Source organism: Kitasatospora sp. NPDC086801 (genome assembly GCF_044745805.1).
Lineage (GTDB): Bacteria > Actinomycetota > Actinomycetes > Streptomycetales > Streptomycetaceae > Kitasatospora.
This window is the reverse complement of sequence record NZ_JBIVAX010000024.1, coordinates 1-55018: the sequence shown is the minus strand read 5'-3', so window position 1 is coordinate 55018 and position 55018 is coordinate 1. Positions and strand designations below refer to the sequence as shown.

Below are 55018 nucleotides of genomic sequence, written 5' to 3'. Positions count from 1 at the left end.
GCCCGCCCGCAGCGGGTCCGGCCCGCGCTCCAGCAGCTCCTGGACGCCATGGAGGGCGTGCCCGCGTACGTCCTCGGCCGGCGCCTGGACATCATCGGGTGGAACCGGCTCGGCACCGCCCTGCTCGGCGACCTCGCCGCGATGCCGCCCGAGCAGCGCAACATGGCCTGGCAGCTCTTCCTCGACCCGGCCACCCGTGAACTCTACGAGGACTGGGACGGCAAGGCCACCGACGTCGTCGGCATGCTGCGGCTGGACGCCGGGCGGGATCCGGACGACCCCCGCCTCGCCTCGCTGATCGGCGAACTCTCCCTCAAGAGCGCCGACTTCCGCCGCCTCTGGGCCACCCACAGCATCCAGGACAAGGGCCACGGCACCAAGCGGCTGCACCACCCGGTGGTCGGCCGGCTCAACCTCCAGTACGAGACGCTGCGCCCGGCCGGGGACGTCGACCAGGTGCTCGTCACCTACCACGCCGAACCCGGCTCCAGCTCCGCCGAATCCCTGCGCCTGCTGGCCAGTTGGGCGGCCACCGAGTTCCACCCCGAGCCCGCCGGGACGACCCCGGCCGAGCCTGCCCGGTAGCACCCCGGTCCAGGTCTTCCGCCGGGGCGTCCCGCCGGGCCTCGGGTCAGGGCGTCCCGCCGGGCCTCGCGTCAGGGCCTCGGGTCAGGGCGTCCCGTCAAGGGGTCGATGGTCCCGGGTCCGATCGGGGCCATCGACCCTTCTCGCCGGTAACCGGGCGGCGGTTGACTGGGCGGGTCATGGACACCACCACCAGCGGCACCACTGCCGAGTACGACCGGCTGATCGCCCGCCACCACGCGATGCGGCTCCGCCGCCAACTCCTCACCCCTGCCTCGCCGTTCGGTCCGGATCAGGCCGACGCCGACGAGTGCGGCGGCGCCGACGGCTACGACGGCTACGACGGCGCCGCCGACCAGCGGCTGATCCGGCGCGACCTCGGCCTGCTCGACCCGCTCTCCGACCTGATCGACCACCTCTACGCGGTCATGTTCCGCCGCCGCCCCTACCTGCGCCCGCTCTTCCCCGCCTCGATGGAGTTCCAGCAGGCCCACCTGGAGCGGATCCTCCGCCACCTGGTCGACCACCTCCACCACTCGGCCGAACTGGCCTCGACCCTGCGCCAACTCGGGCGCGACCACCGAAAACTGGGCGTCCGGCCGGTCCACTACGAGGCCTTCGAGGAGGCCCTCTGCGCGGCGATCCGGCACCGGGCGGCCGCCCGGTGGAGCGAGGAGATGGAAGCGGCCTGGGTCCGGATGCTGCGCTTCGCCGTCGGGGCGATGACCGCCGGTGCCGACTCCGCGCTCACCGAACCCCCGTACTGGCACGCCGTGGTGACCGGCCACGAGCGCCGCCGCCCCGACCTCGCCGTCCTGCGCGTGCGCACCGGCGAGCCCTACCCGTACCGGGCCGGACAGTACGGCACGGTCGAGCACCCGGCGCTCCCGCACACCTGGCGGCAGTACTCGATGGGCTGCGCGCCGCGCACTGGCAACGAGTTGGAGTTCCACGTCCGGCGCACCGGGCCGGACGGGGTCAGCGCGGCCCTCGTCGACCGCACCGGCGTCGGCGACCGGCTGCGCCTCGGCCCGCCGCGCGGCGGCCTGCTGCCCGAGGACGACACCCGCGACCTGCTGCTGGTCGCGGGCGGCACCGGACTGGCGCCGATGAAGGCCATCGTCGAGCAGCAGGCCGCCCGGCGCCCGCGCGGCCGCCGCGTCCACCTGTTCGTCGGCGCCCGGGACCGCAGCGACCTCTACGACTGGTCCGCCCTCGCCGAACTCGGCCTGCACAAGCCGTGGTTGGCGCTCACCCCGGTCACCGCCGGTCGACTCGCCGACGCCGTCGCGGGCGCCGGGGACTGGCGCGACCACCTCGCCTGCGTCAGCGGCCCGACCGGCATGGTCGCCTCCGTCCGCTCCGAACTGCTCGCCGCCGGGCTGCCGTTGGCCCAGGTCCGCTACGACCAGGCGCTCTCCCGGTAGCCGTACGGGGCCGGTACCCGTACGAGGCCCGTACCCGTACGGGGCCGGTATCCGTACGGCCTATCGGTAGCAGTAGGAGTCCGAGGAGGCGTCGCCGCCCGCGAGGTGGGTCTGGTGCACCCGCAGGCCCCGGAAGTCGGCGCCGTGCGGGAAGAAGCGCTCGTCGACGCTCAGCCCGCCCGCCTCGGTGTCGGCGTCCAGCTTGACGATCCACGGCTCGATGCCGTCCGGGTAGAACTGGTCGTCCCAGGCGCCGTAGAGGGAGTTGGTGAGGTAGAGCCGGCGCCCGTCCCGGCTGATCTCGACCATCTGCGGGGCGCCGCTCAGCGGGCGCCCCGGTGCGGCCGGGTGCGGGGTGCGCGCGACGACCCCGCCCAGGCGCACCGAGTCGGCGAGCCGGGGGTGGAACGGGTCCGAGACGTCGTACTGGAACAGCTCGCCGGTGCCCCACGCGGACACGTACAGCCAGCGGTCGTCCACCGACAGGTTGATGTCCGTGATCAGCGGCGGCACCGCGCCGAACGGCTGCAGCGCGGGCGGCAGGTCCTCCGTCTTGGCGGGCTCGGCGGGGATCTCGATCACCTTGCGCGCGGTGAACGCCGGGCCCTCTCGGTGCCAGAGCCAGACGGAGGCGGACAGGTCCTCGACGTTGGTCACCACTCCGGCGAAGCCCCACTCCGCCTGCGGATCGTGTGCCGGGCGCAGCTCCAGCACCATCTGGTACTGGTCGCCGAGGTCGATCCGTTGCAGGTGCCGCCCCGAGTCCAGCTCCCAGAAGTGCAGCGCGTGCCCGTACTTGCGGCCCAGCAGCAGCTCCGGGACGACCCCGCCCTCCACCATCCAGGGCGTTCCCCACTCGCTGGTCACCCCCACGTTCGTCCCCAGGTGCCACCAGACGTCGTACGCGAAGTGCTGCGGCCCGCGCTCCGTCTCCCAGGCCCGCAGCACCTCGAAGGTGGTGTGGTCCAGCAGCGCCACCCCGCCGGGCCCGTCGTTCCCGTCCGCGCCGCCCAGGCAGGACAGGAACACCCCGTCCGGCCCGCAGTGCAGGGTGTGCGGGCGCGAGTAGCCGGCCTTGGCGGCGAGTTCCCCGGCCTCGACGGTCTTGACGAGGCGCGGCCGGACCGGGTCGGGCCGGGTGTCCATCACGTGCAGCCGCGAGGAGCGCAGGCCCGGGAGGAGGAGGTAGCGCCGCTCGGGGTTCTCGTGGCAGGCGTGCGCCAGCGCGCTGGAGCAGGCGTTCCACCCGAAGTGGTGCAACTCGTCGCCCAGAGTGGGAAGTTCGGCGAAGTTCAGGACCTTCCCGTAGCTCGCCGACGCCGGGTCGGTGTCCACGGTGAGCAGCGCGTCCGGCCGCTCCCCGGCCCGGTCGAACCCGGCGACGTACGCCAGCGTCTCCGGCGGCGCGGCGATCGCCTCGGCGGCCGAACGGTACAGCGACGGATCGGTGTGGCCGGCCTGCGGCATGTGTTCTCCTCAACTCGCCTGCGTGACAACCGGAGTTGGATCTGTCCGGGTAGCGTTCCACACGACCACCGGCGCACAGCAGGCGCACGGGGAGCGGTCAGGAGGTGCGCGCGGCCGCGCTGCTCCGGCGCCCGACGGGCAGCCCCGGGCTACCGGCCGGTATTGTCGGGGTCCTGGATCGGGAGCACCTGCGACGGACGGCAGGTCGGAGTAGAGGACGGGCGCGGCGCAGATGGAGTTTCGGGAAGACATCCTGGGTGCCCCCTACGAGGCGGCCGAGCTGACGCTGCGGCCGGACGCCGAGGGGGAGGTCTGCGCGACGCTGGTGCGGCGGGTGGTGCCGGGGGCGGAGCGGGCCGTGCTGTACGTCCACGGGTACAACGACTACTTCTTCCAGACCAACCTCGCCGATCACTTCGCCGCGCTCGGGTTCTCCTTCTACGCCCTGGACCTGCGCAAGTACGGCCGCTCCCTGCGCCCGCACCAGTCGCCGAACTTCGTGCGCGACCTCGCCGAGTACGACGAGGAGATCGACGAGGCGGTGCGGATCATCCGCGAGGTGGACGGGCACCGGCGGCTGCTGCTGAACGGGCACTCCACCGGCGGGCTGATCGGTGCGCTGTGGGCGGGGCGGCGCTCGGGGCGCGGCCTGGTGGAGGGGCTGTTCCTGAACAGCCCGTTCCTGTCCATGCCGGCCGCGCCCGCCGTCCGCACCGTCGGCGGCCCGGCCGTCACCGCGATCGGGCGGCTGGCGCCGACCCGGGTGCTGCCGTCGACGCTCAACCCGCACTACACGCACAGCCTGCACAAGGACCACGAGGGCGAGTGGGACTTCGACCTCACCCTCAAGCGCCCCGAGGGCTTCCCGCTGTACGCGGGCTGGCTGTCCGCCATCCACCAGGGCCACCGGCGGCTGCGGCACGGCCTGGGGATCGACGTGCCGGTGCTGCTGATGGCGTCGACCAGGTCGATCGCGACCACCAAGTGGCACAACGCCCTGCACCACGCGGACGCCGTGCTGCGCGCCGACGACATCGCCGACCAGGGCCCGCGACTGGGCCGGCACGTCACCATCGTCCGGATCGAGGGCGGCATGCACGACCTGGTGCTCTCGGGCGAGGCCGCCCGCACCCAGGCCTTCGCCGAGCTGGACCGCTGGCTCGCCGCCTACCTCGACGTCCGGCCGGCGGACGTCCGGGCCGTGGGGGAGAGCGCGTGACGGACGAGCCGGTGCCGGTCGGGCGCCACACCGACCTCGGTTTCGCCAAGCTCATGCCGGACCTCGACCGGGACGGTGGCTGGCTGCTCACCCTGGACGGCACCCCGCAGTCCTACGTCGACCTCGCCGACCCGACCCACCTGGAGTTCGAGTACACCCGGCGGCTCGGCCACCTCGCCGACGCCCTCGCCCCCGCCGGGCGGCCGCTGGACGTGCTGCACCTCGGCGGCGGCGCGCTCACCCTGCCCCGCTACCTCGCCGCCACCCGCCCCGGCTCGCGCCAGCGGGTGGTCGAGGTGGACGGGCCGCTGCTCGACCTGGTCGCCGAGCACCTGCCCTGGCAGGGGCCCGGCGCGGACATCACCGCGACCGTCGGCGACGCCCGCGCGGCCCTCGCCGAGACCCCGCCCGGCACCCGGGACCTGGTGATCGCCGACGTCTTCCACGGCTCCCGCACCCCCGCCCACCTCACCTCGGTGGAGTTCCTGCGGCTGGCCGCCGCCGCCCTGCGCCCCGGCGGCTGCTACGCCGCCAACCTGGCCGACGGCCCGCCGCTGGCCTTCGCCCGGGCCCAGGCCGCGACGGTCGGCGCGGTGTTCCCGTACACCTGCCTGGTCGCCGAGGCCCCGGTGCTGCGCGGCCGCCGGTACGGCAACATCCTGCTCGCCGGTTCGACGGCGCCGCTTCCGGCGGCCGAGCTGACCAGGCTGCTGGCCGGGGACATCTTCCCGGCCCGCCTCACCGACGGCGCCGACCTGGCCGCGCTGGTCGGCCGTACCGCGCCGGTCACGGACGCCGACGCCACCGACTCCCCGCCCCCGCCGGACGGCGCGTTCAGCATCGGCTGAGCGGCGTCGGCTGGGCGGTACCGGCTGACCGGCATCGGTTGGGCGGTACCGGCCGAGCGGCATCGGCCGAGCGGCGCGGCGGCCCGGGCCTCCCCGTGTCCGGGGTGTCAGAATCGGCGGGTTCATGCCGGAGTGTGGAGCACGTCCGAAGGAGTGAGCGATGAGCGGCGGGGAGCGGCCGGAGTTGGCGGAGGTGCCGGAGACGGCGTTGTGGACGCTGTGGCACCGCGCGGTGGAGGCGCGGCGGCCGGACACGGTGCTGGAGGACCCGAAGGCGGTCGAGCTGGTCGACCGGATCGACTTCCCGTTCGCGGAGCGCTTCGGGGACGGTGCGCTGGTCAGCCAGTTGCAGGCGCTGCGCGCGGCCTGCTTCGACCGTGAGGTGGCGGACTTCCTCACCCGCTGCCCGCGCGGCACCGTGGTCGGTCTCGGGGACGGCCTGGAGACCCAGGCGTGGCGGGTCGACAACGGCCGGGCGGACTGGCTGTCGGTGGACCTGCCGGAGACGGCCGCGCTGCGGGAGCGGCTGCTGCCGCCGGACGAGCGGCGCCGGATCCTCGCCTGCCCGGTCACCGACCCGGGCTGGATGGACGAGGTGGACCCGGCGCGCGGGGTGATGATCTGCGCCGAGGGCCTGCTGATGTACCTGCGGCCGGAGGAGGTGCGGGCACTGATCGCGGCCTGCGCCGAGCGGTTCCCCGGCGGGTCGATGGTGCTGGACGCGGTGCCGCGCTGGTTCAGCGCCCGGACCGTCCAGGGCAAGCTGCGGACCCGGCACTACCAGGCCCCGCCGATGCCGTTCGGCATGGACGCGGACGAGCGCGGCAAGCTGGCCACCGCGCACCCGGCGGTGACCGACGTGCGCGAGGTGTACCCGGAGGGCGGGCGGGGCCTGCTCCGCGCCCTGCTGCCGCTCGTGCGCCGGGTGAACGCGCGGCCGTCCGTGGTCGCACTTCGCTTTGCCGGATCTTGAAGAACGGCTGGTCACGCGGGAACCATGGGGCACCACCGCACGTCGTAACCACGGGTGATCGGCCGGGGGGACAGGCCGCCCGGCACGTTAGGCTGCCCTTATGGGGAAGCGGCCGCGTTGCCGCCATCGGACAACCGCCGGGACCGGCGTGCGGCACCGCTGAGGGCCGCGCCGGCTCCGACCTGCCACGGAGGTACTGGCCTTGCACATCGACGCCTGGATCGAGAGCGTCCCACCGACCGCGGTGTACGCCCTGGTCGGCCTGATCATCGGGCTGGAGTCGCTGGGCATCCCGCTGCCCGGCGAGATCGCCCTGGTCACGGCCACCCTGATGGCGGTCAAGGGTGTGGTGAGCCCGGAGTGGATCGCGGTGGTCGCGATCCTCGGGGCGATCATCGGCGACTCGATCGGCTACTCGATCGGCCGCAAGGGCGGCAAGCCGCTGTTCGAGAAGCTCGGACGGAAGTTCCCCAAGCACTTCGGGCCGTCCCACCTGGCCACCGCCGAGCGCTCCTTCCAGAAGTGGGGGATGTGGGCGGTCTTCTTCGGCCGGTTCATCGCCCTGCTGCGCATCTTCGCCGGGCCGCTCGCCGGCGCGCTGAAGATGCCGTACTGGAAGTTCCTGATCGCCAACGTGCTGGGCGGCATCGTCTGGGCCGGCGGCACGACGCTGCTGGTGTACAAGGTCGGCAAGAGCATCGAGCCCTGGCTGTCCCGGTTCTCCTGGGCGGGCCTGGCCGCGGCGGTGCTGATCGGCGGCGCCTCGGCCTGGTTCATGAAGCGCCGGGCCGCCAAGACCCACGCCAGGATCGAGGCGGAGGAGGCGGCCGCCGCGGCGACCGCCGCCAAGGCGCCCGTCGCGGAATGAGCGGAGTGAGCGGAGTAAGCGGAGCGACGAGGCGTCTGCACTGAGCACGGCGGGGCTGTCGGGCCCCCGGAGTAGCATCGGCGGGTACCTGCCGATCATGCACAACTGGAGGGCCCGATGACCCAGTCGACGTGGGATGCCGTGGACGCGTACTTCTCCGAGCAGCTGGTGGGGCACGACCCGGCGCTGGAGGCCGCGGCCGCCGCCGCCGACGCGGCCGGGCTGCCGAAGATCGCCGTCGCCCCCAACCAGGGCAAGCTGCTGCACCTGCTGGCGCTGACCCAGGGCGCGCGGCGGATCCTGGAGGTCGGCACGCTCGGCGGCTACAGCGCGATCTGGCTCGCCCGGGCGCTGCCCGCGGACGGCACCCTGATCACCCTGGAGATCGACCCGAAGCACGCCGAGGTCGCCCGGGGCAACCTGGCCCGGGCCGGGCTGGAGAAGGTCGCCGAGGTGCGGCTCGGCCGGGCCGCCGACGCGCTGGCCGCGCTGGTCGAGGAGGGCGTGGAGCCCTTCGACCTGGTGTTCATCGACGCGGACAAGCCCAGCAACCCCGAGTACTTCCGGCGCGCGCTCCAGCTGACCCGGCCGGGCTCGCTGATCATCGTCGACAACGTGGTGCGCGGCGGCGCCGTCGCCGACGCGGACAGCACCGACCCGGCGGTGGTCGGCACGCGGGCCGTGCACGACCTGATCGCCGCCGAGCCGAAGGTCACCGCGACCTCGGTGCAGACGGTCGGCAGCAAGGGCTACGACGGCTTCACGCTGGCCCGCGTGCAGAGCTGAACCCTTCAAGTACCACGGAGGAACGGAGACATCGTGCGGATCGGACTGCTGGGCACCGGCCCCTGGGCGGAGCGGGTGCACGCACCCGTCCTCGCCGAGCACCCCGGGCTGGAGTTCACGGGCGTCTGGGGCCGTCGGCCGGAGGCGGCCGCGGCACTCGGCGAGACGCACGGCGTCCCCGGGTACGCGGACCTCGACCGCCTGCTCGGCGAGGTGGACGCGGTCTCGATCGCGCTGCCGCCGACCGTGCAGGCGGGTCTCGCGGTGCGGGCCGCCGAGGCGGGCTGCCACCTGCTGCTGGACAAGCCGGTCGCGCTGACCGTGCCGGACGCGCAGGCCGTGGCCGAGGCCGTCCGGGCCCACCAGGTGGCCTCCGTGGTCTTCTTCACCGTCCGCTTCGGCCGCGACCAGATCCCGTGGATCGAGCGGCAGGCCGAGCTGGGCGGCTGGTTCACCGGCCGCTCGGACTGGCTCGGCTCGGTGTTCGCCCCCGGCAGCGCCAGCCCGTACGCGGCCTCGCCGTGGCGGCTGGACAAGGGCGCGCTGTGGGACGTCGGCCCGCACGCGCTGTCGGTGCTGCTGCCGGTGCTGGGCGACGCGACGCAGGTCACGGCGGTGGCCGGCCCGTTGGACACCGTCCACCTGGTGCTGCGGCACGCCGACGGCGCGTCCAGCACCCTGGCGCTGAGCCTGACCGCGCCGGTCGGCGCCGGCGGCGTCGGCATGGAACTGCGCGGCGAGCACGGCATCGCCCAGCTGCCCGAGCGCGGCGAGGGCCCGACCGCCGCCCTGCACCGGGCCCTGGACGCCCTTCAGGCCTCGGCCGCCACCGGCCAACCGCACCCCTGCGACGCGGAGTTCGGCCTGCGGGTGGTCGAGATCCTGGCCGGCGCCGAGCACTCGTTGGCGACGGGCGCGCCGGTGGCGGTGTAACGCTCGCCGGCGGCGGTCAGACCGGCGGCAGGGTGGGCTGCGTGGGGCCCGGGCGGCGGTCAGTGGGCCGGGCCGGGGGGATGACGGGGGCGTGGAAGTCGCGCGGCCCGGTCCACAGCGCGGGGACGGCGTCGCCGCGGCGGGCGAGCTCGTAGGCCAGCGCCTCGTAGTTGACGCGCCAGCCGTGGAAGTGCTGCCAGGCCTCCTCGACCGGGCGCTCGCGGGGGAAGCCGGCGGACGTGATCATGGCGACGGCGCCGATGTACTCGGTGTAGGTCAGGCGGATCGGGACGTCCGGGTCCGGGTCCGGGTCGAAGTCGATCCGCACCGAGCGGCCGATGTCGCGCAGCGCGGTGAAGCCCGCGCGCAGCACCAGGCGGGCCTCGGGCGGGGCCGAGCGCGGGCAGAGCGACAGGTGGAGGGCGGCCGCGTCCAGCACCGCGATCAGGCCGACCACCCAGCTGCGGTTCGGCTGCGGGGAGCGGAACGACAGCAGCACCGGGTAGTTGGAGTGGCTCTCGCCGATGTCGGCGGCCAGCCGCTCCCAGTCCCGGTAGAGCTGGGGGAGCGCGGTCTCGGTGTCGACGAGGGACTGCCGGGCCAGCAGCTCGGGGCCCCAGGCGGGCTCGCCGGCCCGGGACTGGAGCAGGGTCACCTCGGTCTCCCGCCGCTGGTAGGCGGCGTAGAGGGTGGGCAGGTAGGCGATCTGGAGGGCGATCACCAGCGGCCCGCTGGCGGCGGCCATGAAGTCGATCGCCGACAGTTGCAGGCGCTCACCGCTGGCGTAGCCGAGGGTGAAGAGGCTGGACCCGGCCTCCCGGATGGACACCGACCAGCTGAGCTCGGACGTGCCGTGCAGCAGCAGGGTGTAGGCGAGCAGCATCCCGCTGAGCCACACCCCGAGCATGCCGAGCAGGATCAGCGGCGCCAGCCAGGTGAGCGCCCGGTCCTGCGCGTAGTAGGTGCGGAACGGTGTCGCGTAGAGCCGGAGCACGGTCCGCAGCACCCGCCAGAGGCGCTGCACCAGCGCCGAGTACAGCCCGCGCGGGACGACCAGCGTGCGCAGGATGCTGCCGACGATGAGCAGGAGCAGCAGTGCGCCGGCCAGGGAGTGGATCAACCTCATGGCGCCATTGTGGCGGTCGGGCGGAGCGGCTGCGGCGCGGGGCGCCGGGTTACGGGACGGCGGAGGCCAGGTGCCGCTGGAATGCCTCGGCGGCCGCGACGGTGTAGAAGCGCCTGATCCGGTCCGAGGAGCCGGGCACGCGGACGTATTCGTGGCGCTCGTGGTCCCAGAGGCCCCAGCACTCCAGGAGGAGGAAGTGCGGACTCGTGGAGTCGATCAGGCGGACCTCGTACCTGTTGCGCTGGACAGCCATCACGCGACCTCCGTGGCGGACGTGTTCCTGAGGACCCAGAGTCGGGCTCGGGCGTAGGAGAAGAAGCGCAACGGTTCGTCGGCCGGGGGCAGGGCCTTCACCCACTGGCGGGTCGCGTGGTCGCGGACGATCCAGACCGGGTACGAGGCGCCGTGGGCGGCGTCGGCGGGGACGATGGTGTAGCGGCCGGTCATCGTCGGATCGCCACCTGGATGAAGCCGGAGGCCTTCTCCACGCGCTCGGCGAACTCGTTGAACTCGCCCTCGATCGGCGAGATCGCGGACTTGCTGGGGACGAGGATCGCGCCGGCCCGGTTGTCCAGGAGGCGTTGGAGGGCGGCCCGGAGCAGGGGGCGGTGGTCGGGCCCCTTCGCGTCGACCTCGTCGTCGACGACGATCAGGGCGATGTCCCAGTTGAAGGCGTGCGCGTAGGCCTCGCACCTGCGCAACTCGCGCTCGGGGAAGCCGGAGTCGGTCTTGGCCAGGTACGTGACGACCTGGAAGTTCCGGGTGGGGGTGGTGGGAGGCATGGGCGTCTCCATGGTTGCTCTTTGCGTCCGGATTCTCACCGGGTGTAGCCATGGTGGCGTGCTGCCCCTACGATCGGGAAGGCGATCTGAAACTTGAAGTCGATTCCCGGCAAGTAGGAGAAACTCCGTGAACATCAAGGAACTTGATCCAACTTCAGGCCCGTGGGCACCCTTCGGGGTTCAACTTCGCAGGTCACGGCGAGCTGCGGGACTCACGCAGGCCCAGTTGGCGAGGCTCCTGGGGGTTGACCCTTCCTACGTCTCCTACGCTGAACTTGCCCCGCCGGGCCGGACGCCGCCAAGCGAGACGTTTGCCCGCGACGCCGATCGGGTGCTTGAGACGGGCGGGACGCTGCTCCTCATGTGGCTTCAGGCCAAGCACTCGGCTCTGCTGGAGGGCTTCCCCGAGTTCGCGAGCCAGGAGCAGAACGCCACTGAGATAAGGATCTACGAAGCGGGTGTCGTGCCTGGGCTGTTCCAGACCGAGGCCTACGCAAGGGCATTGGCGGCCGGTGACGTTCGAAGAGGCATGATCACTCAGAGCCAGGCAGACGAGCGAGTCACTTTTCTGATCACTCGACAGCAACTGCTTCGACGAGGCCGGCCTCCGTTTGTGCATGCCGTGCTGGATGAGAGCTGTCTGCGCCGCCCCATCGGAGGTCGCGATGTGATGCGGGAGCAGCTGGCCTACCTGGAGGCGCTATATGCCGCAAACAGCATCATCCTTCAAGTTGCGCCATTCGCGCTGGGGGAGGAGAGGCCGTTCGCCTTGCCGATAGTGCTCCTCACTCTCCCCGATCAGTCCTTCCTGGGCTACTCGGAGTCCGAGGGGCGAAGCCACCTTGAGCGGGATACTGAAAGGCTGGCCACCTGGAGAAAACGCTACGATCGGCTTCAGGTGGGAGCGCTGGCCGAGACGGCGACTCTCGAATGGATGCGCGCTGCTCGGAAGGGGATCGAATGTCCGACATCAACTTGACCGCCGCCCGGTGGGTGAAGTCGAGCTTCAGTCAGCAAGGGGGCAACTGCGTCGAGGTGGCCCCTGGCTTCCCCGGTGTGGTGCCGGTTCGTGACTCGAAGGATCCTGAGGGGCCTGCGTTCGTCTTCCCGATCGACACATGGCGGTCCTTCGTTGCCGCTACCGCCGCCGGCGAGTTCGGCGACGTCTGATCCAAGACCTCACCGACGAGCCCCCGGACCATGCGGTCCGGGGGCTCGTTGCGTGCGGGTGGGCATTGACAGTAGGTGACGTCCCGCTGAATGCTAAGCAAGCGCTTAGTCAATGACGCCCCACCCCGAGGAGCTGCCCGATGCCCGAGACCCCCGCCGAGCCGCCCGGGCTGGACCTGGCCCGCCTCCGCGCCCACCTGGACCGGGAGCTGCCCGGCCTCGTCCAGGGCCCGCTGCGGGCCGACCTCATCGAGGGCGGCCGCTCCAACCTCACCTACGTCCTCACCGACGGCGCCGCCCGCTGGGTCCTCCGTCGCCCGCCGCTCGGGCACGTCCTCGCCACCGCCCACGACATGGGCCGCGAGTACCGCGTCATGACCGCGCTGCGCGACACCGACGTGCCCGTCCCGCGCACCCTCCTGCTGGACCCCGGCACGGACGTGCTCGGCGCCCCCTGGTACCTGATGGAGTTCGTCCCCGGCCTCGCGCACCGGGCCCGCGCCCCGTTCGCCGCCCTCGGCGAGCAGCGGGTCCATGCCCTCGGCCGACGGCTGGTCGACACCCTCGCCGCCCTGCACCGGATCGACCCGGCCGACGTCGGCCTCGCCGACTTCGGGCGCCCCGACGGCTACCTGGAGCGCCAACTGAGGCGCTGGTCCACCCAGCTCGCCAACTCCCGCAGTCGCGAACTGCCCGACGTGGAGCGGCTGCACGCCCTGCTCGCCGAGCGGCGGCCGATCTCCCCGGCGCCCGCCCTGGTGCACGGCGACTACCGGCTGGACAACGTGCTGGTCGGCGACGGCGACGCGATCACCGCCGTGCTGGACTGGGAGATGTCCACCCTCGGCGACCCGCTCACCGATGTCGGCCTGCTGGTGATGTACACCGAGGTCGCCGGCGTCGGCGGCGGCATCATCCCGTCCGCCGCGACCGCCCCCGGCTTCCCGAAGCCGGACGAACTGGTCGCGTACTACGCCGAGTTGACCGGCCGCCAGGCCGCCGACCTGGACTGGTACGTCGCCTTCGCCTCCTTCAAGCTCGCCGTCGTCGCCGAGGGCATCCACTACCGCTACCAGCAGGGCCGCACCCTCGGCGCGGGCTTCGAGCGGGCCGGCGAGATGGCCCCGATCCTCGCCCGGCACGGCCTGAGCACCCTCAAGGAGCACTGACCGATGGACTTCGCCTACGACGCCCGCACGAACGAACTCTGCGAGCAGCTGCTGGCCTTCATGGACCAGCACGTGCACCCGGCGGAGGCGGCCCTCGCGCAGCAGCTCGCCGACCCGGCCCGCGAGGCCTGGAGCATCCCGCCCGTGGTCGCCGAACTCCAGGCCGAGGCGCGCAAACAGGGCCTGTGGAACCTCTTCCTCCCCGGGGAGGGCGGCGCCGGCCTGACCAACCTCCAGTACGCACCGCTCGCCGAAATCACCGGCCGCAGCCCGCAGTTGGCCCCGCCCGCGCTCAACTGCGCGGCCCCCGACACCGGCAACATGGAACTGCTCGCCCAGTTCGGCACCGCCGAGCAGCGCGAGCGCTGGCTGCGCCCGCTGCTGGACGCCGAGATCCGCTCCGCCTTCGCGATGACCGAGCCCGAGGTCGCCTCCTCGGACGCCACCAACATCGCCACCCGGATCGAGCGCGACGGCGACGAGTACGTCGTCAACGGCCGCAAGTGGTACATCACCGGGGCGATGAACCCGCAGTGCCGGATCCTCATCGTGATGGGCAAGACCGACCCGGCCGCCGAACCGCACCGCCAGCAGAGCATGGTGCTCGTCCCGCGCGACACCCCCGGCGTCACCGTCAAGCGCGGCATGACGGTCTTCGGCTACGACGACGCGGACCACGGCGGCCACGCCGAGGTGCTGTTCGAGGACGCCCGCGTCCCGGTCGGGAACCTGATCGGGGAGGAGGGTGCGGGCTTCGCCATCGCCCAGGCCCGGCTCGGCCCCGGCCGGATCCACCACTGCATGCGCGCCATCGGCATCGCCGAACGTGCCCTGGAGCTGATGTGCCGCCGGGTGAACGGGCGGGTCGCCTTCGGCCGGCCGCTCGCCGAGCAGGGCGTGGTGCAGGACTGGATCGCCGAATCCCGGGTCCGGATCGAGCAGTTGCGGCTGCTCGTACTCAAAACCGCCTGGCTGATGGACACCGTCGGCAACCGGGGCGCGCACACCGAGATCCAGGCGATCAAGATCGCCACCCCGCGCACCGTCGAATGGATCCTCGACAAGGCCGTCCAGGCGCACGGCGCCGCGGGCGTCAGCCAGGACACGCCGCTCGCCCAGCTCTGGGCCGGCAACCGCACCCTGCGGCTGGCCGACGGCCCGGACGAGGTGCACAAGCGCTCGCTGGCCCGGAGGGAGCTGCGGCGGCACCCGTAGGGGTGTCATACCCGGGTACTCAGGGGCGGGTTGGTTCCAGGGTATGACGGCCGCGGCCCGCCCCCGCCCGTACTGTCCTTGTCACCAGGTCAACCGGGGACGAGGAGAGACATCATGGGCGGGCGGGGACGGGCCGTGGCGGCGGTACTGCTGGCGGCGACGGCGGCGACGGCGGTGCTCGGAGTGGTCGGCGCCCCCGGGGCGGTGGCGGCGGTACCGGCACCGGCACCGGCGCCGGGGGCGGACGGCGGCGGTGAGCGGCAGGCCCGGGCCTGGCTGCCGCAGCCCACCGGGCCCTACCCGATCGGCACCACCACGCTGCACCTGACCGACACCGGGCGGGAGGACCCCTGGAAGCCCGGGCAGCGCCGAGAGTTGATGATCAGCCTCTGGTACCCGACCGCCCGCCCGGCCATCGGCGCCGACCGCGCCCGGTACATGGAACCCGCCGCCGGCGAACACTTCGGCGCCGCGGGCAGCGTGGGCCAGCTGAACTACGGCGCCACGCCCGGCCGCACCGACTGGGCGGGCATCCGCACCCACGCCCGGCCGGACGCCCCCGCTCTGCCCGGCGGCCCGCGCCCGGTGGTGCTGTACTCGGCCGGCCTCGGCGACCCGCGCACCTGGGGCACCGCACTGGTCGAGGACCTGGCCTCGCGCGGCTACGTCGTGGTCACGCTGGACCACACCTACGAGGCCTCCGAAGTGGCCTTCCCCGACGGCGACCTGGCCACCTCCGTGTTCCCCACGATGCTCGGACAGCCCGGCCTGGACATCGGCGCGGTGCTGCGCAAGTCGATGCGGACCAGGGTCGACGACACCCGCTTCGTGCTGGACGAACTCGGCGGGCTGCGCCTGGACCCGCGGCTGCCGGCCGGCCTCGCCGCCTCACTGGACCTCGACCGGATCGGCATGGTCGGCCACTCGGCGGGCGGCTTCACCGCCCTCCAGACCATGCACGACGACCCGCGGATCGCGGCCGGCGTCAACCTGGACGGCCAACTGCACTTCCCCGGCCCGGACGGTCACACCGGGGTGTACCTGCCCAGCGTCGCCCAGGACGGCCTGGACCGCCCGTTCCTGCTGATGGGCACCCGCAACGAGGACTCCGGGGACTACCACCACCAGCCCGGCTGGGACGCCCTCTGGCAGCACAGCACCGGCTGGCACGCCGACGTCACGCTGAACGGCTCCCGGCACGGCTCCTACACCGACGCGCAGTCCCTGCTGCCCCAGCTCGCCCGGCAGGGCGCGATCACCCCGGAGCGGCTGAGCGACGACGTCGGGGACATCCGCCCCGACCGGGCGGTGCTCGCCACCCGCTCCTACGTCGCGTCCTTCCTCGACCGCTGGCTGCGCGGGCACGACGACCACCTGCTGGACGGGCCGTCGGCGCGCTTCCCGGAGATGGAGTACGCGCGGTAGGACCCGGGCCCGTTCAGCGGAGCTCGGAGCCCGGGTTGGCCTCGGCCCAGGCCTCCCGCGAGGAGACGATCGCGTCGTGGTGGTCGTAGGACCAGTCCACCATCGCCCGGACCAGGCGGGTCAGGCTGTGGCCCAGGGCCGTCAGCTCGTACTCCACCTGAGGCGGGACGGTCGGGTGGACGGTCCGCGTCACCAGGCCGTCACGCTCCAGCCGGCGCACCGTCAGCGTCAGCATCCGCTGCGAGACCCCCGGCAGCGCCCGTTGCAACTCCCGGAACCTCCGTACGCCCTGGGCGAGTTCGACGAGGGTGAGGACGGACCACTTGTCGCCCAGGCGGTCGAGCAGGTCGCGGATGCCGCAGTCCACGCCGTCCTCGCACCAGACGACTGGACGGGGGGTGGTTACCGCGGTGTGCCCTGCTGACATGAGAGTGCCTCCTTACGCCGGACGCCCAGGCTACCGAGGATGGTCGCGAACCCGATTCCCGGTCACCCCGATTTCCGGTCACTCCGATTTCCGGTCACCCCTGGAGGAACCATGCTGCTCGTCACCGGTGTCAACGGCGGTCTCGGCGCCCTGGTGCTGGCGAGGCTCCGCGGGCGCGCGGACGTCGTCGCCGGCAGCCGCACGCCCGAGCGGCTGCCGGCCGGCACCCCGGCCCGGCTGGTGGACTTCGACCGGCCCGAGACGCTCGACGAGGCGTTCGCCGGGGTGCGGACCCTGCTGCTGATCTCGGCCGGCGCCGCCGAGGACGACGTCGTGACGGCCCGCCACCGGGCGGCGATCGAGGCCGCCGAGAAGGCCGGCGTCGAGCACGTCGTCTACACCAGCCTGTCCGGCGACGGCGACCACCTGCCGTACGCGCTCGCGCACCGGTGGACCGAGCGGCGGCTGCGCGAGTCCGCCACGCTGCGCTGGACGGTCCTGCGCAACGGCCTGTACGCCGAACTGCTGGCCACGATCGCGGCACCGGACGCGGACGGGGTGATCAGCGCGCCGCTCGGCGACGGCCGGCTGGCGGCGGTGGCCCGGACCGACCTGGCCGAGGTGGCGGCCGAGGTCGCCCTGGCGCCCGCCGGGCACGCGGGCCGGACGTACGAACTGGTGGGGGAGCGGGCGGTGGGCGGCGCGGACGTGGCGGCGGCCCTCGGCGCTGAGTACCGGCCCGGCACGCTGGCCGGGGCCCGGGCGGCGGTGGCGGCCGCGGACGCGCTGGACTTCCAGGTGCCGATGGTGGTGGGCACCTGCTCGGCGATCGCCCACGGCTTCCTGGCCGGGCCGGGCGGGCCGGGCGACCTCGCGGCCCTGCTCGGCCGCCCGCCCCGCCCGGCCCTGGAGGTCATCGCCGCCGGGCGGTAGCCCGCCCCGGTCGTGCGGGCCGGTGGCTCGGGAACACGAAGTCCGCCCGCCGCAACTCCTGAACCGCGCGTACCGGCGGCGTTCAGTCCCCCAGGACGGCGATCCGGCCGGTGCTGCGGCCGTCGGCGACGAGCTGGACGGCTTCGGCGGCCCCGGCGAGGGGCACCCGGGCGCTCACCAGGGGGCGGACCACCCCCTGGGTGGCGAGGCGGGTCAGTTCGTCGTGGGCGGCGCGGACGGCCTGCGGGTCGTGGGTGTTGTAGAGGCCCCAGTGCAGGCCGAGGATGGCGTAGTTCTTCACCAGGGCGTGGTTGAGGGCCGGGGCCGGGATCCGGCCGGCGGCGAAGCCGACCACCACGATCCGGCCCTCGAAGGCGACGCACTTGGTGGAGCCGGTGTAGGCGTCCCCGCCGACCGGGTCGAAGACCACGTCCGCGCCGCGCCCGCCGGTGAACTCCTTGACGGCGGCGACGAAGCCCCCGGCCGTCCGGTCCACCACCAGGTCGGCGCCGAGCGCCCGGGCCGCCTGCGCCTTGGCGGGGCCGCCGACCACGGCGACCACCCGGGCCCCGGCGGCCCGGCCCAGCTGGACCGCCGCGCTGCCCACGCCGCCCGCCGCCGCGTGCACCAGCAGGGTCTCGCCGGCCGCCAGCCGGGCCCGGCGGTGCAGGGCGAACCACGCGGTCTGGTAACCGATGTGCAGCGCGGCCGCCTCGGCGTCGTCCAGCGCCCCGGGCGCGGGGAAGGCGGCCGCCGCGTCCAGCAGCGCGTACTCGGCGAAGGCGCCGTGCGGCAGCACCGGGTTGCCGATCAGCCGCTCGCCCCGCCGGGCGCCGTCCGCCACCTCGCCGCACAGCTCCACGCCGGGCGTGAACGGCAGCGGCGGGCGGACCTGGTACTGGCCGCGCACCATCAGCGCGTCCGGGAAGTTGACCGCCGCGGCCCGCACCCGGACCAGCAGCTGCCCCGGCCCGGGCACCGGCCGCGGCACGTCGTCGGCGAGCCGCATCACCTCGCCCGGCTCGCCGAGCTGCTCCACCTGCCAGGCCCTCACAGTGCCTCGCTCCTCTCCAGCCCCTGCTGGAGCCGGTTCATCCCGTTGATCCAGCGGTCCGGTTCGGTGGCCCGGACCCGGTAGTACTCGGCGACCTCGGGGTGCGGCAGGATCAGGAAGCGGCCCTCGCGCAGCCCGGCCAGCGCCGCCTCGGCGACATCCTCCGGGTCCAGCGCGGTGGGCGCGAGCAGGGCCTCGCCGACCGCGCCGGTCGAGGCGAGCATGTCGGTGCGCACGCCCTGCGGGCAGAGCGCGTGGACCCGGACGCCGCGGTGGCGGTACGTCGCGGAGAGCCACTCGGCGAAGGCGAGCGCGCCGTGTTTGCTGACCGCGTACGGGGCCGAGCCGAGCATGGTGAGCAGCCCGGCGGCGGAGACGGTGGCGAGGAAGCGGCCGCCGCCGCGCTCCAGCCAGCGGGGGAGCAGCAGTTCGGCGGCCCGGACGTGGGCGAGGACGTTGACCTCCCACGCGCTCGCCCAGGCCGCGGCGGGCGCGTCGGCCCCGCCGACGGGGGCGACGCCCGCGTTGGCGCACCACACGTCGATCTCGCCGAGCGCGGCCCGGGCCCGCCCGACCAGGGCGGCCAGGCCCTCGGCGGAGGCGGCGTCCCCCGGGGCGGCGGTGCCGCCGCAGTCCGCGGCGACGGCGCGGGCGGCGTCGGCGTCCAGGTCGTTGACCACCACCCGGGCGCCGGCCGCGGCGAAGGCCCGGGCCAGGGCGGCGCCGATGCCGCGCCCGCCGCCGGTCACCACCACGCCCTGGCCGGCGAAGTCAGCCACGGGTGCGTCCGTCACCGCTGTGCCCGTCGCGGGTGCGTCCGACGCCGCTGCGGCTGTCACCGCTGCGTCCGCCGCCGGTGCGCCGCTCACAGGCCGCCGCCGAGGGTGACGCCGCCGTCCACGACCAGGGTCTGGCCGGTGATCCAGGCGGCGTCCGCGGAGAGCAGGAAGGCGACCGCGCCCGCGACGTCCTCGGGCACGCCGAGCCGGCCGAGCGGGTAGGCGGCGGCGACCTGCTCCTCCCGGCCCTCGTACAGGGCCTCGGCGAACTTGGTCTTGACCACGGCGGGGGCGACGGCGTTGACCCGGATGTCCTGGCCGCCCAGTTCGGCGGCGAGTTCGGTGGTGAGCCGGATCAGCGCGGCCTTGCTGACCCCGTACATGCCGATCCCGGGCGAGGAGCGGATGCCCGCGACGGAGGCGACGTTGACCACCGAGCCGCCGTGCTCGCCCATCCAGGCGGCGTGCGCGCGGCGGGTCCAGGCCAGCGGGGCCAGCACGTTGACGGCGAGGATCTTGGCGGCGGCGGCCTCGTCGGTGCCGAGCACCGGACCGTAGACCGGGTTGATGCCGGTGTTGTTGACCAGGTGGTCGAGCCGGCCGAAGGCCTCCAGGGTGCGGGCGACGGCCTCCTCCTGGTGCGCCGGGTCGTCGGTCTTGCCGGCGACGGCGATGGCGTTCTCCGGCCCGCCCAGGTCGCGGACGGCCTCGGCGAGCGGCTCGGGGGTGCGGGCGGTCAGGCAGACCTTGGCGCCGCGGGCGACCAGCTCGCGTGCGATGCCGAGGCCGATGCCCCGGCTCGATCCGGTGACGACGGCCACCCGGCCCTTGAAGGAGTACGCCACGGAGGGTCCTGCCTTTCGCGCGGAACGTTCGACGGGGAGTGCCGGTTCGGCGGGATGCCGGTTCCACCGGCTGACTAAGCGCTTGCTCAGCATGGTGTCGGTGCGGGAGCCTGTCAACAGTCCGCCGACCGGTCGGCGGGGAATGTGTGTGCGAGTTCTCTGGGAGGATGGCGCCATGACCAGCACGCCGATCGCCGACCTCTGGCCCACCCTGCCCGGCGGCGCCGACTCCCGCCCCGAGGCGGCGTACCGGCTGCTCCAGGCGGCCGTCGAATCCTTCGCGGAGCGCGGCTTCCACGCCACCACCACCCGGGACATCGCCACCGCCGCCGGGATGAGCCCGGCGGCGCTGTACATCCACTACCAGTCCAAGGCCGCGCTGCTGGCCGAGATCAGCCAGGCCGGCCACGCGGCCACGCTGGAGCTGGTCCGGGCGGCGGCGGCCGGCGAGGGCGACCCGGCGGACCGGATGCGCCGGCTGGTCGAGGAGTTCACCGCCTGGCACGCCCGGGCCCGCACGGTCGGCCGGGTGGTCAACTACGAGCTGCACGCGCTGCCCGAGGACGCCTACGCGGTGGTCGCGGCGCTGCGGCTGGACATCGAGCGCGAGGTCAGCGCGCTGATCGAGGCGGGTGTGGCGGCCGGCGCCTTCCAGGTGTCCGAGGTCCGGACGGCGGCCCGCGCGGTCACTTCGCTGGGCATCGACGTCTCCCGCTGGTTCACCGACCGCTCCACCGAGACGCCCGATGAACTCGGCCTCCGCTACGGCGAGTTGGTGCTCAGGATGCTCGGCGCCCGGGTCTGATCCGCCGGGCTGCCCGGTCGGCCCCGGACCTGCCGGGCGGCTTCGATCGGCGACCGGTAGGATGACAACTCAGTTGCCATGTACTCCGAGGGGGACCGATGACGCGTCAGACCGACGATGTGACCGAGCTGTTGGCCGAGGCCTGGGCCACCTGGGCGGAGCGCGGCGCGGCCCTGGACGGCGCGTCGTGGGGGCTCGCCACCCGGCTGCCCGACTGGACCGTGCAGGACCTGTACGCGCACGTGGCGCCGGTGCCGGAGATGTTCGCCGGGCTGCGCGACGCCGTGGTCGACGGCCCGGCCGAGCTGACGACCGGGGCGGGCATCCTGCGGTTCTTCAACCGGCCGGGTGGGATCGCGCACACCGCCGCCGGGCAGGTCGCCGAGATGGCGAAGGAGGCGGCCGCGGCGGCCGGACCGGCCGAGCTGATCGCCCGCTTCGGGGCCGAGGGCCCGGCCGCGCTGGCCGGCATCGCCGACCTGGCGCCCGCCACCACGGTGGCCCACCCGCTGCTCGGCACCGTGACGGTCGGCGCGCTCGGCGAGGTGGCGCTGATGGAGGCGACCGTCCACCTGCTCGACCTGATCGCGGCGATCGGCGGCCCGCCCCCGGCGGACGGCGCCCTGCACTTCACCCGCGCCCTGCTCGCCGAGGTCGCCGACCCGGTGGCCTTCATCGAGGCGGCGGCCGGTCGCGGCACCGCGGCGGTCCTGCCCGTCATCCGCTGACGCCCCGTGACGCCCCGTGCCGCCCCGTGCCGCCCCGTGCCGCCCCGTGCCGCCCCGGGCCTGTCCGTACAGGTCGGGCATATGATCTGGCCGACGACAGCACAACGGGGGAACCGGGGGAACGGTCGATGGACGTCGCATGGTGGGCGCTGCCCGCAGTCGTGTACGGCGGAGGGTGGGTCGCCAACAGCGTCCGGCGGGCGTTGAAGGTCCGGCACGAGCGCAGGCTCGAACTGCTCGACGCCGCCGAGCGCCGGCGCCTCGCCGTGGAGGCGGCCCAGCGTCCGCCCGAGCCGGTCTGCGGCTGCACCCACCACCTGGCCAAGCACGACCGGAGCGGCCGCTGCCACGAGGTAGTCGAGGCCCCCACCGCCTGGGACGCCGACCGCCGACCGCTCCAGTTCGAGCCGCGCCCCTGCGCCTGCCAGCAGTACATCGGCCCCGAGCCGCTGGGCACGGTCTTCGCCCCGGAGCTCACCGCTCCGCGCTGACCTGCCCCGGCCGGTCGCGCCACCGAACAGCCCTTCCCCGAAACCGCTTGCGGGGAAGGGCTGTTCGCGTGCTGTGGGCCCCGGGGCGGCCGGGGTGGTGCCGGGCCGGTGCTGGGCGGGTGCCGGGCCGGTGCCGGGGCGGGGCTCGTGGGCCGGGACGGCGGAGTCGGCGAAGCCGCGCTCGGGGTGGATGGCGGCCGGGCCCCGTGCCGCCGCCCGGCGCGTTCGCGGGGGGTGTCACCGCAGGTCCCGGGTCTCGGGGCCGGTCCACGGGCTGTGGCACGATGCCCGCAGGCCGGTCCCCAGGGACGGCCCGCGCCACGCCGCAGGCACGAGCGGCGGGCGGTGCCACCGCACGCAGAATGAGGATCCGCCATGTCCGAGACCATCCCCAACCCCGCCCGGCCCACCGGGCAGCCCGCCTTCCGCCCCGCCACCCTCGCCGACGTACCGGCGCTGGTCGAGCTGGTCGAGTCCGCCTACCGCGGCGACGCCAGCCGGGCCGGCTGGACCACCGAGGCGGACCTGCTGGAGGGCCAGCGCACCGATGCCGAGGGCGTCGCCGCGGTCATCGGCCGCTCCGACGGGGTGCTGCTGGTCGCCGAGCGGGACGGCGAACTGGTCGCCTGCTGCCAGCTGGAGCACCGCGGGGACCGCGCCTACTTCGGCATGTTCTCGGTGCGCCCCGGGCTCCAGGGCGGCGGCCTCGGCCGGGCGGTGCTCGCCGAGGCCGAGCGGCTGGCCGGCCAGGAGTGGGGCGTGGGCGAGCTGGAGATGACCGTGATCGAGCAGCGCGCCGACCTGATCGCCTGGTACGAGCGGCGCGGTTTCCGCCGGACCGGGGTCTTCACCCCGTTCCCGTACGGCGACGAGCGTTTCGGTGTCCCGCTGCGCCCCGACCTGCGGTTCGAGACGCTGACGAAGGTGCTGAAGAAGGCCTGACCGCAGGGGCGCGGGCGGGCGGTTGCTCGGGGTCGAATCCATGATCGCTTGACGGATCGTCGGTACGTGATGACATGTCAAGTCACTGACCAGGGGTGATGCGGAGATGTCATACCTCGTTCATGATTGGTCTAGGCCAATGTGAGAGGCTGAGGGCGAACGGCCACGTTCCGTCCCATGCCCAGGGGGGCCACTTCCGCATGCCCGTACTCCATGGCACCGCCATGCCCGCGCCCGACGCCGGCCCGCGCCGGATCCCCGCGGACCCCGACCTCCGCCTGCCCAGCCCGCCCGACGACGAGGAGCTCTACTGGTACTTCGGCCCGCAGCGCCGCTGGGTGCTGCTCTGCGCCACCCTCTCCTACGCGGGAGCCACCGCCACCCTCGGCCTGTTCGCCCTCAGCCGGCCGCTGCTCTGGCCCTTCCTGGTGCTCACCGTGCTCAACGCGGCCACCTGGCTGCTCTCGCTCACCGACGGCCAGCGCGCCCGCCGCTACACCCGCGACTCGCACGACCTGCTGATGCGCGCCTGGCAGCCCGCCCGCCACCCCAGCGTCGACCTGCTGCTGCCGACCGCCGGCGAGCCGCTGGCCGTCCTGGAGAACGCCTACCGCCACACCGCCGCCGTCCGCTGGGGCGGCGAGCTGACCGTCATCGTCCTCGACGACGCCGCCCGCCCCGAGGTGCGCGAACTCGCCGAGTCCTTCGGCTTCCAGTACCGCGCCCGCCCCGACCGCGGCCGGTTCAAGAAGGCCGGCAACCTCAACCACGGGCTGGCCGAGGGCAACGGCGAGATCATCGCCGTCCTGGACGCCGACTTCTGCCCCCGCCCCGACTTCCTGCACCACCTGGTGCCCTACCTCGACACCCCCGAGGTCGGCATCGTGCAGAGCCCGCAGTGCTTCGACACGGACGCCGACATGTCCTGGCTCGAACGCGCCGCGGGAGCCACCCAGGAGATCTTCTACCGCTGGATCCAGCCCTCCCGGGACGCGCAGGACGGCACCGTCTGCTGCGGCACCAACGCCCTCTACCGCCGCGCCGCACTCATGCGCGTCGGCGGCTTCGCCGAGATCGACCACAGCGAGGACCTCTACACCGGACTCTCGCTCGCCCGCGCCGGGTGGACCACCCGGTACGTGCCCGCCCTGGTCGCCAAGGGCATGTCGCCCACCGGCCTGCCCGCCTTCATCAGCCAGCAGTACCGCTGGTGCCTCGGCTCCCTCGCGCTCGTCCGCGACCCGGACTTCCGCCGCGGGCCGGGGGCGTCCGGAAAGGCCCTCTCCCGCTCCGCCCGGCTCTGCTTCTGGAACGGCATCCTCGGCTACGTCACCAGCGCGGTGAACGTCTTCGCCGTCCCGCTGCCCGCCCTGATCATGCTGTTCTTCGCGCCCGGCGAGATCGAACCGTGGCAGGTGCTGCCGTTCCTGCCGCCGATCTGGGTCTCGCTCGTCCTGCTGCCCGCGATGTCCCGCACCCGGTGGCGCTTCGAGGTCACCCGGGTCCAACTCCTCGGCGGGCTCTGCCACGTGGTCGCCATCGTGCACGCGCTGCGCCGCCGCAGCGCCGACTGGGTGCCCACCGGCGCCGTGTCGGGCGGCAGTTCACTGGCCAAGGCGGTCGCCCGGATCGGCGTCGGCTGGCTGGGGTTCGTCGTCCTCGCGGGCATCGCCGGACTCGTCCGCGCCGCCGTGCTGTACGGCTGGCAGCCGTACTGGGCGCTCACCGCGCTGCTCGCGCTCACCGCGTACACCATGATCCCGCTGATCCGGTCCCTGTGGCCGCTCCTGCGCGGCGGCAACGGGGCCGCCGTCGGCGAGGTCGCCCCGCCCGTGCGGCGCCGGTCCGACCTGGGCTTCGGCCACGCGGAGGCCGTCGCCGTCACCGCCGTGCTGCTGCTCTGCGGGCTGCTGGCCTCCGGTTGGGCCGATCCGCTGATCTTCTGAGGTTCCCTCAATCCCTGACGTCAAAGTCGATGTCTGACGACTCATCAACTTCGTTCGGATCCACCGCGTTTCCCTGCGCGTCGCCCCACCGGCGCGGATGCCACCGCCCGGCCGCCCCATCGGCCCGGCGGTCCCGACCACCCGCTGCCTGCCCCTGCAAGGAGCACCGCCGTGTCAACGGCCGTACCACCACCGTCGTCGTCCCTTTCCGCCCCTTCCTCCCCTGCCGTCACGGCCTCGGCCGAACTGCTGCCCGGCGTCGTCCGGGTGGACCGGCAGGCCGCGCCCGAGCGGCGCCCCGCCGCAGCGGCCGTCGCACCGCCGCAGGCCCAGCGGCGCACCGGCTTCCGCCCCGACATCGAGGGCCTGCGCGGCGTCGCCGTCCTCTCCGTCCTCGCCTACCACGCCGCCGTTCCCGGCTTCGCCGGCGGCTACGTCGGCGTCGACGTCTTCTTCGTCATCTCCGGCTTCCTCATCACCGGACTGCTGCTCGGCCGCCCGATCGGCCTGTGGGACTTCGCCGCCCGCCGCGCCCGCCGCATCCTGCCCGCCGCCGCCACCGTCCTGGTCGCCACCGCCGTCGCCGGTGGCGCGCTGCTCGACCCGCTGCGCGGCACCGACCTCGCCCGCGACCTGATGGCCTCCGCCGGACAGTTCGTCAACTGGCGCTTCGTCGGCCAGCAGACCGACTACCTGGCCGCCGAACACGCCCCCAGCCCGCTCCAGCACTTCTGGTCGCTCGGCGTGGAGAACCAGTTCTACCTGCTGTGGGGCGTCCTGCTGCTCGGCCTCGCCCGCTACCTGCACGGCCGCCGCCGCACCGTCGCGATCACCCTGGCCACCACGGCCATCGGTGCGGTCTCGCTGCTGCTGTGCGTCCGGTGGACGGCGACCTCGGCGCCGCTCGCCTACTTCTCCACCGCCAGCCGGCTCTGGGAGTTCGCGGCCGGCGCGTGCGCCGCGCTGCTCGGCGGCGCCCTGGCCGGCCGCGCGCAGCGGCGCGGGACGGCCTGGTCGCTGCGACTGCTCGGCTGGGCCGGCGCCGCGGCCGTCCTCGCGTCGATCCTGCTCTACGACCGGAACACCCCCTTCCCCGGCACCGCCGCGCTGCTGCCCGTCCTCGGCACGGCCGCCGTCCTGCTCGCCGGCCCCGCCCATCGCGCGCTCGGCGCCACCGACGCCGGACGCCTCCTCGCCAGCCGCCCGCTGCGCGCCGCCGGGCGCCTCTCGTACGCCTGGTACCTCTGGCACTGGCCGGTGCTGACCATCGCCCAGGCCCGCTACGGCGCCCTGCCCTGGACCACCCTGGCCGCGCTCGCCGCCGCCAGCGCGCTGCCCGCCTGGCTCACCATGCGGCTCGTCGAGCAGCCGCTGCGGTACGGCAGCAGCCCGGCGCCGCGCCGGGGCCTCGCGGTCGGCGCCAGCGCCCTCGTGATCCCGCTGATCGCCGCCCTCGCCCTCGGCGGCGGCACGGTCCGCGCTCTCGGCGGCACCGCCGACACGCCCGCCGCCGCCCCGGCCGGGGCCCCGACCGGCCCGGCCCTGCTCGCCCCCGGCGCGCGGGTGCTCGGCCTGACCCCCTCGCTGGCCCGCGCCCGGGAGGACTTCCCGCCCGGCAAGGGCTGCGAGATCCCGCTGAACGCCGACAGCAGCCCGCGCTGCCTGTTCGGCGCCGAGGACAGCCCCGACCGGATCGTGCTGCTCGGCGACTCGCACGCCGGCCAGTGGATATCCTCCGCACTCGCGATGGCCGAGCAGCGGCACTGGGCCCTGGAGGTCCTGGTCAAGCCCGGCTGCCCGCTCGCCACCCTCACCGTGCGCAACAACGTCCTCGGCCGGACCTTCGACGAGTGCGACCGCTGGCGCGAGAACACCCTCACCCGGCTCACCTCCGGGTCCAGGCCGCGCCTCGTCCTGATGGCCGGCCTCAACCGCTACGGCAGCCAGGAGGAACGCACCCAGGGCTGGACGCGCACCCTGGACCGCCTCGCCGCCGTCGGCGCCCCGCTCGCCTACCTCGGCGACACCCCGATGCCCGGCAAGGACATCCCGACCTGCCTCGCCGCATCCGACGGCCGCTCGGACGCCTGCTTCTTCCCGCGCGACACCGCCTTCGAGCCGGACCCGATGCTCGACGGCGGCCTCGCCGCCCGCTACGGCGTCCGCACCCTCGACCTGGGCCCGTTGCTGTGCCCCGGCAGCGGACCGGACTGCCCGGCGGTGCTGGAGGGCGTGGTGCTGTACCGCGACACCGGCCACATCACCGACACCCTGGCCCGGGTCCTGGCGCCGCGCCTGGACAAGGGACTCCTGGAGGCGGCCGGGTAGGGCGGCGGGCCCGCGACCCGGGGCGCCCCGCCGGACCGACCGGCGGGGCGCCCTCCTCGTGGGGGCGAGCGGGTCGGCTGCCGGCCGACTCGGCAGCCGGGGCCGGATCCTCGGCCGCCGCAGCCTGAGCCGCCGCCGCCGCCGCCGCAGCCTGAGCCGCCGCCGCCTGAGCCGCAGCCGCAGCCGCCGTTTCAGCCGTAGATGTTGTGGCAGAGGCGGGCCTGCTCCGAGCCCGCCGGCCAGCGGCCGACGCGTTCGGCCTGGTCGCAGATGCCGCCCGGGCCGCGGGTGGGCAGCGCCGCGCCGGGAGCCGGAGCCGCCGGGGTGGCGCCGGTCGCGGCCGGGCCGGGGGTGCCGTGGCCCGACGGGGAGGGGCGCGCGGTGCGGCCGGACTTCGGGTGCGGGGTCGCCGCGTGCTGCGCGTCGGCCGGCTCGTCCTCGTTCGGTGCGGTCGCCGCCGTGGCCGGGCCCGGCGCGGTGCCCTCCGGGGTGGGGGGCGGGAGCGGGGACGGTGCGGGTGTGGTGGGGAGCGGGGAGAACGCGGGCGGGTCCGGCGCCGCCGGGTCGGACGGGGAGGGGGAGGTGCGCGGCAGGGCCACCACGTTCAGCTCGTCTCCCGTTCCGGGCCCGCACATCGCCAGGACGGCGGCGAGCAGGGCGACGGTCCCGACGGCCGCGGCGGCCCACGCCTTCCGCGACCGCCGTGACGCCGGTGCGGGCGCCGGAGCAGGGGCGGGCGGGGTAGCGGCGGGTACCGGCGGCGGCTGCCACGCGTCCTGTGGCCACTGCCACTGTCCTCCGGTGGGCTGCCCAGTCATGTTGTCGTCCTTCCAGCGCCGAACCCCCGCCGAATCCCCCGCCCTGCCTTACCCCGTGCTCAACGAGCGCGCCGACGCCGGGACATGACCCGGAAGAGGGTTCTGGACGGGCGCCGATTGCCACCGCGCCACATGCTGGGGGGCATGGAGACCAACAGCACGTCCACGTACCTGGTCGAGGTGGCCGACTTCCGGACCGACAGCCGCTACCGCCTGGTCCACTTCGAGGGCCACGGCTGGGAGCCGCTCGCCCCCGAGGAGTTCGAACCCCGGATCCACCAGCTCTTTCCGGACCTCGACCCGCGCGATCCGGTCCGCGTCCACTGGGCGGACCGCCCCTGGGAGTGGCCCGTCTGGCACCCCGGCGAGGCGTGAGCCGCCCTTTCGTTACGCTGTCCGGGTGAGCGTGGATCATTTCTGGCGCCGCCTGCCCGGCCAGGACGTCGACACCTGTACGCCGACGGAACTCGGCGAGCTCGTACCCGACCGGCAGGACGTCCGCTACGACCAGCTGGCCTCCGCCGGACTCCTCCTCGGCGTGCGGAGCACCGCCCGGCTGATGGAACTCGCGCTCACCGAGAACGGCCTGCACCCCGACCCGGCCGCCCGCCTTCCCGTGTACGGCGGCGAGCGTCGCGAACCCGACGCCGTGCAGACCGACCTGCTGGTGCTGAGCCCCGAGCAGGTCGCGGCCGCCTTCACCTTCCTGCGCGACTCGGCGCTCGGCGAACTCGTGCGCCAGCAGGACACCGTGCTGGCCCGGACGGTCGCGCGCCTGGGGTACCCGACGCCGTGGTCCGAGACCTGGGCGGTCCGGGTGGTCGCGGACCTGCGGGAGCTGCGGGACTTCTTCGCCGGCGCGGCGGCGGCCGGCGATGCGGTGGTCGTCCGGGACCGGAAGGCGTGAACGGGGCGGCGGACGTGGACGTGGACGTGGACGGGGCGACCGGGGCGGCAGCCCTGAACGGGGTGGACGGATTGGACAGGTCGGACGGGGTGGACGGGTTGGAAGAGGCGGAAGAGGCGGAAGGCCTGAACGGGCTTTCGAGCACGGCCGGTTACGGCGAGGCGGCTGAGGAACTCGCCGTCCAGTACGAGAGCGTGACCTTCGCCGAGGTCCACGCGGACCTGCTGCACAGCTACCCGGCCCCGCCCGCCGCCGTCCTCGACGTGGGCGCCGGCACCGGGCGGGACGCGGCCGCCCTCGCCGCCCTCGGACACCCGGTGGTGGCCGTCGAGCCGACCGCCGAACTCCGCGCCGTCGGCGAGCGGTTGCACACCGGCTCCGGCGTGTGCTGGGTCGCCGACGCACTGCCCGAGCTGCCGCGGCTGAGCGTCGGGGCCGAACGCTTCGACCTCGTCCTGCTGACGGCCGTCTGGATGCATCTCGCCCCCGCCGAGCGGCCGTTGGCGATGGGCGCCCTCGGCCGCCTGCTCGCCCCGGGCGGGCGGCTCGCCCTGACGCTGCGGCACGGCCCCGTCCCGCCGGGCCGCCGGATGTTCGACGTCCCGCCCGAGGAGACCATCGCGCTCGCCGCCGCCGGGGGCCTGCGGCTGCTCCACCGCACCGAACGCGGCGACCTGCACGGCCGGTCCGGCGTCCGATGGACGGGCCTGGTCTTCGGGTAGGGCGCCTTCCCGGCGTCCTGGCCCCACGAGTCGCGGTGCGGAGGTCAGTTCACGTCGACGTTGTCGAAGAGTTCGAGCATCTGCGTGAGGACGTGCACGCAGGCGGTCAGGTCGGCCTCGGTCAGATCGCCGCCGACCTGGCGGAGCAGGGCGTGCTCGCGGGCGCTCGCCGCGGTGACGACGGCCCTGCCGTGGTCGGTCAGTTGGATCAGCGAGGACCGCTGGTGGGCGGGGTTCGGGGTGGTCTCGACCAGGTCCAGGGCCACCGCGTCGTTGACCATGCGCTGCACGAACTGCCTGCTCAGTGCCTGCGCGCGGCCCATCTGAGGGACGGTCATGGGCCCGTGTTCCGCAAGCAGGAGCAGCACGGCGCGCACGCCGACGGACAGCCCCTCGATGGGCGCCGCGAGTTCCACCTTGCGGAGCACCCGCCGGTACAGCGGGCCGACCAGGTCGAACACGTCCATCAGCCGGTGGGCGAGGACGTCGGGCGGGAGCGGGGCGTCGGTATCGGTCACCTCACCATTATGACACCTCGGTTGCCAATCTCCGAAAGAGATGGCAACTTGGTTGTCATGAATGACGCATCTGACGTGTTCTCATTCGACGACGGCCGCAGCCACCTCGCCTACCGTGACACCGGGTCGGGCCGACCGCTGGTGCTGGTGCACGGCGGCCTCCTCGACCACCACATGTGGGACGACCAGATCGCCGCCTTCGCGGCCGACTACCGGGTGATCGCGCCGGATGCCCGCGGCCACGGCGAATCCTCCAACGCGACCGGCCCGTTCCGGCACGCCGATGACCTCGCGGCCCTGCTGCGCCATCTCGGCACCGGCCCCGCGATCCTGGTCGGGCTGTCGATGGGCGGCGCCATCGTCGTCGACACCGCGCTCGAACACCCGGATGTGGTACGGGCGTTGGTCGTCAGCGGCGTCGGTACCAGCGAACCCGAGTTCGTGGACCCGTGGCTCGGCGAGATCGAGGCGGAGGAAGCCCGCGCACTGGCCGCGGGCGACCTCGAGGGCTGGATCGCGGCGTTCACCCGGCTCGCGGCCGGCCCGCACCGCACGCTCGACGACGTCGACCAGGACATCGTGCGCGCGTTGAAGGACATGACCCGGCGAACCCTCGCCAAGCACACGCCCACCGAGCCGGACCACCAGGTGCCCGTCACCGACACCTGGGAGCGGGCGGCGAAGATCAGCGTCCCGGTGCTGGCCATCAACGGCGGCATCGACTCCGACGACCACATCGGCATGGCCGAGCGCCTCGTCCGCATCGTCGCCGACGGCCGTACGACGACCGTCGAAGGCACCGGCCACTACCCCAACATGGAACGCCCGGACGCTTTCAACGAGCTCCTCGACGACTTCCTCCGGACCGTGCCCGCCCGCGAGGGCTGACCCGGGCAGGCCGGGGGAGAGAGCTGGGGCGGGGGCTGGGGGAGCCCTCGCCCCGCCCGAGTGGCCCCGCCCGGGCGGCCCGGCACGGGCCGCGGCTGGCGGCGGCCGGCCAGGCGGTCCAGTGCTGAGGGGCGGACGGGTGAGGCTGGCGGCGGTCCCGCCCCGCGAAGCCCTACGCGGTGCGGGCGGCCGGCTTGGCGTCGAGCAGGTGGCGGACGGCGTGCAGCGCGTGGTCCAGCGGTTCGCGGCTGCGCCGGACCGACGCGATCAGGACCGCGCCCTCCATCAGGGCCAGCGCCTGCCCGGCCGCCGTCGCGGCCTCGGCCGGCTGGAAGCCCCCGGCCTCCAGACGGTCGGCCAGCACGCGCTGCCAGCTCCCGTACACCTCCGCGCAGACGGCGCGCAGCGGCTCGTTGGTGCCGGCGACCTCCAGGGCGACGATCGCGATCGGACAGCCCTTGGTGTAGTCGGAGCGCGCCAGCCGCTCGGCGAAGACCTCGGCGAGCCGCTCGGCGAGCGCTCCGCCGTCGGCGCCCTCGGCGGCCAGCGCGGCGAGCAGGTCCTCGACCTCCTGCCCGGCCTGGACGAGGGAGGCGGCGACCAGTTGGTCCTTGCCCTCGGGGAAGTGGAAGTAGAGCGAGCCGCGCGGTGCGCCCGTCGCGGCCACGATCTGGTTGAGGCCGGTCCCGAAGTAGCCCTGTGCCTCGATCAGCGTCCGGGTGCCGGCGATCAGCCGGGCCCGGGTCTCCTCACCCTTGACTCCCATGCGGAAAACAATAGACCGGTCTGCATATTCCTGTCGACGAGGCCTCAGCACCGCGCCTCGGGTGGGAATCCGGTCCAGCACAACTCGTCGGGCAGGTGGCGCATGTCGTTGTGGAGCAGCACGGCGGACGGTCGGCCGGGTGTGTAGCGGATGACGGTCAGCGCCGCATTGCAGGAGTTGAGGCCGAGCCAGCGCCAGGCCGGGGCGTCCAGGGCGTGCCGGACCAGCCAGCCGATCAGGAACGCGTGGGTGACGACCAGTTCGTGCCGGTCCTCGCCGCCCGCCACCGGACCGGTGAACCGCTGAACGGCCCGGCGCGCCAGCTCCTGGCCGTGGGTGCGCTCCTCCGCCGTGGGCTCGGCGAGGAAGTCCAGCAGGTAGTCGGCGCTGTCGGCCAGGAGTTCATGCCGCTCCGGGACGTGCGGGAGGTAGTCGCCCGCCTCCTCGCAGACCGTCGGACCCGGCGCAGCCGACCGCCCGCCGCCCAACTGCTCGGCGATCAGCCGCGCGCTCTGCGCGGCCCGGGGCAGCGGCCCGTGGTGCACCGCGGCGATCGGGCGATCGGCCAGCCGCCGTCCGAGCAGGACGGCCTGCCGGCGTCCGTCGGCCGTGAGCCCGCTGCCGTCCGGCGCGGCCTCGCCGTGGCGGGTCAGGTAGAGGTAGCGGGTGGCGGACTCGGCCATGCTTCGGGACTCCTTCGCTCGTGCTTTCGTGCTCTCGCGCTCGCTGGTGACCGTGCTCTCGCGCTCGCTGGTGACCGTGCTCTCGTGCTCGCTGGTGACCGTGCGCTCGTCCCGGAGTGACGCCGTCGCGGCCCTGCCGGTTCCGGATCAGCCCGTGTGGGCCTCGGCCAGCAGCGCCAGCTCCTCCGGCGAGAGGCGCAGCGCCCCGGCGGCGATGTTGTCCTCCAGGTGCGCCAGGTCTCCGGTGCCGGGGATGGCCAGGACGTGCGGGCCCTGGTGGAGCGTCCAGGCGAGGCGGACCTGGGCCGGGCTGACCCCGCGCGCCTGCGCCACCGCCCGGACCTGGGCCGGTTCGGCGCCGCCCGTGCCGGACTCCCGCCCGGCGCCGGCGATCGCGTAGAACGGGACGAAGGCGATGCCCTGCTCGCCGCAGAGCCGCAGCACGGCGTCCTGTTCGGGCGAGGCGCCGATGCCGTACGGGTTCTGCACGCACACGACGGGCGCGACGGCCTGCGCCTCGGCGAGCTGGTGCGGGTGGATGTTGGAGAGGCCGAGGTGGCGGATCAGCCCGGCCTGCCGCAACTCGGCGAGGGCGCCGAAGCGTTCGGCGATCGAGTCGGTGCCGACGATCCGCAGGTTCACCAGGTCGAGGTGGTCGCGGCCGAGTTGGCGCAGGTTCTCCTCGACGTGGCCGCGCAGCCGCTCCGGGGTGCGGGCGTGCTCCACCCACTCGCCGTCGAGCCCGCGGCCCGGGCCGACCTTGGTGGCGATCACCAGGTCGTCGGCGTACGGCGCGAGCGCCCGGTTGATCAGCTCGTTGGCGGAGCGCAGCGGGGAGAAGTAGAAGGCGGCGGTGTCGAGGTGGTTGACGCCCAGTTCGACGGCGCGCCGCAGCACCCGGACGGCCTGCTCGCGGTCGCGCGGTACGGCGGCGGGGACGAGCGCCCGGCCGGTCTGCGGCAGGCGCATCGTGCCGAAGCCGATCCGGTGGACGGTGCGGTCGCCGAGCGTCCAACTGCCGGCGGCGGCAGCGGTGACGGAGGTGGCAGCGGTGGGGGCGGTGGGGGCGGGGGTGGTGTCGGATGTCATGCCGTCATGATCGCCACTGCACTACCCTGACCGCCAGCGATTCGAAGATGTGCGAATCCACGGGAACCCACCGGGGGCGGAGTTGGCGGCGGAGCTGCTGTTCACGGCGGGTGACCTGGCGCGGATGCGCTTCGCGGTCTCGCCGATGTGGGAGGTGGGCCCGAGCCTGCGCCTGCTGCACTCGGGGCTCGCGCACGCCGTCCACCGGCCGTGGGTGGAGCAGGTGCGCCCCAGGCTGGCCGCCGCCGGGCCGGGCCACGGCTGGCTGGCCGAACTCGTCCCGCCCACCGGCTACGTGCCCGACTTCGTCAACCCCGCCCCGGCCGGGCCCGCCCCGACCCTGGCGGGCGAACTGGCCGCGATCCGGGCCACCCCCGCCGAGCGGGTGCGCCGTGACCTCGACCGGATGCGGGACGGCCGGGGCGGGCTCGGCCCCCGGCTGCGCGCCCTGTACGCGGACCCGGCGGCCGGCCTCGCCCGGCTCACCGAGGCCATCGAGGCGTACTGGGACCTCGCGCTCGCCCCGTACTGGGCGCGGATCCGCGCCGTCCTGGACGCGGACGTGCTGTACCGGGCCCGGCAGGTCGCCGAGCACGGCGCGGCCCGGGCCCTGAACGACCTGCACGCCGAACTGTGCTGGACGGAGGACACCCTGCGGCTGCGCCGCCGGTCGCGCCCGCTGTCGCGCCGGACGGCCGGGGCGGGCCTGTTGCTGATCCCGTCCGCCTTCACCGGCCCGGCGTTGTTCAGCCGGCTCGCCCCGCCGGATCCGCCGCAACTCGCCTACCCGGCCCGGGGGATCGGCACCCTGTGGGCCACCGCCGCCGCCCCCTCGGCCGGTACGGCGGCGCTCGCCGCCGTCCTCGGCCGCTCCCGCACCCTGCTGTTGACCGAACTCGCCGCTCCCGCCTCCACCACCGAACTCGCCCGCCGCACCGGGCTGTCGCCGTCGGCCGTCTCCCAGTACCTGACGGCGCTGCGGGACGCCCGGCTGGTCAGCGCCCACCGCGTCGGGCGTTCGGTGCTCTACGCCCGGACGGCCTCGGCGGAGGCGCTGCTGGCGCCGCTGCTGCGGCCGACGGGCGGCGCGCAGGGCGCTTGAGGCGCCCGGGCGCGGCCTGGCCGCCGTCCGGGACGGATCGGTAGGCATGCCCGGCATGGACTGGGAGGGCATCGTGGCGGAGCCCCAGGGCGCGCTGACCGCGTTCGACGGCGGCCTGGTGCTCGACCTGGACACCCGGATCGTCACCCTGGACGGCCGCGCGGTCCAGCTCACCCGCCAGGACGCCCGGGTGCTGCGCGCCCTGATCGAACTGGGCGGGGGCACGACTCCCTGGTGATCATCGAGCGGATCTGGGGTTTCTGGCCTCACCGGCGCGAGCTGGACGTGCCGATGACCATCCTGCGGTTCAAGCTCGGCGAGCCGCCGTGGATCGACCGGACCGGGGACGGCTACGGCCTGCGGGCCCCGGAGCGGCGCGGAGGCCGGCCGGCGACGAGGTCCTGACCGCCCACCTCCTGACCGTCCACCACGGCGGCCGCAGGAGCGCCGCGGCGGCGGACCTGGCGGGACTGTGACAACCGTCATGCCGAGTCCATGATCACCCTCCCTGGTCCGGGGCCCCGCCCGGCCGGGATGATGGGGCGCGTCGACGGGCGGGAGCGCCCAGGGTCGGGTGAACGGGGGGTCGGCGATGTCGCCGCACGAGATCGGGTTGTACGCGAGCGCCGCCGTGGTGGTCAGCGTGGGACTTCAGGCGCTGGTACTGGCCGGCTCCAACGTCGGTCAGGGAGTCGGCTCCGCAGCCGGCCCGGGAGCCGGCGCCCCGGCGGGCGCCGGGCCGGGCGAGGTGCTCGCCGTGGTCCGGGCCGCCCTGGCGCGGCGGCCCCGGGCCACCGTCACGCTGTTCGCGGTGATGGCGGTGATGGCCGTGCTCCAGTACGCCGTGCCCGCCCTGGTCGAGGATCTGATGCGGCAGCCGGGAGCGCTGTCCGACGGGCAGTGGTGGCGGGCGGGCACGGCCCTGCTGGTGCAGTCCTCCGGGATCACGCAGATCGCGATGAACCTGCCGGCCCTGCTCGTGGTCGGCGCCGTCGCCGAGTCGGTCCTCGGGTGGTGGCGGACCCTGGCCGTCTTCCTCGTCAGCGGCGTCCTCGCCCATGTGGTCAGCCTGGCCGGTTGGGCGCCGCGCGGCGGCGGCGACTCCGTGGCCGTCTGCGGCCTGCTCGGCGCGCTGGCCGTCACCTGCCTGCTGCGCGGGAGCGCCCTGGGGCTGGCGTTCAAGGGCACCTGGTACCTGCTGCTCATCCCCGCGGCCGGTCTGGTCCTGTGCGCGCTGCGGAACAACCACGGCGCCGGCCTGGTGGCGGGCTGCCTGCTCGGACTGGCGCTCGCCGCCGGGACGAGGACCAGGCCGAGCCGGCAGCCCGCCGCGGCGTGACGGGGGGCCTCGGGCCTGTCCGGCGGATCCTGCGGGGCGCCCGACGCCGTGTGCTGATCCGCCGATATCTGCCGGGCACGCCCTAACCTTCCTGGACCGACCTGTCCCCGAACGTGGCCCGCCCGGTCGGCCGGTAGGTGTGGATCGCCACGCCCGCCCCGGTGGTGACGGCGGCCGTGAGCGCGAAGGAGGTCGGCAGGCCGCCCTCCGGGTGCTCCGGTGCTGGTGATCCCCCGGAGCCAATCTCGCAGACCCCCAGGTCGGACCGGGGCCTGGCACGCCGGGCGCCGACGGCGGTCTGGGAGAGTGCGGGTATGACACTTCCGACCCTTCGCTGCGCCGTCCTCGACGACTTCCAGGGCGTCGCCACCAGCATCGTCGACTGGTCCCCGGTCTCCGAGCGGGTGGCGGTGACCGCCTTCTCCGAGCACTTCGGGTCGGAGGACGAACTCGCCGCCGCGCTGGCCGACTTCGACTTCGTCGTGACCCTGCGCGAGCGGGTGCCGTTCCCGGCCTCGCTGTTCGCCCGGCTGCCGAGGCTCAGGCTGCTGGTCGCCTCGGGCATGCGGAACTCGGTGATCGACTACGCGGCCGCCGAGGCGCACGGCGTGACGGTCTGCGGGACGACCAGCTCCTCCACCCCGCCGGTCGAGCTGACCTGGGCGCTGCTGCTCGGCCTGGCCCGCGGCATCGTGCCGGAGAGCGCGGCGCTGCGCGAGGGCGGTCCCTGGCAGAGCACCGTCGGCGCCGACCTGCACGGGCGGGTGCTCGGGCTGCTGGGCCTGGGGAGGATCGGCGGCCCGGTCGCCCGGATCGGGCTGGCCTTCGGCATGGACGTGGTGGCCTGGAGTCAGAACCTCACGGACGAGCGGGCCGCCGAGGTCGGCGTGCGCCGGGCCGCCGACAAGGAGGAAGTGCTGAGCGGCGCCGACTTCGTCTCGATCCACCTCGCCTTGGGCGAGCGCACCCGGGGGCTGCTCGGCGCGGCCGAACTCGCCCTGATGAAGCCCGAGGCGTACCTGGTGAACACCTCCCGGGCGGCGATCGTCGACCAGGACGCGCTGCTGGCCGCGCTCACCGGGGGCCGGATCGCGGGCGCCGCGGTGGACGTCTTCGACGTCGAGCCGCTGCCCGCCGACCACCCGCTGCGCACCGCGCCCCGGCTGCTGGCCACCCCGCATCTGGGGTACGTGTCGCGCGACAACTACCGCCGCTACTACGGCGAGGCGGTCGAGGACATCGCGGCCTACCTGGCCGGCGAGCCGATCCGCCGACTGGGCTGACCCCCGGGCTGGGCCGATTCGCCGAGCCGGGCCGCCGCGTCGAGCCGGGCCGCCGCGTCGACCGGGCCGCCGGCGCGGCAGCCCGGCTCGGCTCGTTCACGGCACCATCCAGCCGAGGACCGGGGTGGACTGGAGCCAGGCGAGGAGGCAGAGGACGGCCAGGACGGCCAGGCTCCAGCCGATGATCTTGCGGAGGACCTCCCCCTCCCGCCCGTACGTCCCGACCGCGCTGGCGGCGATGACCAGGTTCTGCATCGCGACGGCCTTGCCCTGGACGCCGCCGGTGCTGGTGGTCGCGGCGGCCAGGAGGGGGGACAGCCCGATGTGCTGGGCGGCGGAGACCTGCATCGCACCGAAGAGCGCGTTGGAGGAGGTGTCGGATCCGGTGAGGGCCACGCCGAACCAGCCGGTGAAGCCGGAGAACAGGGCGAAGGCACCGCCGAGGCCCGCCAGCCAGGTGCCGATGGAGACGGCCATCCCGGAGAGGTTCATCAGGTAGGAGAGGGCGAGGACGCAGGCGATGGTCAGGGCCGCCCAGCGGATCTGGTGCAGCGCGTCCAGGTAACAGCGCAGTGCCCGCCGTACCGGCACCCGCAGGATGAGCGCGGTCAGGACGCCGGTGGCGAGGAGCAGGGTCCCGGCCGCGCCGAGCCAGCCGAAGTCGAAGGTGGTGACCGCCACGGGTCGGCCGCTCGGGCTGGTCACGTGGAGGCCGGGCCAGGGGAAGGCGACGTCCTGGTCCTTCACGAAGCCGGCGACGGGCCCGCCGTAGGACACCAGGGCGAACAGCGCCGTGATGATCGCGTACGGGAGGAAGGCCAGCAGGGTGTCCCGGCGGGGGGCGCGCTCCACGCGGGGCCCCGTTTCGGCGGCGGGGCCGTGCCGTCGCGCTCGGACCCTGAGCAGCACGATGACCGAGGCGAGCGAGGTGAGCGAGGCCACCAGGTCGGTGAGTTGGTAGGTGAGGTAGTTCGAGCAGAGGAACTGGCCGACGGCGAAGCCGGTTCCGGCGGCCAGGGCCACCGGCCACACCTCCCGGAGCCCCCGGCGTCCGTCGAGGAGGAGCAGCAGGACGAACGGCACCAGGGCCGCGATGACGGCGGACTGGCGGCCGACCATGGCGCCGAGGTCGGCCCCGGGGAGGGAGGTGACCTTGGCCAGGGTCTGGATCGGGTTGCCCACCGAGCCGAAGGCCGCCGGCGCCGTGTTGGCGAAGGCCGCGACGGCGGCGGCCTTCAGGGGGTCCAGCCCCAGGCCGAGCAGGATGAGCGAGGTGACCGCGATGGGGGTGCCGAATCCCGAGAGGGACTCGATCATCGCCCCGAAGCAGAAGGCGATCAGCACGGCCTGGATCCGGACGTCGCCGGAGAGGGACGAGAAGGTCCTTCCGATGACGTCGAAGTGTCCGGAGGCGCGTTGGAGGCGGTTGATCCACACCGCGCCGAGGATGATCCACACGATCGGGAACAGTCCGAAGGCGGCTCCCTCCAGTGCGCCGTCGGCGGCCTGGCCGAGCGGCATGCCGTAGCCGGCGGTGGCGATCAGGAAGGCGGTGGCGAGCCCGGCGAGGGCCGCCCAGTGCGACTTCAGGCGCACCAGGCCGAGCAGGACCAGGAGGACGAGGAGGGGGGTCGCCGCGAGCAGGGCGGCGAGAGCGGGGTGTCCGAGCGGGTCTGGGACTTGGCGATACACGGGTGGGTCTCGCTTTCTCCAGTCGGCGATGACCGCGACGGCGAGAACGCTCGATCCACCCGGGTACGGACGATCGGCGCACGCACGTTTTCGCATCATGGAACCCGAGTTCCATCAGGCGCCAAGCATGGGATGCGCCGATACCGCCGTCAAGGGGTCGGGGCGCGGGCTCCGGATCGGGAGTACCGGCCCTGACGCACCGTCAAGGAGGCTTCGAGTGGGTCGAGTTCGCCGTCACCCGCGCGCTCCGAGCACGACGCCGAGCCGCTTCGCCGCCGCGCTGACCAGGGCTCCGTGCTCCGCCCGCGACTCGTCGGTGGCCCGGCTGGCGGGGACGTTGACGCTGATGCTCGCGACCGGCAGCCAGAGGCCCCCGATGACCGCCGCGGCGACCGCCGAGACGTCGGAGCGCCACTCGCCGCTGTTGGTCGCGTAGCCCCGGCGCCGGACCTCCGCCAACTCGTCCAGCAGCCGCCGTGGTTCGACGATCGTCGTGTCGGTGTACCGGGCCAGCCCCTCGGCGAGATGGCTCTCCAGCGCCTCGGCGGGGCTCGCGGCGAGCACCGCCTTGCCGTTGGCGGAGGCGTGGGCGGGCAGGTCCTGCCCGAGCGGAAGGACGATCCGCACCGGCTGGCTGGTCTCCAGCCGCTCCACCAGGATCACCCGGCCGCCCTCCGGCACGGCCAGGTGGACCGTTTCGCCGGTCTGCCGGCGCAGTTCCTCCATCACCGGTACGGCGGCGTCGCGCAGGCCCAGTTCACCGGTGGCCTGCCGGCCGACCTGCAGCGCCTTGGCGGTGACCAGCCACCGGGTGGGTGCCCCGCCGGCCTGGCGCAGCCACCCCGCCGTGTGCAGGGTGAGCAGCGCCCGCTGCACGGAGCTCTTCGGTAGGTCCATGGCCCGCGCCAGCTCCGCGACGCCGATCGGCTGGCGCGCGGCGACCTCCTCCAGTACCCGCAGCGCGTTGAGCACGTTCTGCATCCTTGACCCCCTTCGAAGGTGGCGCCTACGCTCCACTATGCCGCTCCACGATACGACGTGCCGTCAGACGGCACAACCCTTAAGGGGGTTCGACGCGTATGTCCTTCCGTACCGGCCGCCACTTCCTCCAGATCCCGGGCCCCACCAACGTTCCCGACTCCGTGCTGCGGGCGATCGCGGGGCCCACGATCGACCACCGGGGGCCCGAGTTCGCGGCACTGACGCTCCGTCTGCTCAAGTCGATCGGGCCGGTGTTCGGCACCTCGGGCCCGGTCGTGATCTACCCCGCCTCGGGGACCGGTGCCTGGGAGGCCGCCCTGGTCAACACCCTCAGCTCCGGCGACCGGGTGCTCTGCTTCGAGACCGGGCAGTTCGCCACGCTCTGGCAGGAGATGGCCCAGGCCCTCGGCCTCCAGGTGGACCTGGTGCCCGGTGACTGGCGCCACGGTGCCGATCCCGCGGTGCTCGCGCAGCGACTCGCCGAGGACACCGACCGGACGATCAAGGCGGTGTGCGTCGTCCACAACGAGACCTCCACCGGCGTGACCAGCCGGATCGCGGAACTGCGCCGGGCCCTGGACGAGGCGGGCCACCCGGCGCTGCTGCTGGTCGACGCGGTGTCCTCGCTCGGCTGCCTCGACTACCGCCACGACGAGTGGGGCGTCGACGTCACGGTGTCCGGCTCGCAGAAGGGCCTGATGCTGCCGCCCGGGCTGGGGTTCAACGCGGTCAGCCGCAAGGCGCTGGTCGCTTCGCGCACCGCCGGGCTGCCCAGGTCGTTCTGGAGCTGGGCGCCGGTCATCGAGGCGAACAGGAACGGTTCCTTCCCCTACACCCCCGCCATCAACCTGCTCTACGGCCTGGACGAGGCCCTGCGGATCCTCGACGCCGAGGGGCACGGCAACGTCCACGCCCGGCACGCCCGGCACGCCGCCGCCACCCGGGCCGCCGTCCACGGCTGGGGCCTGGAGGTCCTGTGCGCGGACGAACGCGAGTACTCCGGCTCGCTCACCGCCGTCCTGCTGCCCGAGGGCCACGACGCCGACCGGTTCCGCGAACTCGTCCTGGAGCGCTTCGACATGTCGCTCGGCGCCGGTCTGGGCAGGCTCGCCGGCCGGGTCTTCCGGATCGGCCACCTCGGCCACCTCAACGACCTGACCCTCATCGGCACCCTCGCCGGGGTGCAGCTGGGCCTGGAACTCGCCGGGGTGCCGATCGACCCGGCCGGCCTCGGTGCGGCGCTCGACGTGCTCCGCCGTCCGTGAACGCCCCGGCACCCCCAGACACAGGAGTCAACCGGACATGACAGCGAGCAGTTCCGACGCCTCGACGGCCGGCCGCGGCCCCGAGCGCGCCGCCCGACCCGAGAGCGGCACCCCTGACGGCGACACCCGCGCGCTGGAGCACCGGCTCCGCCGCGACCTCGACGGCGAGGTCCGCTTCGACGACTACACCCGGCACCTGTACTCCCGGGACGCGAGCATGTACGCGATCACCCCGGTCGGCGTGGTCCTGCCCCGGCACGCCGACGACGTCCAGGCCGCGGTCGCCGCGGCGGCCGAACACGGCGTACCGCTGGTGCCGCGCGGCGCGGGCACCAGCCTGGCGGGGCAGACCGTGGGGCCCGGGCTGGTCCTGGACCTGTCCCGCCACCTGAACCGCATCGTGGAACTGGACCCCGAGGCCCGCACCGCCCTGGTGGAACCCGGCGTCGTCCAGGCCCAACTGAACCGCGCGGCGGCGCCGTCGGGCCTGGTGTTCGGCCCCGACACCTCCACCGCCAACCGGGCCACCATCGGTGGCATGATCGGCAACAACTCGGGCGGCAGCGGGTCGCTGCGCCACGGGATGACCATCGACCACGTCCGGGAGCTCGACGTCGTGCTCTCCGACGCCAGCCGGGCCCACCTCGCCCCGGTCGACGCGGCGGAGCACCGCCGCCGGGCCGCCCTGCCGACCCTCGAAGGCGCCGTCTACCGCGAACTCCCGCGGATCGTCCGGGCCAACGCCCGGGCCATCGCCGAGGGAACACCGGAGTTCTGGCGCCGCTCCGGCGGGTACCGCCTGGAACGGCTCGTCCGCGAGGGCGCTGAGGGCGCGGAGGGCGCGGTGGACGCCCCCTTCGACCTCGCGAAGTTCGTCGTCGGCTCGGAGGGCACCCTCGTCATCGCCACCAGGGCCCTGGTCGACCTGGTGCCCAGGCCCGCGCACACGGTCATCGCCGTCGGCCACTTCACCTCCGTCGCCGGGGCCGTCGACGCGACCGCGGACGCCCTCGCCTGCGAACCCGCCGCGGTGGAGCTGATGGACCGGACGATCCTCGAACTCTCCCGGCGGAAGATCGAGTACGCCCCGCTCGGCGGCATCCTGGCGGGCGATCCCGGGGCCCTGCTGTTCGTCAGCTTCAGCGGGGACGACGAGGGCGAACTGCGCGGCCGGCTCCAGCGGCTCACCGCCCGGTGGGCCCGGCACGGCCACGGCTACCACACCCTGCACGCGGTGACCGCGAAGCAGCAGGAGGCCCTGCTCAAGGTCCGCTCGGCCGGCCTCGGCCTGCTGATGGCCGCCGGCGAGGGCACCCGCCGCCCGCTCGCCTTCGTCGAGGACACCGCCGTCGACCCGGTCCACCTCGTCGACTACACCCGCCGCTTCCAGGAGGTGCTGGACCGGCACGGCCTGTCGGCCGGCTTCTACGGGCACTGCTCGGTCGGCTGCCTGCACATCCGCCCCTTCGTGGACCTGACCGACCCCGCCCAGGTGACGACCATGCGGGCGGTCGCGGAGGAGATCCGGGACCTGGTCACCGAGTACGGCGGTGTCAACTCCAGCGAGCACGGCGACGGCCTGGCCCGCAGCGAGTTCAATCCGCTGCTCTTCGGGCGGGACCTCTACGAGGCGATGCGCGGTACGAAGCGGCTCTTCGACCCCCGGAACCTCTTCAATCCCGGCAAGATCGTCGACGCCCCCGCGATGACGGACCACCTGCGGGACCGGGCCCTGCCGCCCGCGCCCGAACTGCGCACCCGGCTCGCCTTCGAGGTCCTCGGCGGCATGCGCGGGGCGGCCGACCGGTGCATGAACATCGGGCTGTGCCGCAAGAGCGCCACCGGCACGATGTGCCCCTCCTACATGGCCACCCGGGAGGAGGAGCACTCCACCCGCGGCCGCGCCAACGCCCTGGTGAAGGCGCTCTCCGAGCCGGACCCCCGGCAGGCCCTGGGAGACGAGCGCCTGCACGGGATCCTCGACCTCTGCCTGATGTGCAAGGCGTGCAAGAGCGAGTGCCCGCTCGGCGTCGACATGGCCACGCTCAAGGCCGAGACCCTCTCCCACCACCACGACCTGCACGGGGTCCCGCTCAGGTCCCGGGTGTTCGGCGCCATCCGGCTGCTCAACCGGCTCGGCTCGGCCACCGCGCCGCTCTCCAACCTCCCGGGGCGCAGCCGGCTCGTCCGCCGACTGCTGGAACGGAGGTTGGGCATCACCGGTGCCAGGCCGCTGCCGGCCTTCGCGCGGGACAACCTGCTGCGGTGGTTCCGGCAGCACGAGGGCGCGGCCCCGTCGGCCCCCCTCGGTGAGGTGACCTTCCTGGCCGACTCCTTCACCACCTACACCGAGCCGGCCATCGGCCGCGCCGCCGTCGAACTGCTGGAGCTGGCCGGCTGGCGGGTCCGGCTGGCGGCGCAGGGCTGCTGCGGTCGCGCGAGTCTGTCCAAGGGACTGCTGGACGATGCCAAGCGGCAGTCGGCCGGCCTCGCCCACGCCATCGCCGCGACGGCGGCCCCGGACTCACCGGTCACCGGCTGCGAGCCGTCCTGCCTGATGACGCTGCGGGACGAACACCTGGCCCTGCACCCGGACGACCCGGTGGTCAGGGATCTCGCGGGCCGGGTCCGGCAGGTGGAGGAACTCCTCACCGAGGCGATCGACGCCGGACGCCTCCGGTTGAGCCCCGACGCCTGGCCGGCCGGTCGCCGACTGCTCTACCACGGCCACTGCCACCAGAAGGCCGAGGTCGGTACGGCCGCCACCATCGCCCTGCTGAACCGGATCCCCGGCGTCGAGGTGGTCGAACTGGACGCCGGCTGCTGCGGGATGGCGGGCTCCTTCGGTTTCGAGAGCGAGCACTACGAGGTGTCCATGACGGTGGGGAACGACCGGCTCTTCCCCGCCGTCAACGCCGAACCCGAGGACACCGTGATCGTCGCCACCGGCGCGTCCTGCCGCCAGCAGATCTTCCACGGGACGGAGCGCCACGCCTGGCACCCCGTCCAACTCGTCCGCGAGGCCCTGCTGACCGGGACCGCACCCGCCCCGCCCGGCTGAGCGGGGTCCGGGGGCGCGGGGTCCGGGGGTGCGGCGGCCCGGGTCGTCCGGGCCGCCGCGCCGCACCGTGCGCGTCAGTTGACGTTGACGCCGCTCCAGGCCGCCGCGACGGCCTTGTACTCGGTGCTGTTGAGGCCGTACAGGTCCTTGGCCGCGCTGAGGGACGCGGTGCGGGCACCCTTGTAGGTGGTGGTGGAGGTCATGTAGACGGTCAGCGCGCGGTACCAGATCTTGGCGATCTTCTGGTTGCCGATGCCGGCCACCGTGGAGCTGTTGCAGGTGGGGCTGTTGTAGGTGTAGCCGTTGATGGTCTTGCTGCCGCTGCCCTCGCTGGCCAGGTAGAACCAGTGGTTGCCGACGCCCGAGGAGTTGTGCACGTCGAGCTTGCCGACCGAGCTGCTCCAGCAGTCCGCCGACTGGCCGTCGAGCGAGGGCTTGTCGAAGCGGCGCAGCCACGGCGGGGTGGACTGGTCGCTGAACAGGTAGTCGGGGGTGTCGACCTTGTTGTTGGCGTACCACTCCACCATGGTTCCGAAGATGTCGCTGGTGGACTCGTTGAGGCCGCCGGACTCGCCGCTGTAGCGCAGGTTGGCGGTGGCGCTGGTGACGCCGTGGGTCATCTCGTGGCCCATGGTGTCGAGGTCGACCTGCTCGGGGTCGGTGCTGCCGTCGCCGTCGCCGGTCATCATGCAGAAGCAGCTGTCGGACCACTGGGCGTTGTCCCAGTTGGTGCCGACGTGGACGAAGACGGTGGCGCCCTTGCCGTCGTTCTTGATGCCGTTCCGGCCGAAGGTGTTCTTGTAGTAGTCGTACGTCCAGGCGGTGTTGGCGTGGGCGTCGACGGCGGCGGTGGAGCGGTCGGTGGAGAACTTCTTCCCGTCGCCCCAGACGTTGGTGGCGCTGGTGAACGCGGTGCCGGAGCCGGCCTTGAGCGCGCTCGCCGCGACGTTGTTGGCGTCCTTGGTGACGTGGCCGCGGACCGGGTCCTTGAGGGTGTAGCCGCCGCCGCTCTGGGCGGTGGTGTCGATCGTGATGTCGCCGGTGTACTCGGAGTGGCCGGTGCCGGAGGCCTGGTGCTCGGCGTCGTAGGTCTCGATCTGCTCGCCGGTGGTGGCGTCGGTGACGACCACCTTGCCGGCCGGCTGGCCGTGCTCGCCGGTGCCCTCGACGGTGGTGCGCCAGGCGAGCCGGGGCGTGCCGTCGGCGGCCCAGACGACCAGTTCGGGCGTGCTGGTGGCGTCCTGGACGCCGGGGGCGGCCGTGAGCGCGGCGGAGGCGCCGGCCTGTGCGGGCACCTTCGGGACGGTGGACCCGACGGCGGCGTCGTGCGCGGCCGCGCGGGAGGAGTCCTTGAGCCGGCCGCGGGCGTCCTGGTGGACGACCAGGTCACCGCCGACCACCGGCAGGCCCTGGTAGGTGCGGTCGAAGCGGACGTGCTGGGTGCCGTCGGCGTCGAGGACGACGTCCTTGACCACGAGGTCCTGGCCGGCGCCGAAGCCGAACACCCCCGCGTTGCGGGCGACGTTGGCGCGGGCCTGGGATATCGCGGCCTCGCGCATGCCGGGGGCGGCGGACGCCGTGCCGGTGGGGACGGCGACGGCGACGAGGGCGGCGACGACCGCGATGGCTCCGGCCGCGAGGGGGCGGCGGGAGGAGGAGGTGGGGCTCACTCGGACTCCAGTCGGGGTAGCTGCAGGGAAAAGAGCTGCGACCGACATTGACGGCGATCAGTCAGGTAGAGCTAGGGGAATGGTCATATCTTTGCCAAGTTGTGTCCTGTTCAAATCAAAAGTGAGCAGAAATCAACACCCGTTCTGTACCTGTTCGATCGTGTTCCGACGCACGGCGCGACGAGGCCCTAGGCTCGCGCTCATGGACGGATGGGTGGGGGCCTGGACCGGCGGGCAGGCGGCGGTCCACGTGGGCAACGTCGCGGACTTCAACGAGCAGTTCTTCGCCCCGGGCATGGACGCCGACCAGCGCGCCCGCCGGCTGCGGCAGGCGCACCACTACGCCTGCCTGGCCACCTGCTACAGCCCCGAACCGGCGCTGCTGGTGCTGCCCGCCGAAGTCGGCCCCGAGTGGACCGACTGGCTGGCCCGGGACTTGGAGTGGGGCCCGGTCGAGGTGCACGGCGGCGTCGCGCCCGAGCGGACGGTGGCCCGGGCGCTCGCCGAGCGGCCGGCCCTGGCCGCGCGGATCGCCGCCCTCGGCCGGCCGGTGGTCGCCTGGGGCCGCACCGCCGCGCAGGGCGAGGGCCCCGAACTGGCCGCGGTGCACCGCTACGAGTCCAAGGCGGCGGCCCACGACCTGTTCGCCGAACTCGCCCCCGACCACCCCGGCGTCGTCGTCCCCCGCCAGGAGCGCCCCGACGGCCGGGGCCGGGCGGCCCGCCGGCTGACCGCCCGCGCCGCCCGGGGGCTGACCACCGTGCTGAAGAGCCCGCACGGCGTCGGCGGCTACGGCACCGTCGTGGTGGAGCCGGCCGACCTGTTCGCCGCCGGCGGCGGCCGGGCCCTGCTGCGGCGCCTGGTCCGCTCCGAACTCCTGCCGGGCCAGGGCGGCCTGCTGCTGGAGGAGCACATCGACCCGGGCCCGGCCGCCCGGCTGCGCGACCTCACCTACGACGCGCTGGTCGGCCCGGACGGAGCCGTCCACCCGGTGGGCGCCGGCGACATGCACGTGGCCGGCACCCGCTACCAGGGCGTCACCGTCGGCCCCGACGCGGTGGCCCGGGGCGCCGCCGGGACCGCCCGCCGGTTCGCCCTCGCGGTGGGGGAGCGGCTGGCCGCCGAGGGCTACCGCGGTTGGTACGACGTGGACTTCGTCACCGACCGGCAGCGCCGGCTCGCCCCCACCGAGATCAACCTGCGGCTCACCGGCCCGGCCGTGGCCTTCATGCTGCGGGCCCGCCTCGACCAGGTGCGGGGCCCGGGCCACCTGGTCCGCACCCTGGACGCGATGCCGCTCGGCGCCCGGCTCGCCCCCGGCGCGCTGCACGACCACCTCGACCGGCTGCGGCCGCGCTGCGCCCGGCTCGGCGTCACCCTGCTGCCGCTGATCCCGACGGCGGGCCGCGACCCGGAGCCCGCCGTCGGCCTCGCCCTCGCCGGGACGAACGCCGAGGCGCTGGACGCCGCGCAGGCGTTGCTCGTGGCGGCGCACCACGGGCTGGCCGGGATGTTCGAGGCATTGCGCTGACCGGCCGTCAGTGTCGAGCGGTCGTCACCGTCTCGCGGCCGTCAGTGTCGAGCGGTCGTCACCGCCGGGCAGCCGTCACCGCCGAGTAGCCGTCACCGCCGAGCAGTCGTCACCGCCGCGCGGTCGGCCGCCGGAGCAGGAAGGTCAGCACCACCAGCGCGGCCGCCATCAGCGGCACGTTGAAGGTGAACACCAGCGCCGTCTCGCGCGGCCAGTCGGTGGCGTCGGTGAGCCGGTAGAGGTTGTCCTGCGGCCACCAGGAGGCCAGCAGCCACACCACCGAGAGGTAGGTGAGCAGGGACAGCCTGAACGACCGCCCCTGCCGCAGCACCGCCGGGAAGCCGAAGAGGAGGAAGGCCACCCCGGCGCCGAAGGCGAGGTTCTCGCACAGGTAGAGCACCTGGAACCAGCCGTGGTACGAGCCGGGCACCACCGAGAGGTCCGTCGCGCCGGGGTAGAAGGTGTCGGTGCTGATCCAGGCGAAGAACGCGACGAGCACCACGCAGAGGACCGCCAGGCAGCCCGTCGGGTCCGACGCGCTGCCGCGCCCGCCCCCGGCCTTGCCGCCGCCGCCCTTCCCCGCGCGCGACCCCGCCTTCGCCGATCCGGCGGCGGTGTGCTCCGGCGGGGCGGGCAGCGGAAGCGCGGCGCGGTCCAGCTTGCCGGCCCGGGTGCGCGGCAGCTCCGGCACCGGGACGACGGCCTCGGGCGCGCCGCCGTCCGGCAGTTGGGCCGCCAGGTACTGGGAGAGCGACCAGCCGTCCGCCCCGTCCGCGTCCGGCGCGGTCACCGCGTACCCGACCAGCCTGCGCAGGCCCGGCCGCAGCTCCAGCTCCACCACGGCCGCCTCCCGGACCGCCGGGTGGGCGCGCAGCCGGCCCTCGGCCTGGGCCGCCGCCGCGACCCGGGAGACCACCGCGGCCCTGCGGGCGACGGCGACCGGCCCGACCACGTGCGCGGCGCGGCCGAGGAACTCCAGCACGCCGTCGTCCCGGAGCCGGCCGATGTCCCCGGTCAGCAGCACCCGGCCGTCCGGATCGAAGTCCGCGCGGACGAACCGGTGGTGGGTGTCGTCGGCCCGGTCGAGGTAGCCCCGGCCGAGGCCGCCGCCGGCGATCGCGATCTCGCCGGCCCGCCCCGGCGCCACCGGGGTGCCGTTCGGGCCGACCACGTACACCCGGGTGCCGGGGAAGGGCCGGCCGATCAGGGAGACCCGCTCGCCGTCCTCGGTGGCCGCCGTGCCCATCGCGTCGAAGTAGGTGCTGTCCACGGCCGCCTCGGCCAGGCCGTACACGTTGAGCACCCTGGTCCCGTCGCCGAGCAGCCGCTGGAGGCCCAACTGCTCGTCCAGGTACCACTTCTCGGCGCCGACGGTGAGCAGCCGCACGCCGGGCAGGGCCTGGCCGGTCCGGGCGAGGTGGGCGGCCAGCCGGCGGGCGAGGCGGGCGTTGAGCTCCAGGACGGTGATCCGCTCGACGGCCACCAGGGCGGGCAGGTCGGCGACGTCGGTGGTGCGGTCCAGGGTGAGGTTGCGCGGGGCGACCACCAGGGTGGCGCCGGTGCCCAGCGCGCGGACCCAGTCGGCGGTGAAGACGTCGAACTCCAGGCTCGACGTCTGCAGGATCCGGTCCGCCGGGGAGAGGTCGTACACCTCGCGCCAACCCCGGTACGCGGACAGCAGGTTGCGGTGCTCGACCAGGGTGCCGGTGGGCAGGCCGGTGGAGCCGGAGGTGTAGAGGACGCAGGCGAGGTCCTCCGGGCCGGTGGGCGTCTTCGGCGGGTCGGCCGGCCGTCCGGTGAGGTCGACCGTGTCCAGGCAGACGATCCGTGCCGGGCCCGCGTCGGCGAGCCGCACCCGGTGGCTCTCCTCGGTCACCACCAGGTCCGGGGCGGCGTCGGTCAGGACGTGCCGCAGCAGCGCGTCCGGCGCGCTCGGCTCCAGCGGCACGTACGCGGCGCCCGCCTTCAGCACCGCGAGCAGCGCGACGTACACCTGCGTGCCCCGGCCCAGCGCCACCGCCGCCCGGCCGCCCGGGGCCAGTCCGTGCGCCGCCAGGCGGCGGGCCAGGGCGTCGGCCCGCGCGTCCAGCTCCCCGTACGTCAGCTCGGCATCGCCGCAGCGGACGGCCACCGCCTGCGGCGCCTGTCCGGCCCGCAGTCCGACCAGGCCGTGCAGCGTTTCGGCCGCCCGCCCCTCGGTCGCTTCCCCGTCGGTCGGCATCGGCGCTCCCCCGTTCCCTCCGAATCCCCCGATCATCCTCCCAACTCCCGCCGGGCGACAGGGTCCTGGAGCGTCCACTCCTCGGACGGCCCGGCCCCGCCCGCGGCGACGGTTGTACTCTGCACGCGGACGGTCGGCGCCGGCCCGTCCGGTACGGCGCCACGCCCGTACCCTGTCCGGTGCCGCACTTCGGAGGTCCGCCCCCATGAGCTCGTCCGTTCCGCCCTTCGACGGCCCGCTGCTGCGCACCCGGGACGTGGACGTCGTGCGCGACGGCCGCCACCTGCTGCGCGGGATCACCCTCGCCATCGAGCCGGGCGAGCACTGGGCGCTGCTGGGGCCCAACGGCGCCGGGAAGTCGACCCTGCTCGCCCTGCTCGGCGCGGTCTCCCACCCCACCCGGGGCGAGGTGGACGTGCTCGGCCGCCGGCTCGGCCGGGTGGACATCCGCGAGCTGCGCGCCCACCTGGGGCACGTCAACCCCCGGCACCCGCTGCGCTCGCCGCTGAGCGTGCGCGAGGTGGTGCTCACCGGGCACACCAACACCATCGAGCCGGAGTGGCACCGCAAGCCCGGCCCCGAGGTGCTGGAGCGGGCCGAGCAGCTGATCGAGACGCTCGGCATGGGCGCGATCGCCGAGTCGGCGTGGACCACCCTGTCCCAGGGCGAGCGCGGCCGGGCCCTGATCGCCCGCGCGCTGATGCCGAGCCCCCGCCTGCTGCTGCTCGACGAGCCCGCCACCGGGCTGGACCTGACCGCCCGCGAACTGCTGCTGGACAGCCTGGACCTGCTGCGCCACCAGCACCCGGAGCTGGCCAGCGTGCTGGTCACCCACCACCTGGAGGAGCTGCCGGAGAGCACCACCCACGCCCTGCTGCTGCGCGACGGGGAGTGCGTGGCGGCCGGGCCGGTGGACGAGGTGATGACCACCGAGCTGATCAGCGTGACCTTCGGCCACCCGATCCGGATCAGCCGCCACGAGGGCCGGTGGACGGCCCGCGCGGCCGCACGCCGTACGCCCGGGCGCTGACGGACCCAGGGGGCGGGTGTAGACGGTAAAGAATTCTTACGTAAGGTATGCCTTAGCTAAAAAGGTGGCGCCGGCCTGGTCGGTGCTTGACCCTGACCCGGCACACCCATGCCCTTTTCCGTTGGAGCCCCCATGTCCGCCCGCCGCCGTTCCACCGCAGCCGCGCTGCTCACCCTCGCCGTGGCGACCGCCACCCTGGCGGGCTGCGCGGAGAAGAAGGACGACAAGGCGGGCGGCGCCGACGCGGTCAAGATCAACGCCACCGACACCGCCTGCGAGGTCTCCAGGACCAGCTTCCCGGCCGGCCACGTCGTCCTGGACATCAGCAACAAGGGCGCCAAGACCACCGAGGTCTACGTCTACGGCGCCGGCGACAAGATCATCACCGAGCGCGAGAACATCGGCCCCGGTACCAAGGCCAGCATCAACGCCGAGATCAAGGCCGGCTCCTACGAGATCGCCTGCAAGCCCGGCATGGTCGGCGACGGCATCCGCCAGAAGATCACCGTGACCGGCGAGGGCGCCAGCACCGCCGCCGCCGACCCGCGCCTGGCCGCCGCCGTCGACGCCTACCGCACGTACGCCCAGCAGCAGGCCGACGCCACCATCCCGGCCGTCGAGGCCTTCGCCGCCGCGATCAAGGCCGGTGACGTGGAGAAGGCCAAGTCGCTGTACGCGCCGTCGCGCACCGGCTGGGAGCGCACCGAGCCGGTCGCCGAGAGCTTCGGCGACGTCGACCCCAAGACCGACACCCGCGAGGACAAGCTGGAGGCCGGCCAGGAGTGGACCGGCTGGCACAAGCTGGAGAAGTCGCTCTGGGCCGACGCCAGGATCGGCGACGACGAGAAGAAGCTCGCCGACCAGCTGGTCAACGACCTCAAGGACTGGCAGAAGAAGATCCCCGAGGCCGAGATCACCGCGACCAGCATGGCCAACGGCGCCAAGGAGCTGCTGGACGAGGTCGCCACCAACAAGATCACCGGCGAGGAGGACCGCTACAGCCACACCGACCTGGCCGACTTCCAGGCCAACGTCGAGGGTGCGCAGAAGGCCTACGAGCTGCTGAAGCCGGTCGCCGCCGAGAAGGACCCGGAGCTGGCCAAGACGCTGGACTCCGAGTTCACCGCGATCCAGGCCCTGCTCGCCAAGTTCAAGCAGGCCGACGGCACCTTCACCTCCTACGACAAGGTCACCGAGGCCGAGCGCAAGACCTTCTCCGACGCGGTCAACTCGCTGGGCGAGCCGCTGTCGAAGCTGGCCGCCGCCGTGGTCGTCAAGTAACGAGCGCGGTCCCACCCGAGCACCGTCCCCACCCCACCGACGCCGTGGCGGCCCGAAGCGGCCGCCACGGCATCGGCGAGTCAGCACAGAGAAGGATCCGCCCGCCGATGGACGCCGAGAACGCGCACGACGCAGACCACGCCGCCGGGACCGAGAACGCGCCGGCCGCCGCCCCCGGGGGCGCCGTCAGCCGACGGGCCGTGATCGGCTGGGCCGGCGCGGGCGTCGCGCTCGGCGCCGCCGCCGTCGGCTCGGTCGCCGCGGCCACCCGGCAGGACGACCCCGCCCCGGCCCCGGCCGCCCAGACCGGCGCCGAGGTGCCCTTCTACGGCGAGAACCAGTCCGGCATCGCCACCCCGGTCCAGGACCGCCTGCACTTCGCCGCCTTCGACGTCTCCGAGAAGGCCACCCGCGAGTCGCTGGTCAAGATGCTCAAGGAGTGGACCAAGGCCGCCGCCGCGATGACCGGCGGCCGCGAGGTCGGCACCGGCGCCGCCGACGGCCTGCCCGAGGCGCCGCCGGACGACACCGGCGAGGCCCTCGGCCTGCCCGCCTCCCGGCTCACCCTCACCATCGGCTTCGGCCCCACCCTGTTCGACCAGGACGGCGTCGACCGCTTCGGCCTCCGGGCCAAGCGCCCCGAGGCCCTGATCGACCTGCCGAACTTCAAGGGCGACAAGCTCGACCCGCTGCGCAGCGGCGGCGACCTCTGCGTCCAGGCCTGCGCCGACGACCCGCAGGTCGCCGTGCACGCGATCCGCAACCTGGCCCGGATCGGCATGGGCACCGTCAACATCCGCTGGTCCCAGCTCGGCTTCGGCAAGACCTCCTCCACCACCCCGGACGCCCAGACCCCGCGCAACCTGCTCGGCTTCAAGGACGGCACCCACAACATCGCGGGCACCGACGGCGCCGGGCTGGCCGAGCACGTCTGGGCCGCCCCCGGCGACGGCCCCGAGTGGATGACCGGCGGCTCCTACCTGGTCGCCCGGCGGATCCGGATGCACATCGAGACCTGGGACCGCGCCTCGCTCAAGGACCAGGAGGACACCTTCGGCCGGACCAAGGGCGAGGGCGCTCCCTACGGCAAGGCCAAGGAGCACGACGCGCCGGACCTCAAGGCGATGCCCGCCGGCTCGCACGTCGCCCTGGCCCACCCGGACGCCAACAACGGCCTGATGATCCTGCGCCGCGGCTTCTCCTTCACCGACGGCACCGACGGCCTCGGCCGCCTGGACGCCGGCCTGTTCTTCCTCGCCTACCAGCGCGACACCCGCAAGGCCTTCGTGCCGCTCCAGCAGCGGCTCGCGGCCGGCGACAAGCTCAACGAGTACATCCAGCACGTCGGTTCCGCCCACTTCGCCTGCCCGGCAGGCGTCCGCAAGCCCGGGGAGTGGTGGGGCCAAGCGCTCTTCGGCTGATCCCCCGCCCCGTTCAACCCCCCGAGGAGAGTGCCGTGTTCGGCAACTACCTGATCGGCCTGCGCGAAGGCCTCGAAGCCAGCCTGGTCGTCTGCATCCTGATCGCCTACCTGGTCAAGACCGGCCGCAGGGACAAACTGCCGCCGGTGTGGATCGGCGTCGCCTCCGCCGTGGTGCTCAGCATGGCGTTCGGCGCCGTGCTGCAGTTCGGCTCCTCCCAGCTCACCTTCGAGGCCCAGGAGGCGCTGGGCGGCTCGCTGTCGATCATCTCGGTCGGGCTGGTCACCTGGATGGTGTTCTGGATGCGCCGCACCGCCCGGCACCTGAAGACCGAACTGCACGGCAAGCTGGACGCGGCCATCGCCATGGGCACCACGGCCCTGGTGGTCACCTGCTTCCTGGCGGTCGGCCGCGAGGGCCTGGAGACCGCGCTGTTCATCTGGTCGGCGGTGCAGGCCACCAACGACGGCTACAACCCGCTGATCGGCGCCGCGCTGGGCCTGTTCACCTCGGTGGTGCTCGGCTGGCTGTTCTACCGCGGCGCGCTGAAGATCAACCTGGCCAAGTTCTTCACCTGGACCGGCGCGATGCTGGTGGTCGTCGCGGCCGGCGTGCTCGCCTACGGCGTGCACGACCTCCAGGAGGCCGGCTGGCTGCCCGGCCTGCACAGCGTGGCCTTCGACATCAGCAGCACCATCCCCAAGGACAGCTGGTACGGCACCCTGCTCAAGGGCGTGTTCAACTTCCAGCCGGACCCGACGGTGCTGCAGCTCGTGGTCTGGCTGCTCTACCTGGTGCCGACCCTCGCCGTCTTCTTCGGCCTGTTCGGGAGCAAGGCGAAGCCCGTCGCCGCCAAGCCGGCCGCCTGACCCCTCCGTTCGGCGAACCGCCCCGCCCCGTCCGGCACCGGCGGTCTCTAGGAGTCCTCGCAACACCTGATGGCCTATGCGGTTGTCAGTAGATCACGCAGACGCTCGGCTGGAGTTCTCCAGCCGAGCGTTTTGCGTGGGCGGCCGTTGAGTTGCTGGGCGACGTGTTCGAGGTCCTCGGGACTGTGGACGGAGAGGTCGGTGCCCTTGGGGAAGTACTGCCGCAGCAGGCCGTTGGTGTTCTCGTTCGACCCGCGCTGCCAAGGGGAGTGCGGATCGCAGAAGTAGACAGGCACTCCCGTGGCCACGGTGAACTGCTTGTGCGCGGCCATCTCGCAGCCCTGGTCCCAGGTCAGCGAGCCGCGCAGGTGCTCGGGCAGGGTCTGGATCAGCGGCACCAGCACGTCGCGGACCTCCTCGGCGGTGTGCCCGCCGGGCAGATGCCCGAGCATGACGTAGCGGGTGGAGCGTTCGACCAGGGTGACGATCGCGCTCTCGCTGCGGGGGCCGACGATCAGTCGGGTAGGTGCGGCGCATTACTGCGCCGCACCCCCCTCAGAACCGTGCAAGCAGCTGTTCACCGCACACGGCTCAAGCAAGCCCCATGGGC

54 protein-coding genes and 1 pseudogene (1 of these 55 cut by a window edge) are annotated in these 55018 nt (G+C 74.0%); 36 read left to right on the top strand and 19 right to left on the bottom strand.

Going from position 1 to position 55018, the window contains the following annotated elements; all coding sequences use genetic code 11:
• On the top strand, nucleotides 1-585 hold the 3' portion of the coding sequence (locus ACIPLC_RS23595) for a helix-turn-helix domain-containing protein (protein WP_400474977.1). 303 nt of this gene lie to the left of the window's left edge; the window shows 585 of its 888 coding nt (coding positions 304-888); the start codon falls outside the window, past its left edge; its stop codon occupies nucleotides 583-585.
• Between the two features lie 179 nt (nucleotides 586-764).
• Entirely contained in the window at nucleotides 765-2012 is a 1248-nt protein-coding gene (locus ACIPLC_RS23590) for a globin domain-containing protein (protein ID WP_400474976.1), read from the top strand.
• A gap of 60 nt (nucleotides 2013-2072) precedes the next feature.
• Here ACIPLC_RS23590 and ACIPLC_RS23585 read toward each other — a convergent pair whose 3' ends face one another.
• The gene (locus ACIPLC_RS23585; protein ID WP_400474975.1) at nucleotides 2073-3479 is read right to left on the bottom strand and encodes a selenium-binding protein SBP56-related protein; all 1407 of its coding nucleotides are present in this window, start codon (nucleotides 3477-3479) and stop codon (nucleotides 2073-2075) included.
• Between the two features lie 232 nt (nucleotides 3480-3711).
• Here ACIPLC_RS23585 and ACIPLC_RS23580 point away from each other — a divergent pair, with 232 nt between their 5' ends.
• From ACIPLC_RS23580 to ACIPLC_RS23555, 6 genes are all read left to right on the top strand, one after another.
• Complete coding sequence (locus tag ACIPLC_RS23580; protein ID WP_400474974.1) at nucleotides 3712-4698, top strand: alpha/beta hydrolase; 987 nt, start codon at nucleotides 3712-3714, stop codon at nucleotides 4696-4698.
• Nucleotides 4699-4751: 53 nt separating this feature from the next.
• On the top strand, nucleotides 4752-5546 hold the full coding sequence (locus ACIPLC_RS23575; protein WP_363373491.1) for a fused MFS/spermidine synthase: 795 nt from the start codon (nucleotides 4752-4754) through the stop codon (nucleotides 5544-5546).
• Between the two features lie 160 nt (nucleotides 5547-5706).
• The gene (locus tag ACIPLC_RS23570) at nucleotides 5707-6519 is read left to right on the top strand and encodes a class I SAM-dependent methyltransferase (protein ID WP_400474973.1); all 813 of its coding nucleotides are present in this window, start codon (nucleotides 5707-5709) and stop codon (nucleotides 6517-6519) included.
• A gap of 202 nt (nucleotides 6520-6721) precedes the next feature.
• Nucleotides 6722-7387: a DedA family protein gene (locus tag ACIPLC_RS23565; protein ID WP_350879825.1), complete on the top strand. Its 666-nt coding sequence runs from the start codon at nucleotides 6722-6724 to the stop codon at nucleotides 7385-7387.
• 117 nt (nucleotides 7388-7504) lie between these two features.
• A complete protein-coding gene (locus ACIPLC_RS23560) occupies nucleotides 7505-8173 on the top strand; it encodes an O-methyltransferase (RefSeq protein ID WP_400474972.1) in 669 nt (222 codons plus the stop codon).
• 33 nt (nucleotides 8174-8206) lie between these two features.
• A complete protein-coding gene (locus ACIPLC_RS23555) occupies nucleotides 8207-9106 on the top strand; it encodes a Gfo/Idh/MocA family protein (protein WP_400474971.1) in 900 nt (299 codons plus the stop codon).
• A 16-nt stretch (nucleotides 9107-9122) separates the two neighbouring features.
• On the opposite strand, the gene ACIPLC_RS23550 is transcribed toward ACIPLC_RS23555, so the two are convergent.
• Genes ACIPLC_RS23550 through ACIPLC_RS23535 form a run of 4 tightly spaced genes read right to left on the bottom strand, consistent with a single transcriptional unit; the run spans nucleotide 9123 to nucleotide 11014 of the window.
• Nucleotides 9123-10232, bottom strand: coding sequence for a hypothetical protein (locus tag ACIPLC_RS23550; protein WP_400474970.1), 1110 nt, complete (start codon nucleotides 10230-10232; stop codon nucleotides 9123-9125).
• Between the two features lie 49 nt (nucleotides 10233-10281).
• Entirely contained in the window at nucleotides 10282-10485 is a 204-nt protein-coding gene (locus ACIPLC_RS23545) for a hypothetical protein (RefSeq protein WP_400474969.1), read from the bottom strand.
• Nucleotides 10485-10679, bottom strand: a complete 195-nt coding sequence (locus ACIPLC_RS23540; protein ID WP_400474968.1) for a hypothetical protein — start codon at nucleotides 10677-10679, stop codon at nucleotides 10485-10487. Before ACIPLC_RS23540 ends, ACIPLC_RS23545 begins: the two co-directional genes overlap by 1 nt.
• The gene (locus ACIPLC_RS23535; RefSeq protein WP_400474967.1) at nucleotides 10676-11014 is read right to left on the bottom strand and encodes a hypothetical protein; all 339 of its coding nucleotides are present in this window, start codon (nucleotides 11012-11014) and stop codon (nucleotides 10676-10678) included. The genes ACIPLC_RS23540 and ACIPLC_RS23535 overlap by 4 nt, the downstream gene beginning before the upstream one ends.
• Nucleotides 11015-11141: 127 nt before the next feature.
• Between ACIPLC_RS23535 and ACIPLC_RS23530 the strand changes: the two genes are divergently transcribed.
• The 5 genes from ACIPLC_RS23530 (at nucleotide 11142) to ACIPLC_RS23510 (ending at nucleotide 15993) form a co-directional block, all read left to right on the top strand.
• Nucleotides 11142-11993 carry a helix-turn-helix domain-containing protein gene (locus tag ACIPLC_RS23530; protein ID WP_400474966.1) on the top strand — a complete coding sequence of 284 codons (852 nt, stop codon included), beginning with the start codon at nucleotides 11142-11144 and terminating at the stop codon, nucleotides 11991-11993.
• On the top strand, nucleotides 11975-12184 hold the full coding sequence (locus tag ACIPLC_RS23525) for a DUF397 domain-containing protein (protein WP_400474965.1): 210 nt from the start codon (nucleotides 11975-11977) through the stop codon (nucleotides 12182-12184). The genes ACIPLC_RS23530 and ACIPLC_RS23525 overlap by 19 nt, the downstream gene beginning before the upstream one ends.
• A gap of 140 nt (nucleotides 12185-12324) precedes the next feature.
• The gene (locus ACIPLC_RS23520) at nucleotides 12325-13353 is read left to right on the top strand and encodes a phosphotransferase family protein (RefSeq protein ID WP_400474964.1); all 1029 of its coding nucleotides are present in this window, start codon (nucleotides 12325-12327) and stop codon (nucleotides 13351-13353) included.
• Nucleotides 13354-13356: 3 nt separating this feature from the next.
• Nucleotides 13357-14568 (top strand): acyl-CoA dehydrogenase family protein, encoded by a 1212-nt coding sequence (locus ACIPLC_RS23515; protein ID WP_400474963.1) that lies wholly within the window; start codon nucleotides 13357-13359, stop codon nucleotides 14566-14568.
• A gap of 114 nt (nucleotides 14569-14682) precedes the next feature.
• Nucleotides 14683-15993 (top strand): alpha/beta hydrolase family protein, encoded by a 1311-nt coding sequence (locus ACIPLC_RS23510; protein ID WP_400474962.1) that lies wholly within the window; start codon nucleotides 14683-14685, stop codon nucleotides 15991-15993.
• Nucleotides 15994-16006: 13 nt separating this feature from the next.
• Here ACIPLC_RS23510 and ACIPLC_RS23505 read toward each other — a convergent pair whose 3' ends face one another.
• Nucleotides 16007-16420 (bottom strand): winged helix-turn-helix transcriptional regulator, encoded by a 414-nt coding sequence (locus ACIPLC_RS23505; RefSeq protein WP_400474961.1) that lies wholly within the window; start codon nucleotides 16418-16420, stop codon nucleotides 16007-16009.
• A 111-nt stretch (nucleotides 16421-16531) separates the two neighbouring features.
• On the opposite strand from ACIPLC_RS23505, the gene ACIPLC_RS23500 reads away from it, so the two are divergent.
• Nucleotides 16532-17353: an NAD(P)H-binding protein gene (locus ACIPLC_RS23500; RefSeq protein ID WP_400474960.1), complete on the top strand. Its 822-nt coding sequence runs from the start codon at nucleotides 16532-16534 to the stop codon at nucleotides 17351-17353.
• 82 nt (nucleotides 17354-17435) lie between these two features.
• Here ACIPLC_RS23500 and ACIPLC_RS23495 read toward each other — a convergent pair whose 3' ends face one another.
• From ACIPLC_RS23495 to ACIPLC_RS23485, 3 genes are all read right to left on the bottom strand, one after another.
• On the bottom strand, nucleotides 17436-18407 hold the full coding sequence (locus ACIPLC_RS23495) for an NADPH:quinone oxidoreductase family protein (RefSeq protein ID WP_400474959.1): 972 nt from the start codon (nucleotides 18405-18407) through the stop codon (nucleotides 17436-17438).
• Nucleotides 18404-19186, bottom strand: coding sequence for an SDR family NAD(P)-dependent oxidoreductase (locus ACIPLC_RS23490; RefSeq protein ID WP_400474958.1), 783 nt, complete (start codon nucleotides 19184-19186; stop codon nucleotides 18404-18406). The genes ACIPLC_RS23495 and ACIPLC_RS23490 overlap by 4 nt, the downstream gene beginning before the upstream one ends.
• 86 nt (nucleotides 19187-19272) lie before the next feature.
• The gene (locus ACIPLC_RS23485) at nucleotides 19273-20031 is read right to left on the bottom strand and encodes an SDR family oxidoreductase (protein WP_400474957.1); all 759 of its coding nucleotides are present in this window, start codon (nucleotides 20029-20031) and stop codon (nucleotides 19273-19275) included.
• Between the two features lie 175 nt (nucleotides 20032-20206).
• Between ACIPLC_RS23485 and ACIPLC_RS23480 the strand changes: the two genes are divergently transcribed.
• From ACIPLC_RS23480 to ACIPLC_RS23455, 6 genes are all read left to right on the top strand, one after another.
• Entirely contained in the window at nucleotides 20207-20836 is a 630-nt protein-coding gene (locus tag ACIPLC_RS23480) for a TetR/AcrR family transcriptional regulator (RefSeq protein WP_400474956.1), read from the top strand.
• 98 nt (nucleotides 20837-20934) lie between these two features.
• Nucleotides 20935-21564, top strand: a complete 630-nt coding sequence (locus tag ACIPLC_RS23475; protein WP_400474955.1) for a maleylpyruvate isomerase N-terminal domain-containing protein — start codon at nucleotides 20935-20937, stop codon at nucleotides 21562-21564.
• Nucleotides 21565-21692: 128 nt separating this feature from the next.
• Nucleotides 21693-22055 carry a hypothetical protein gene (locus ACIPLC_RS23470; RefSeq protein ID WP_400474954.1) on the top strand — a complete coding sequence of 121 codons (363 nt, stop codon included), beginning with the start codon at nucleotides 21693-21695 and terminating at the stop codon, nucleotides 22053-22055.
• Nucleotides 22056-22430: 375 nt separating this feature from the next.
• Nucleotides 22431-22997, top strand: coding sequence for a GNAT family N-acetyltransferase (locus ACIPLC_RS23465; RefSeq protein WP_400474953.1), 567 nt, complete (start codon nucleotides 22431-22433; stop codon nucleotides 22995-22997).
• A gap of 200 nt (nucleotides 22998-23197) precedes the next feature.
• The gene (locus ACIPLC_RS23460) at nucleotides 23198-24943 is read left to right on the top strand and encodes a glycosyltransferase family 2 protein (RefSeq protein ID WP_400474952.1); all 1746 of its coding nucleotides are present in this window, start codon (nucleotides 23198-23200) and stop codon (nucleotides 24941-24943) included.
• Between the two features lie 171 nt (nucleotides 24944-25114).
• Nucleotides 25115-27271, top strand: coding sequence for an acyltransferase family protein (locus tag ACIPLC_RS23455; protein WP_400474951.1), 2157 nt, complete (start codon nucleotides 25115-25117; stop codon nucleotides 27269-27271).
• A 191-nt stretch (nucleotides 27272-27462) separates the two neighbouring features.
• Here the strand turns inward: ACIPLC_RS23455 and ACIPLC_RS23450 are convergent, their stop codons facing one another.
• Nucleotides 27463-28089, bottom strand: coding sequence for a hypothetical protein (locus ACIPLC_RS23450; RefSeq protein WP_400474950.1), 627 nt, complete (start codon nucleotides 28087-28089; stop codon nucleotides 27463-27465).
• 144 nt (nucleotides 28090-28233) lie between these two features.
• Here ACIPLC_RS23450 and ACIPLC_RS23445 point away from each other — a divergent pair, with 144 nt between their 5' ends.
• From ACIPLC_RS23445 to ACIPLC_RS23435, 3 genes are read left to right on the top strand one after another with little or no spacing between them, the layout of a single operon-like run.
• Nucleotides 28234-28464, top strand: coding sequence for a hypothetical protein (locus ACIPLC_RS23445; protein WP_400474949.1), 231 nt, complete (start codon nucleotides 28234-28236; stop codon nucleotides 28462-28464).
• 25 nt (nucleotides 28465-28489) lie between these two features.
• The gene (locus tag ACIPLC_RS23440; RefSeq protein WP_400474948.1) at nucleotides 28490-28996 is read left to right on the top strand and encodes a hypothetical protein; all 507 of its coding nucleotides are present in this window, start codon (nucleotides 28490-28492) and stop codon (nucleotides 28994-28996) included.
• The gene (locus ACIPLC_RS23435; protein WP_400474947.1) at nucleotides 28993-29718 is read left to right on the top strand and encodes a class I SAM-dependent methyltransferase; all 726 of its coding nucleotides are present in this window, start codon (nucleotides 28993-28995) and stop codon (nucleotides 29716-29718) included. Before ACIPLC_RS23440 ends, ACIPLC_RS23435 begins: the two co-directional genes overlap by 4 nt.
• Before the next feature lie 44 nt (nucleotides 29719-29762).
• On the opposite strand, the gene ACIPLC_RS23430 is transcribed toward ACIPLC_RS23435, so the two are convergent.
• Complete coding sequence (locus ACIPLC_RS23430; protein ID WP_400474946.1) at nucleotides 29763-30236, bottom strand: MarR family winged helix-turn-helix transcriptional regulator; 474 nt, start codon at nucleotides 30234-30236, stop codon at nucleotides 29763-29765.
• Between the two features lie 57 nt (nucleotides 30237-30293).
• Between ACIPLC_RS23430 and ACIPLC_RS23425 the strand changes: the two genes are divergently transcribed.
• Nucleotides 30294-31124 (top strand): alpha/beta fold hydrolase, encoded by an 831-nt coding sequence (locus ACIPLC_RS23425; RefSeq protein ID WP_400474945.1) that lies wholly within the window; start codon nucleotides 30294-30296, stop codon nucleotides 31122-31124.
• Between the two features lie 172 nt (nucleotides 31125-31296).
• On the opposite strand, the gene ACIPLC_RS23420 is transcribed toward ACIPLC_RS23425, so the two are convergent.
• From ACIPLC_RS23420 to ACIPLC_RS23410, 3 genes are all read right to left on the bottom strand, one after another.
• Nucleotides 31297-31890, bottom strand: coding sequence for a TetR/AcrR family transcriptional regulator (locus ACIPLC_RS23420; RefSeq protein ID WP_400474944.1), 594 nt, complete (start codon nucleotides 31888-31890; stop codon nucleotides 31297-31299).
• Between the two features lie 44 nt (nucleotides 31891-31934).
• On the bottom strand, nucleotides 31935-32573 hold the full coding sequence (locus ACIPLC_RS23415) for a histidine phosphatase family protein (RefSeq protein WP_400474943.1): 639 nt from the start codon (nucleotides 32571-32573) through the stop codon (nucleotides 31935-31937).
• Between the two features lie 147 nt (nucleotides 32574-32720).
• On the bottom strand, nucleotides 32721-33662 hold the full coding sequence (locus ACIPLC_RS23410) for an aldo/keto reductase (RefSeq protein ID WP_400474942.1): 942 nt from the start codon (nucleotides 33660-33662) through the stop codon (nucleotides 32721-32723).
• A gap of 82 nt (nucleotides 33663-33744) precedes the next feature.
• Between ACIPLC_RS23410 and ACIPLC_RS23405 the strand changes: the two genes are divergently transcribed.
• The 5 genes from ACIPLC_RS23405 (at nucleotide 33745) to ACIPLC_RS23385 (ending at nucleotide 37386) form a co-directional block, all read left to right on the top strand.
• On the top strand, nucleotides 33745-34764 hold the full coding sequence (locus ACIPLC_RS23405) for a DUF5937 family protein (RefSeq protein WP_400474941.1): 1020 nt from the start codon (nucleotides 33745-33747) through the stop codon (nucleotides 34762-34764).
• Nucleotides 34765-34810: 46 nt separating this feature from the next.
• Nucleotides 34811-35002, top strand: coding sequence for a hypothetical protein (locus tag ACIPLC_RS23400; RefSeq protein ID WP_400474940.1), 192 nt, complete (start codon nucleotides 34811-34813; stop codon nucleotides 35000-35002).
• Nucleotides 34999-35169, top strand: coding sequence for a hypothetical protein (locus tag ACIPLC_RS23395; RefSeq protein ID WP_400474939.1), 171 nt, complete (start codon nucleotides 34999-35001; stop codon nucleotides 35167-35169). Before ACIPLC_RS23400 ends, ACIPLC_RS23395 begins: the two co-directional genes overlap by 4 nt.
• A 187-nt stretch (nucleotides 35170-35356) precedes the next feature.
• Nucleotides 35357-36103 carry a rhomboid family intramembrane serine protease gene (locus tag ACIPLC_RS23390; protein ID WP_400474938.1) on the top strand — a complete coding sequence of 249 codons (747 nt, stop codon included), beginning with the start codon at nucleotides 35357-35359 and terminating at the stop codon, nucleotides 36101-36103.
• 314 nt (nucleotides 36104-36417) lie between these two features.
• On the top strand, nucleotides 36418-37386 hold the full coding sequence (locus ACIPLC_RS23385) for a D-2-hydroxyacid dehydrogenase family protein (RefSeq protein ID WP_400474937.1): 969 nt from the start codon (nucleotides 36418-36420) through the stop codon (nucleotides 37384-37386).
• A 96-nt stretch (nucleotides 37387-37482) separates the two neighbouring features.
• Here the strand turns inward: ACIPLC_RS23385 and ACIPLC_RS23380 are convergent, their stop codons facing one another.
• Together ACIPLC_RS23380 and ACIPLC_RS23375 are read right to left on the bottom strand one after the other, a co-directional pair.
• Nucleotides 37483-39078 carry an L-lactate permease gene (locus ACIPLC_RS23380; RefSeq protein ID WP_400474936.1) on the bottom strand — a complete coding sequence of 532 codons (1596 nt, stop codon included), beginning with the start codon at nucleotides 39076-39078 and terminating at the stop codon, nucleotides 37483-37485.
• Nucleotides 39079-39312: 234 nt separating this feature from the next.
• The gene (locus ACIPLC_RS23375; RefSeq protein WP_400474935.1) at nucleotides 39313-40059 is read right to left on the bottom strand and encodes an IclR family transcriptional regulator; all 747 of its coding nucleotides are present in this window, start codon (nucleotides 40057-40059) and stop codon (nucleotides 39313-39315) included.
• Between the two features lie 98 nt (nucleotides 40060-40157).
• Between ACIPLC_RS23375 and ACIPLC_RS23370 the strand changes: the two genes are divergently transcribed.
• Nucleotides 40158-41324: a pyridoxal-phosphate-dependent aminotransferase family protein gene (locus tag ACIPLC_RS23370; RefSeq protein ID WP_400474934.1), complete on the top strand. Its 1167-nt coding sequence runs from the start codon at nucleotides 40158-40160 to the stop codon at nucleotides 41322-41324.
• Between the two features lie 37 nt (nucleotides 41325-41361).
• Entirely contained in the window at nucleotides 41362-44385 is a 3024-nt protein-coding gene (locus ACIPLC_RS23365; protein ID WP_400474933.1) for an FAD-binding and (Fe-S)-binding domain-containing protein, read from the top strand.
• Nucleotides 44386-44459: 74 nt separating this feature from the next.
• On the opposite strand, the gene ACIPLC_RS23360 is transcribed toward ACIPLC_RS23365, so the two are convergent.
• The gene (locus tag ACIPLC_RS23360) at nucleotides 44460-46055 is read right to left on the bottom strand and encodes a M4 family metallopeptidase (RefSeq protein WP_400474932.1); all 1596 of its coding nucleotides are present in this window, start codon (nucleotides 46053-46055) and stop codon (nucleotides 44460-44462) included.
• 202 nt (nucleotides 46056-46257) lie between these two features.
• Between ACIPLC_RS23360 and ACIPLC_RS23355 the strand changes: the two genes are divergently transcribed.
• Nucleotides 46258-47586 (top strand): hypothetical protein, encoded by a 1329-nt coding sequence (locus ACIPLC_RS23355; protein WP_400474931.1) that lies wholly within the window; start codon nucleotides 46258-46260, stop codon nucleotides 47584-47586.
• Between the two features lie 109 nt (nucleotides 47587-47695).
• Here the strand turns inward: ACIPLC_RS23355 and ACIPLC_RS23350 are convergent, their stop codons facing one another.
• The gene (locus ACIPLC_RS23350; protein WP_400474930.1) at nucleotides 47696-49807 is read right to left on the bottom strand and encodes an amino acid adenylation domain-containing protein; all 2112 of its coding nucleotides are present in this window, start codon (nucleotides 49805-49807) and stop codon (nucleotides 47696-47698) included.
• A gap of 205 nt (nucleotides 49808-50012) precedes the next feature.
• Between ACIPLC_RS23350 and ACIPLC_RS23345 the strand changes: the two genes are divergently transcribed.
• The 4 genes from ACIPLC_RS23345 (at nucleotide 50013) to efeU (ending at nucleotide 54408) form a co-directional block, all read left to right on the top strand.
• On the top strand, nucleotides 50013-50837 hold the full coding sequence (locus ACIPLC_RS23345; RefSeq protein WP_400474929.1) for an ABC transporter ATP-binding protein: 825 nt from the start codon (nucleotides 50013-50015) through the stop codon (nucleotides 50835-50837).
• Nucleotides 50838-50969: 132 nt separating this feature from the next.
• Complete coding sequence (gene efeO / locus ACIPLC_RS23340) at nucleotides 50970-52118, top strand: iron uptake system protein EfeO (RefSeq protein ID WP_400474928.1); 1149 nt, start codon at nucleotides 50970-50972, stop codon at nucleotides 52116-52118.
• Between the two features lie 107 nt (nucleotides 52119-52225).
• Complete coding sequence (gene efeB, locus ACIPLC_RS23335; protein WP_400474927.1) at nucleotides 52226-53539, top strand: iron uptake transporter deferrochelatase/peroxidase subunit; 1314 nt, start codon at nucleotides 52226-52228, stop codon at nucleotides 53537-53539.
• Nucleotides 53540-53574: 35 nt separating this feature from the next.
• Nucleotides 53575-54408, top strand: a complete 834-nt coding sequence (gene efeU / locus ACIPLC_RS23330) for an iron uptake transporter permease EfeU (protein WP_400474926.1) — start codon at nucleotides 53575-53577, stop codon at nucleotides 54406-54408.
• 74 nt (nucleotides 54409-54482) lie between these two features.
• Here the strand turns inward: efeU and ACIPLC_RS23325 are convergent.
• Nucleotides 54483-54926, bottom strand: a pseudogene (locus ACIPLC_RS23325) (IS30 family transposase); the annotation flags it as partial.
• Nucleotides 54927-55018 lie beyond the last annotated feature (92 nt).

Coding starts and splice junctions, on each gene's coding strand:
- ACIPLC_RS23590 (WP_400474976.1), top strand. CDS start 765: ATGGACACCACCACCAGCGGCACCACTGCCGAGTACGACCGGCTGATC.
- ACIPLC_RS23585 (WP_400474975.1), bottom strand. CDS start 3,479: ATGCCGCAGGCCGGCCACACCGATCCGTCGCTGTACCGTTCGGCCGCC.
- ACIPLC_RS23580 (WP_400474974.1), top strand. CDS start 3,712: ATGGAGTTTCGGGAAGACATCCTGGGTGCCCCCTACGAGGCGGCCGAG.
- ACIPLC_RS23575 (WP_363373491.1), top strand. CDS start 4,752: ATGCCGGACCTCGACCGGGACGGTGGCTGGCTGCTCACCCTGGACGGC.
- ACIPLC_RS23570 (WP_400474973.1), top strand. CDS start 5,707: ATGAGCGGCGGGGAGCGGCCGGAGTTGGCGGAGGTGCCGGAGACGGCG.
- ACIPLC_RS23560 (WP_400474972.1), top strand. CDS start 7,505: ATGACCCAGTCGACGTGGGATGCCGTGGACGCGTACTTCTCCGAGCAG.
- ACIPLC_RS23550 (WP_400474970.1), bottom strand. CDS start 10,232: ATGAGGTTGATCCACTCCCTGGCCGGCGCACTGCTGCTCCTGCTCATC.
- ACIPLC_RS23545 (WP_400474969.1), bottom strand. CDS start 10,485: ATGGCTGTCCAGCGCAACAGGTACGAGGTCCGCCTGATCGACTCCACG.
- ACIPLC_RS23540 (WP_400474968.1), bottom strand. CDS start 10,679: ATGACCGGCCGCTACACCATCGTCCCCGCCGACGCCGCCCACGGCGCC.
- ACIPLC_RS23535 (WP_400474967.1), bottom strand. CDS start 11,014: ATGCCTCCCACCACCCCCACCCGGAACTTCCAGGTCGTCACGTACCTG.
- ACIPLC_RS23525 (WP_400474965.1), top strand. CDS start 11,975: ATGTCCGACATCAACTTGACCGCCGCCCGGTGGGTGAAGTCGAGCTTC.
- ACIPLC_RS23520 (WP_400474964.1), top strand. CDS start 12,325: ATGCCCGAGACCCCCGCCGAGCCGCCCGGGCTGGACCTGGCCCGCCTC.
- ACIPLC_RS23515 (WP_400474963.1), top strand. CDS start 13,357: ATGGACTTCGCCTACGACGCCCGCACGAACGAACTCTGCGAGCAGCTG.
- ACIPLC_RS23510 (WP_400474962.1), top strand. CDS start 14,683: ATGGGCGGGCGGGGACGGGCCGTGGCGGCGGTACTGCTGGCGGCGACG.
- ACIPLC_RS23505 (WP_400474961.1), bottom strand. CDS start 16,420: ATGTCAGCAGGGCACACCGCGGTAACCACCCCCCGTCCAGTCGTCTGG.
- ACIPLC_RS23500 (WP_400474960.1), top strand. CDS start 16,532: ATGCTGCTCGTCACCGGTGTCAACGGCGGTCTCGGCGCCCTGGTGCTG.
- ACIPLC_RS23480 (WP_400474956.1), top strand. CDS start 20,207: ATGACCAGCACGCCGATCGCCGACCTCTGGCCCACCCTGCCCGGCGGC.
- ACIPLC_RS23475 (WP_400474955.1), top strand. CDS start 20,935: ATGACGCGTCAGACCGACGATGTGACCGAGCTGTTGGCCGAGGCCTGG.
- ACIPLC_RS23470 (WP_400474954.1), top strand. CDS start 21,693: ATGGACGTCGCATGGTGGGCGCTGCCCGCAGTCGTGTACGGCGGAGGG.
- ACIPLC_RS23465 (WP_400474953.1), top strand. CDS start 22,431: ATGTCCGAGACCATCCCCAACCCCGCCCGGCCCACCGGGCAGCCCGCC.
- ACIPLC_RS23460 (WP_400474952.1), top strand. CDS start 23,198: ATGCCCGTACTCCATGGCACCGCCATGCCCGCGCCCGACGCCGGCCCG.
- ACIPLC_RS23450 (WP_400474950.1), bottom strand. CDS start 28,089: ATGACTGGGCAGCCCACCGGAGGACAGTGGCAGTGGCCACAGGACGCG.
- ACIPLC_RS23445 (WP_400474949.1), top strand. CDS start 28,234: ATGGAGACCAACAGCACGTCCACGTACCTGGTCGAGGTGGCCGACTTC.
- ACIPLC_RS23425 (WP_400474945.1), top strand. CDS start 30,294: ATGAATGACGCATCTGACGTGTTCTCATTCGACGACGGCCGCAGCCAC.
- ACIPLC_RS23420 (WP_400474944.1), bottom strand. CDS start 31,890: ATGGGAGTCAAGGGTGAGGAGACCCGGGCCCGGCTGATCGCCGGCACC.
- ACIPLC_RS23415 (WP_400474943.1), bottom strand. CDS start 32,573: ATGGCCGAGTCCGCCACCCGCTACCTCTACCTGACCCGCCACGGCGAG.
- ACIPLC_RS23410 (WP_400474942.1), bottom strand. CDS start 33,662: ATGACATCCGACACCACCCCCGCCCCCACCGCCCCCACCGCTGCCACC.
- ACIPLC_RS23400 (WP_400474940.1), top strand. CDS start 34,811: ATGCCCGGCATGGACTGGGAGGGCATCGTGGCGGAGCCCCAGGGCGCG.
- ACIPLC_RS23390 (WP_400474938.1), top strand. CDS start 35,357: ATGTCGCCGCACGAGATCGGGTTGTACGCGAGCGCCGCCGTGGTGGTC.
- ACIPLC_RS23385 (WP_400474937.1), top strand. CDS start 36,418: ATGACACTTCCGACCCTTCGCTGCGCCGTCCTCGACGACTTCCAGGGC.
- ACIPLC_RS23375 (WP_400474935.1), bottom strand. CDS start 40,059: ATGCAGAACGTGCTCAACGCGCTGCGGGTACTGGAGGAGGTCGCCGCG.
- ACIPLC_RS23370 (WP_400474934.1), top strand. CDS start 40,158: ATGTCCTTCCGTACCGGCCGCCACTTCCTCCAGATCCCGGGCCCCACC.
- ACIPLC_RS23365 (WP_400474933.1), top strand. CDS start 41,362: ATGACAGCGAGCAGTTCCGACGCCTCGACGGCCGGCCGCGGCCCCGAG.
- ACIPLC_RS23355 (WP_400474931.1), top strand. CDS start 46,258: ATGGACGGATGGGTGGGGGCCTGGACCGGCGGGCAGGCGGCGGTCCAC.
- ACIPLC_RS23350 (WP_400474930.1), bottom strand. CDS start 49,807: ATGCCGACCGACGGGGAAGCGACCGAGGGGCGGGCGGCCGAAACGCTG.
- ACIPLC_RS23345 (WP_400474929.1), top strand. CDS start 50,013: ATGAGCTCGTCCGTTCCGCCCTTCGACGGCCCGCTGCTGCGCACCCGG.
- efeO (WP_400474928.1), top strand. CDS start 50,970: ATGTCCGCCCGCCGCCGTTCCACCGCAGCCGCGCTGCTCACCCTCGCC.
- efeB (WP_400474927.1), top strand. CDS start 52,226: ATGGACGCCGAGAACGCGCACGACGCAGACCACGCCGCCGGGACCGAG.